Annotated in this window: 49 protein-coding genes, 1 pseudogene and 1 riboswitch; of the genes and pseudogenes, 29 read left to right on the forward strand and 21 right to left on the reverse strand. The window is 59.3% G+C overall.

Going from position 1 to position 57,391, the window contains the following annotated elements:
- Positions 1-246 precede the first annotated feature (246 nt).
- A complete protein-coding gene (locus HMPREF1024_RS17450; protein WP_002895283.1) occupies positions 247-753 on the forward strand; it encodes a hypothetical protein in 507 nt (168 codons plus the stop codon).
- 16 nt (positions 754-769) lie between these two features.
- Here HMPREF1024_RS17450 and HMPREF1024_RS17445 read toward each other — a convergent pair whose 3' ends face one another.
- The 3 genes and pseudogenes from HMPREF1024_RS17445 to HMPREF1024_RS17440 form a co-directional block, all read right to left on the reverse strand.
- Complete coding sequence (locus HMPREF1024_RS17445) at positions 770-1,693, reverse strand: acyltransferase (protein ID WP_002895284.1); 924 nt, start codon at positions 1,691-1,693, stop codon at positions 770-772.
- A 38-nt stretch (positions 1,694-1,731) separates the two neighbouring features.
- A pseudogene (locus HMPREF1024_RS0126130) lies at positions 1,732-4,797 on the reverse strand (efflux RND transporter permease subunit).
- Positions 4,798-5,883, reverse strand: coding sequence for an efflux RND transporter periplasmic adaptor subunit (locus HMPREF1024_RS17440; RefSeq protein ID WP_009308203.1), 1,086 nt, complete (start codon positions 5,881-5,883; stop codon positions 4,798-4,800).
- Between the two features lie 533 nt (positions 5,884-6,416).
- Between HMPREF1024_RS17440 and HMPREF1024_RS17435 the strand changes: the two genes are divergently transcribed.
- Both HMPREF1024_RS17435 and HMPREF1024_RS17430 read left to right on the forward strand, forming a co-directional pair.
- Positions 6,417-6,848, forward strand: coding sequence for a universal stress protein (locus HMPREF1024_RS17435; protein ID WP_004183465.1), 432 nt, complete (start codon positions 6,417-6,419; stop codon positions 6,846-6,848).
- A 51-nt stretch (positions 6,849-6,899) separates the two neighbouring features.
- Positions 6,900-9,587 (forward strand): cation-transporting P-type ATPase, encoded by a 2,688-nt coding sequence (locus tag HMPREF1024_RS17430; protein WP_004179084.1) that lies wholly within the window; start codon positions 6,900-6,902, stop codon positions 9,585-9,587.
- 273 nt (positions 9,588-9,860) lie between these two features.
- Here HMPREF1024_RS17430 and HMPREF1024_RS17425 read toward each other — a convergent pair whose 3' ends face one another.
- The gene (locus tag HMPREF1024_RS17425) at positions 9,861-11,144 is read right to left on the reverse strand and encodes a putative acyl-CoA thioester hydrolase (RefSeq protein ID WP_004142122.1); all 1,284 of its coding nucleotides are present in this window, start codon (positions 11,142-11,144) and stop codon (positions 9,861-9,863) included.
- Between the two features lie 154 nt (positions 11,145-11,298).
- On the opposite strand from HMPREF1024_RS17425, the gene hutI reads away from it, so the two are divergent.
- From hutI to HMPREF1024_RS17395, 6 genes are all read left to right on the forward strand, one after another.
- Positions 11,299-12,618, forward strand: coding sequence for an imidazolonepropionase (gene hutI, locus HMPREF1024_RS17420; RefSeq protein WP_004182478.1), 1,320 nt, complete (start codon positions 11,299-11,301; stop codon positions 12,616-12,618).
- On the forward strand, positions 12,615-13,571 hold the full coding sequence (gene hutG / locus HMPREF1024_RS17415; RefSeq protein WP_009308204.1) for a formimidoylglutamase: 957 nt from the start codon (positions 12,615-12,617) through the stop codon (positions 13,569-13,571). Before hutI ends, hutG begins: the two co-directional genes overlap by 4 nt.
- Before the next feature lie 61 nt (positions 13,572-13,632).
- Positions 13,633-14,358 carry a histidine utilization repressor gene (locus HMPREF1024_RS17410; protein ID WP_002895358.1) on the forward strand — a complete coding sequence of 242 codons (726 nt, stop codon included), beginning with the start codon at positions 13,633-13,635 and terminating at the stop codon, positions 14,356-14,358.
- A gap of 142 nt (positions 14,359-14,500) precedes the next feature.
- Positions 14,501-16,189 (forward strand): urocanate hydratase, encoded by a 1,689-nt coding sequence (gene hutU, locus HMPREF1024_RS31745; RefSeq protein WP_004151699.1) that lies wholly within the window; start codon positions 14,501-14,503, stop codon positions 16,187-16,189.
- The gene (hutH, locus tag HMPREF1024_RS17400; RefSeq protein ID WP_009308205.1) at positions 16,186-17,712 is read left to right on the forward strand and encodes a histidine ammonia-lyase; all 1,527 of its coding nucleotides are present in this window, start codon (positions 16,186-16,188) and stop codon (positions 17,710-17,712) included. Before hutU ends, hutH begins: the two co-directional genes overlap by 4 nt.
- A 98-nt stretch (positions 17,713-17,810) precedes the next feature.
- Positions 17,811-19,193, forward strand: coding sequence for an amino acid permease (locus tag HMPREF1024_RS17395; protein WP_004142109.1), 1,383 nt, complete (start codon positions 17,811-17,813; stop codon positions 19,191-19,193).
- A gap of 724 nt (positions 19,194-19,917) precedes the next feature.
- Here the strand turns inward: HMPREF1024_RS17395 and HMPREF1024_RS17390 are convergent.
- Together HMPREF1024_RS17390 and bioA are read right to left on the reverse strand one after the other, a co-directional pair.
- On the reverse strand, positions 19,918-20,394 hold the full coding sequence (locus HMPREF1024_RS17390; RefSeq protein WP_002895575.1) for a kinase inhibitor: 477 nt from the start codon (positions 20,392-20,394) through the stop codon (positions 19,918-19,920).
- A gap of 70 nt (positions 20,395-20,464) precedes the next feature.
- The gene (gene bioA, locus HMPREF1024_RS17385) at positions 20,465-21,754 is read right to left on the reverse strand and encodes an adenosylmethionine--8-amino-7-oxononanoate transaminase (RefSeq protein ID WP_032451362.1); all 1,290 of its coding nucleotides are present in this window, start codon (positions 21,752-21,754) and stop codon (positions 20,465-20,467) included.
- A gap of 213 nt (positions 21,755-21,967) precedes the next feature.
- On the opposite strand from bioA, the gene bioB reads away from it, so the two are divergent.
- From bioB to bioD, 4 genes are read left to right on the forward strand one after another with little or no spacing between them, the layout of a single operon-like run.
- The gene (gene bioB / locus HMPREF1024_RS17380) at positions 21,968-23,008 is read left to right on the forward strand and encodes a biotin synthase BioB (protein WP_002895580.1); all 1,041 of its coding nucleotides are present in this window, start codon (positions 21,968-21,970) and stop codon (positions 23,006-23,008) included.
- Positions 23,005-24,162 carry an 8-amino-7-oxononanoate synthase gene (bioF, locus tag HMPREF1024_RS17375; protein ID WP_004183475.1) on the forward strand — a complete coding sequence of 386 codons (1,158 nt, stop codon included), beginning with the start codon at positions 23,005-23,007 and terminating at the stop codon, positions 24,160-24,162. The genes bioB and bioF overlap by 4 nt, the downstream gene beginning before the upstream one ends.
- Positions 24,146-24,901 carry a malonyl-ACP O-methyltransferase BioC gene (gene bioC, locus HMPREF1024_RS17370; RefSeq protein ID WP_009308207.1) on the forward strand — a complete coding sequence of 252 codons (756 nt, stop codon included), beginning with the start codon at positions 24,146-24,148 and terminating at the stop codon, positions 24,899-24,901. The genes bioF and bioC overlap by 17 nt, the downstream gene beginning before the upstream one ends.
- On the forward strand, positions 24,894-25,616 hold the full coding sequence (gene bioD, locus HMPREF1024_RS17365; protein ID WP_002895648.1) for a dethiobiotin synthase: 723 nt from the start codon (positions 24,894-24,896) through the stop codon (positions 25,614-25,616). The genes bioC and bioD overlap by 8 nt, the downstream gene beginning before the upstream one ends.
- Here bioD and HMPREF1024_RS17360 read toward each other — a convergent pair.
- Together HMPREF1024_RS17360 and HMPREF1024_RS0126135 are read right to left on the reverse strand one after the other, a co-directional pair.
- The gene (locus HMPREF1024_RS17360) at positions 25,558-26,280 is read right to left on the reverse strand and encodes an ABC transporter ATP-binding protein (protein WP_004152853.1); all 723 of its coding nucleotides are present in this window, start codon (positions 26,278-26,280) and stop codon (positions 25,558-25,560) included. The genes bioD and HMPREF1024_RS17360 overlap by 59 nt on opposite strands.
- An 86-nt stretch (positions 26,281-26,366) precedes the next feature.
- The gene (locus HMPREF1024_RS0126135) at positions 26,367-26,579 is read right to left on the reverse strand and encodes a hypothetical protein (protein ID WP_002895652.1); all 213 of its coding nucleotides are present in this window, start codon (positions 26,577-26,579) and stop codon (positions 26,367-26,369) included.
- A gap of 410 nt (positions 26,580-26,989) precedes the next feature.
- On the opposite strand from HMPREF1024_RS0126135, the gene uvrB reads away from it, so the two are divergent.
- Complete coding sequence (uvrB, locus tag HMPREF1024_RS17355) at positions 26,990-29,011, forward strand: excinuclease ABC subunit UvrB (protein WP_002895655.1); 2,022 nt, start codon at positions 26,990-26,992, stop codon at positions 29,009-29,011.
- Between the two features lie 248 nt (positions 29,012-29,259).
- Here the strand turns inward: uvrB and pmrB are convergent, their stop codons facing one another.
- From pmrB to yvcK, 4 genes are all read right to left on the reverse strand, one after another.
- Entirely contained in the window at positions 29,260-30,357 is a 1,098-nt protein-coding gene (gene pmrB / locus HMPREF1024_RS17350; RefSeq protein WP_004147680.1) for a two-component system sensor histidine kinase PmrB, read from the reverse strand.
- A gap of 3 nt (positions 30,358-30,360) precedes the next feature.
- Positions 30,361-31,032 carry a two-component system response regulator PmrA gene (pmrA, locus tag HMPREF1024_RS17345; RefSeq protein ID WP_002895659.1) on the reverse strand — a complete coding sequence of 224 codons (672 nt, stop codon included), beginning with the start codon at positions 31,030-31,032 and terminating at the stop codon, positions 30,361-30,363.
- Positions 31,032-32,672 carry a phosphoethanolamine transferase EptA gene (gene eptA / locus HMPREF1024_RS17340; RefSeq protein ID WP_004176801.1) on the reverse strand — a complete coding sequence of 547 codons (1,641 nt, stop codon included), beginning with the start codon at positions 32,670-32,672 and terminating at the stop codon, positions 31,032-31,034. The genes pmrA and eptA overlap by 1 nt, the downstream gene beginning before the upstream one ends.
- A 104-nt stretch (positions 32,673-32,776) precedes the next feature.
- Complete coding sequence (gene yvcK / locus HMPREF1024_RS17335; protein WP_004142092.1) at positions 32,777-33,682, reverse strand: uridine diphosphate-N-acetylglucosamine-binding protein YvcK; 906 nt, start codon at positions 33,680-33,682, stop codon at positions 32,777-32,779.
- Positions 33,683-33,890: 208 nt separating this feature from the next.
- A riboswitch (molybdenum cofactor riboswitch) is annotated at positions 33,891-34,029 on the forward strand.
- Here yvcK and moaA point away from each other — a divergent pair.
- The 6 genes from moaA to HMPREF1024_RS17305 all read left to right on the forward strand — a co-directional run bounded on the left by moaA (position 34,017) and on the right by HMPREF1024_RS17305 (position 37,479).
- Positions 34,017-35,006, forward strand: coding sequence for a GTP 3',8-cyclase MoaA (moaA, locus tag HMPREF1024_RS17330; protein ID WP_002895665.1), 990 nt, complete (start codon positions 34,017-34,019; stop codon positions 35,004-35,006). Its footprint overlaps the riboswitch before it by 13 nt.
- A gap of 23 nt (positions 35,007-35,029) precedes the next feature.
- Positions 35,030-35,542, forward strand: coding sequence for a molybdenum cofactor biosynthesis protein B (gene moaB / locus HMPREF1024_RS17325; protein ID WP_002895668.1), 513 nt, complete (start codon positions 35,030-35,032; stop codon positions 35,540-35,542).
- A 3-nt stretch (positions 35,543-35,545) separates the two neighbouring features.
- Positions 35,546-36,034 carry a cyclic pyranopterin monophosphate synthase MoaC gene (gene moaC / locus HMPREF1024_RS17320; RefSeq protein ID WP_002895670.1) on the forward strand — a complete coding sequence of 163 codons (489 nt, stop codon included), beginning with the start codon at positions 35,546-35,548 and terminating at the stop codon, positions 36,032-36,034.
- On the forward strand, positions 36,027-36,275 hold the full coding sequence (moaD, locus tag HMPREF1024_RS17315; protein WP_002895672.1) for a molybdopterin synthase sulfur carrier subunit: 249 nt from the start codon (positions 36,027-36,029) through the stop codon (positions 36,273-36,275). The genes moaC and moaD overlap by 8 nt, the downstream gene beginning before the upstream one ends.
- Before the next feature lies 1 nt (position 36,276).
- Positions 36,277-36,729 carry a molybdopterin synthase catalytic subunit MoaE gene (gene moaE / locus HMPREF1024_RS17310; RefSeq protein WP_002895674.1) on the forward strand — a complete coding sequence of 151 codons (453 nt, stop codon included), beginning with the start codon at positions 36,277-36,279 and terminating at the stop codon, positions 36,727-36,729.
- 45 nt (positions 36,730-36,774) lie between these two features.
- Positions 36,775-37,479, forward strand: a complete 705-nt coding sequence (locus tag HMPREF1024_RS17305; protein WP_004142079.1) for a Bax inhibitor-1/YccA family protein — start codon at positions 36,775-36,777, stop codon at positions 37,477-37,479.
- A 179-nt stretch (positions 37,480-37,658) separates the two neighbouring features.
- On the opposite strand, the gene HMPREF1024_RS17300 is transcribed toward HMPREF1024_RS17305, so the two are convergent.
- Genes HMPREF1024_RS17300 through HMPREF1024_RS17290 form a run of 3 tightly spaced genes read right to left on the reverse strand, consistent with a single transcriptional unit; the run spans position 37,659 to position 40,623 of the window.
- Positions 37,659-38,624, reverse strand: coding sequence for a lysylphosphatidylglycerol synthase domain-containing protein (locus tag HMPREF1024_RS17300; protein ID WP_009308208.1), 966 nt, complete (start codon positions 38,622-38,624; stop codon positions 37,659-37,661).
- Positions 38,621-39,865: a cardiolipin synthase ClsB gene (gene clsB, locus HMPREF1024_RS17295; protein ID WP_002895730.1), complete on the reverse strand. Its 1,245-nt coding sequence runs from the start codon at positions 39,863-39,865 to the stop codon at positions 38,621-38,623. The genes HMPREF1024_RS17300 and clsB overlap by 4 nt, the downstream gene beginning before the upstream one ends.
- Entirely contained in the window at positions 39,862-40,623 is a 762-nt protein-coding gene (locus tag HMPREF1024_RS17290; RefSeq protein WP_004223776.1) for an endonuclease/exonuclease/phosphatase family protein, read from the reverse strand. The genes clsB and HMPREF1024_RS17290 overlap by 4 nt, the downstream gene beginning before the upstream one ends.
- A gap of 131 nt (positions 40,624-40,754) precedes the next feature.
- On the opposite strand from HMPREF1024_RS17290, the gene HMPREF1024_RS17285 reads away from it, so the two are divergent.
- Complete coding sequence (locus tag HMPREF1024_RS17285) at positions 40,755-41,192, forward strand: YbhQ family protein (RefSeq protein ID WP_004176793.1); 438 nt, start codon at positions 40,755-40,757, stop codon at positions 41,190-41,192.
- 60 nt (positions 41,193-41,252) lie between these two features.
- Here the strand turns inward: HMPREF1024_RS17285 and HMPREF1024_RS17280 are convergent, their stop codons facing one another.
- From HMPREF1024_RS17280 to HMPREF1024_RS17255, 6 genes are all read right to left on the reverse strand, one after another.
- Positions 41,253-42,359: an ABC transporter permease gene (locus HMPREF1024_RS17280; protein WP_004142068.1), complete on the reverse strand. Its 1,107-nt coding sequence runs from the start codon at positions 42,357-42,359 to the stop codon at positions 41,253-41,255.
- Between the two features lie 129 nt (positions 42,360-42,488).
- Positions 42,489-43,622 carry an ABC transporter permease gene (locus HMPREF1024_RS17275; protein ID WP_009308209.1) on the reverse strand — a complete coding sequence of 378 codons (1,134 nt, stop codon included), beginning with the start codon at positions 43,620-43,622 and terminating at the stop codon, positions 42,489-42,491.
- A complete protein-coding gene (locus HMPREF1024_RS17270) occupies positions 43,612-45,351 on the reverse strand; it encodes an ATP-binding cassette domain-containing protein (protein ID WP_004179101.1) in 1,740 nt (579 codons plus the stop codon). Before HMPREF1024_RS17270 ends, HMPREF1024_RS17275 begins: the two co-directional genes overlap by 11 nt.
- Complete coding sequence (hlyD, locus tag HMPREF1024_RS17265; protein ID WP_009308210.1) at positions 45,344-46,339, reverse strand: secretion protein HlyD; 996 nt, start codon at positions 46,337-46,339, stop codon at positions 45,344-45,346. The genes HMPREF1024_RS17270 and hlyD overlap by 8 nt, the downstream gene beginning before the upstream one ends.
- A complete protein-coding gene (gene cecR, locus HMPREF1024_RS17260) occupies positions 46,339-46,998 on the reverse strand; it encodes a transcriptional regulator CecR (protein WP_009308211.1) in 660 nt (219 codons plus the stop codon). Before cecR ends, hlyD begins: the two co-directional genes overlap by 1 nt.
- Before the next feature lie 73 nt (positions 46,999-47,071).
- Positions 47,072-47,995 (reverse strand): LysR substrate-binding domain-containing protein, encoded by a 924-nt coding sequence (locus HMPREF1024_RS17255; protein ID WP_004179102.1) that lies wholly within the window; start codon positions 47,993-47,995, stop codon positions 47,072-47,074.
- Between HMPREF1024_RS17255 and HMPREF1024_RS31230 the strand changes: the two genes are divergently transcribed.
- From HMPREF1024_RS31230 to ybiB, 8 genes are all read left to right on the forward strand, one after another.
- Positions 47,987-48,124: a hypothetical protein gene (locus tag HMPREF1024_RS31230; RefSeq protein WP_004142057.1), complete on the forward strand. Its 138-nt coding sequence runs from the start codon at positions 47,987-47,989 to the stop codon at positions 48,122-48,124. The genes HMPREF1024_RS17255 and HMPREF1024_RS31230 overlap by 9 nt on opposite strands.
- A 287-nt stretch (positions 48,125-48,411) precedes the next feature.
- Complete coding sequence (locus HMPREF1024_RS17250; protein WP_002895749.1) at positions 48,412-49,743, forward strand: MFS transporter; 1,332 nt, start codon at positions 48,412-48,414, stop codon at positions 49,741-49,743.
- Between the two features lie 50 nt (positions 49,744-49,793).
- Complete coding sequence (locus tag HMPREF1024_RS17245; protein WP_002895750.1) at positions 49,794-50,543, forward strand: SDR family NAD(P)-dependent oxidoreductase; 750 nt, start codon at positions 49,794-49,796, stop codon at positions 50,541-50,543.
- A 13-nt stretch (positions 50,544-50,556) separates the two neighbouring features.
- Positions 50,557-51,402: a transketolase gene (locus HMPREF1024_RS17240; RefSeq protein WP_002895753.1), complete on the forward strand. Its 846-nt coding sequence runs from the start codon at positions 50,557-50,559 to the stop codon at positions 51,400-51,402.
- Positions 51,402-52,394, forward strand: a complete 993-nt coding sequence (locus tag HMPREF1024_RS17235; RefSeq protein WP_009308212.1) for a transketolase family protein — start codon at positions 51,402-51,404, stop codon at positions 52,392-52,394. The genes HMPREF1024_RS17240 and HMPREF1024_RS17235 overlap by 1 nt, the downstream gene beginning before the upstream one ends.
- 214 nt (positions 52,395-52,608) lie before the next feature.
- Positions 52,609-53,964 carry an ATP-dependent RNA helicase RhlE gene (rhlE, locus tag HMPREF1024_RS17230; RefSeq protein ID WP_004151702.1) on the forward strand — a complete coding sequence of 452 codons (1,356 nt, stop codon included), beginning with the start codon at positions 52,609-52,611 and terminating at the stop codon, positions 53,962-53,964.
- A gap of 187 nt (positions 53,965-54,151) precedes the next feature.
- Positions 54,152-56,308 (forward strand): ATP-dependent DNA helicase DinG, encoded by a 2,157-nt coding sequence (dinG, locus tag HMPREF1024_RS17225; protein WP_004147693.1) that lies wholly within the window; start codon positions 54,152-54,154, stop codon positions 56,306-56,308.
- A 29-nt stretch (positions 56,309-56,337) separates the two neighbouring features.
- A complete protein-coding gene (gene ybiB / locus HMPREF1024_RS17220) occupies positions 56,338-57,306 on the forward strand; it encodes a DNA-binding protein YbiB (RefSeq protein WP_004179105.1) in 969 nt (322 codons plus the stop codon).
- Positions 57,307-57,391 lie beyond the last annotated feature (85 nt).

A 57,391-nucleotide genomic window follows, 5' to 3' on the forward strand; every position in this document is an offset into this window, starting at 1 on the left:
AAATATGATGAGGCTTTGTCTGCTTTTTGCACAGTAAGGTAAAGGGGTAACGTCTGCCATGTCGTAAACGGCCCATTCGATTTGTTGGCGAATAAGGGCTGTGCTACGCTTTTTGGTAACGACGCGGCGGTTTGGCATCGTTATTTTTCCCCCATTTCCCTGTCGAGTCTTATACCCCTGTCACGACCGGTAAATACGGCAAAAGCTTTCTGTCCCTGGACAGGCCTTGAGGACTGAGGAGGGAAAATGCGCGGCAAAAGCGTGATGCTCCTGGCCGGGTTAGCCTCTCTCGCGCAGGCGAACGAACTTAACCTCTATTCTGTGAATACCGGTTCCTATGTTTACCATCTGACCAATAATCACGGACAATATACAGAGAATTTCGAAAATCATTTTTTCTCAGTGGAGCGGAAATTCTCTGCAGACTCCAAATACAGCCTTCTGCTTGGCACTATGAATAACAGCTTCAACGATCGCTGCCTGGCGCTGGGGGTGAGAAGAGACTGGTACCACAGCGGCAGCGGGTGGACCTTCAAAGGCGTTTACGGCTATACCGGCGAATTCTTCTTCGACGCCTTCGAGCATTGCGGCGATCATGGCTCCTATAAAGACTTTAAGGACGCCACGGGGATCGGCTTTTCACCCTATATCTACCACGCTATCCAGTATAACTTCACCGATTATTTCGCCGTTGAAAGCGGCATTATTATTCCCAGCGTGTTTGTGATCAGTATCCAGTGGAGCTTCCGCTAAATCGTCCCGTTGTCGGTTACAAGGTAATCACCTTCCTGAGCAGCGTACTGGAGAGCGCGGCAAGGGAAATGAGCACCGACAGGACAAAGGTCAGCGCTATTACCCCCAACTTGGTGGCTAGCGAATGCACAGGGATGAGCATCACCAGCAGGTGAAACACGGAATAGTGGAGGATATAAACTCCGGTCATCGCTTTACTGACCGTCGCCAGCACGGCCTCTTTCCACTCGCGGTTCTTTTTAAACTGCACGGCGTTAGCGGCGATCACCAGCAGGACGATCAGGATATAAATTTGCGATCCCGTGAGAATGAACGCATTACGATCTGCTTTAAACAGGGCGAAGAAGAAATGGCGTTCATAAAACCAGGTAAATAAATAGACAAAGGGCAGGGCGATAATCGACCCTTTAATCACCTGTGGGTTGCGTATCCACTCCGCGACCTTTGGATCGTTAAACAACTGCCCGGTTAAATAAAACAGTAGCCATGTCCACAGGCGATACTGCGGCGGCAAACTGAAAAGATGTCTGTCCGGGTAGATCACCGAGAGCAGGTCGTAACCGTAGGAGCAGCACAGCAGCGTCAGGAGCACGGCGAAAAAGAGCCCGCGCCGCTGGCTGAGCCAGGCGATCAAAGGATGAAAGGTATAGATGACAATCAGGGCGAAAATAAACCAGGGCTGGATCAGGTAGCCGCGCTGGTAAGGCTCCCAGACATAATAGACCGTCACCCAAAACAGAAAGACGATGACCACGCTTTTAATTTTACCAATTTGCCAGTTGGCATCGTGGCGCGTCTGCGCATCAAGATAACCGGCCACGACAAAAAACAGCGGCGTCGCGATGGTCGAGATAAAGGTCAGCAGCCCGAGGATCCAGTGATAGTCATAATCAAAGCGATCCCAGGTGTTATAGATGGTGAAAAAGGTCACCGCTGTCATACAGCCTAATGTCTTGATAATGCTCAGACCGGTACTGTTCATCGTTGAGGCGTCATATCCTTATGGTGAAAGCAGGCGTAAATAACCGGCAGAACCAGCAGCGTCAGCACGGTGGCAAAGGCGAGGCCGAACATGATCACCACCGCCATACTCTGGAAAAAGACATCGCGCAGCAGCGGGGCCAGGCCAAGTACGGTGGTGAAGGCGGTCAGCAGGATCGGCCGCAGACGAGAGGTTGCCGCATCAATAATAGCTTGTCGTTGATCTTTCTCCTGTTTTTGTTTGCTCTATCTCTTCTACCAGCACAATGCCGTTACGGATCAGCATACCGCTCAGGCTGAGCAAGCCGATTAAGGCCATAAAGCCGAAGGGGATGCCGGTAAGCAGAAAGCCGGGAGTGACCCCGATCAGCGCCAGCGGAACGGTCAGCCAGATGGCGACGGCGTTTTTCAGCGAACTGAACATCAGCACCGTTATGATAAACATCACCAGATAGCCAAGCGGCAGGGTTGTAAACAGCCCCTGCTGCGCCTCACTGGAGTTCTCGGCATCGCCGCCCCATTCGATACGGTAGCCGTGGGGCAGCGGCAGTGCGTCAATGCGCGGTTTCACCCGCGCGAGAATATCACCCGAGGTTTGGCCGCTTAGCGGGCTGGGGTCGGTCTGGACCGTCAGCACCCGGGTACGATCCCGGCGGAGGATCAACGGATCTTCCCACTCCAGGGCGAAACCATTGATGACGTTACTCAGCGGGATATATTGCTGGCGACTCTGGCTCCAGACCAGCACATTATTCAGATGGTTGGCATCCTGACGTTCTGCTTCCGGCGGCCGGACGATCACTGGCAGCAGATCGGCCCCTTCACGATATAACCCGGCGCGACTCCCGGAGAAATTCATCTCCAGCGCGTTATCAATATCCTGTTTATCCACCCCCAGCTCGCGTCCCAGCGCCGGGGAATACTGCGGGCGGATCACTTTGCTGCGGTTCTGCCAGTCATTACGCACGCTGTCGGTCGCCGGGTCCGCGGCGAGGATATCGCCTATCTGACTCGCCAGCGCGCGCAGCGTATCCGGGTCTGGGCCCTTAATGCGCACCTCAATCGCGCTATCTCCGGAGGGGCCGAACATAATGCGTTTGGTGCTGGCGTTAACCTGCGGGTAGTTTCTGGCAATCCAGTCCTCCACGTGGCGGGTGACAGGGGCGATGCCGCGTTGATCATCCATCCGCACCATAATCTGCGCGTAGTTGCTGTACTGGCGCTGCCCGCTGTAGGTGAGAATGAAACGCATACTGCCCTGGCCGATGGTGGAGACGGTGGTGACCACCCCCGGCTGACCGGCTATCGACCGCTCGATATCCCGGGTCATCTTCTCCGTGGCGTTTATATCGGTACCGTAGGGTAGCCACAGGTCGACAAAGAATATAGGCGTATTCGATGACGGAAAAAAATTCTGCCGAACAAAGGTAAAGCCCCAGATCGCTCCGGCTAACAGCGCACCCATCAGCACCAGGGTCAGGGTCTTTTGCTGCAGCAGTATTCGCAGCGCCTGCTGATAGCCACGGTAAAAGCTGCCGCGGTAAGGATCGGCCTTTTCCTCCGCGGCGGCGGCCGACGGGGCGTTTTTAAACAGCCACCACTTAATAAGCACCGGGGTGATGGTCAGAGCGGAAAACCAGCTCAGCATCAGGGAGATCAGCAGCACCTGGAACAGCGATTTGCAATACTCCCCGGTAGAGTCCTGGGAGAGGCCAATCGGCGCGAAGGCGAGGATGGCGATGATCGTCGCGCCAAGCAGCGGCAGGGCAGAGCGACGGATTACATAGTTAATCGCGCCCAGCAGCGGAGAGCCTTGCTGACGGGCGATAAGCACCCCTTCGACAATCACAATGGCATTGTCCACCAACATACTCAGGGCGATGATAAGCGCTCCGAGGGAGATCCGTTGTAGTTCGATCCCCCAGATATACATGATAAGCAGGGTGCCGAGAACGTTGAGCGCCAGCGACAGAGCAATAATAATCCCGCTGCGCACCCCCATAAATACCAGCAGCACGCCGACGACAATCGCCAGGGCCATCAGAAAACTGGTAATAAAGCCATTGACCGAGTGGGCGACCTCAGCTGCCTGATCGTAAAAAATAGCGATGTTGATGCCCGCCGGTTTGTCGGCGGCCATCTGCTGGAGGCGGGCCTCGAGAGCGTGGCCGACGTCAATAACGTTGACGCCAGGGATAAAAGAAACTCCCATGGTCACCGCCTGGCGCCCGTTGGCATGATAGATACTGGCCGGCGAGTCGGTTAGCCCGCGCGACAGCGTAGCAATATCCCGCAGTCGGGTGGTGGCGCTGGCGCCGTGAGGGCTGACCAGCAGATCTCCCAGCTCATCGATGCTCTGAAACTCACCGGTGGGGTGGAGGCGGATCGATTCGCTGCCAACGCGGATCTCCCCGGCGCTGGACACCACGTTGAGTCGGGCCAGGATTGCGGCGAGCTGGTTGAGGGTGATCCCGCGCGCCGCCATCTTCGCCAGCGAGATATCCACATTGATCTGCTGCGGAATGACGCCGCCGATAGCGACTTTACCGACCCCCGGCACCAGCACCAGCTCCCGGCGCAACTGTTCGGCATAGCGCACCAGCTCCGGGTTGGTAAAACTGTCGCCCGAGATAGCGAAGAAAAAGCCAAACACATCGCCAAAGTCATCGTTGACGAAAGGGGGACTACGCCAGGGGGGAAAAGGCGGCTGGCGTCACCGACCCGGCGACGTAGCTCATCCCAGATTTGCGGCAGCTCGCTGGAATGGTACTGCGAAGCAATATTCACCGTAATTTGCGATAAGCCATTCGAGGAGATGGAGCTGACGTTATCCAGCGAGGGAAGCTGCTGAATCGCGTTTTCCAGCGGCAGGGTAACCTCCTCTTCCACCTGCTGAGCGGACGCGCCAGGGTAGTGGGTGACGATCACTGCCGTTTTGATGGTGAAGGCGGGATCTTCCAGGCGGCCGATATTGAGCAGGGCGAACAGGCCACCCACCCCTAACAGCAAAATGGCTAACCAGACGCGGGTCGGGTTGTTAATAAACTGACGGGAAATATCCATTTATAATCCTCGTTCACGCGTCCAGACCCGCACCGGCTGCCCGGCATGCAGCTCGCTCACGCCCGCCGCAACCACCTGTTCACCCGCGCGGAGACCGTCGGTGATCGCCACTCCCTGCGAAGTCACCTCGCCGACGGCGACCTTACGCTCCTCAAGATATCGATGCGCGTTATCGCCTTTCACCACCCAGACTACCGGCTCGTTCTTTGGCCGGTTATCGGGGTTAAACACCGCCTCCGCTGGCACAATGAGGGTTTCCCGTCCGGCGCTGGCCGGTAAATTGCCGAGATTGACCGTCACGGTGCCGCTGACCCCGCCGACGGCGGGAAAATCATCTGGCCGCGGCATGGTTAACACGATCTGCCAGGTGAGGGTGCTATTGTCGCTGCTGCCGGTATGCTCTTTGTATTCCGCGGTAAACTCGCGGCCCGGCAGGGTATTGATCCTGACGACGGGACGGTAGGCGGTATTGCGGATATCCAGGGAGGTGAACAGATTTTCGGGAATGCTGAAGACCACATCCAGCAGGTCGGTCCGCGTCAGGGTGATCATCGGTTGGCCGGCGGCGACCACCTGATGGTTGCGGATATGCACGCCGGCGGCAATCCCGCTAAAGGGCGCGATGAGGCTCATTTGCGCCAGCTCTTCGCGAGCGATTTTTAAGGCCGCATTGGCGGCATCGCGATTGGCGCGCTGCACGTCCATCTCCGCCTGGGAAATCGCCTGGCGCCCGGCCAGAGTCTGGAAGCGGTCGAACTGACGCTGGGCGAGAGTGGCCGCCGTTTGCCGCTCATTGACCCGTTGCTGGGCCTCGCGGGCATTCAGGCGCGCCAGCGTTTGCCCCTGGGCGACGCTTGCCCCCTGACGAATATCTAGCGACTCCACCTGGCCACCCCGCTTAAACGACAGTTCGGTGGAATCGCCAGACTCAATGCGTGCCGGAAACGTTCGCTGCTGGGTATTGCCCACGGCGGTCACCTGCGCCACTTTAACCATGCGCGGGGCGGACTCGACGGTGGGTGCTTTCTGATCGCAAGCGGTTGTAAATATAATAACAACCGGGATGAGAGAAAAATAACGGTTCACAATATTCCCCTCAGATTCAGGATTTATTTTACATTTTTATTACATGGCGCCTGCTTATTCTGCGAGAGCGGCGACGACCAGATAAGTGAAGAGCCCCACCGCTGTGCAGGCGACAATGGCCAGCGCGACAAACAAACCCAGGCGTAACAGGCTATAACCCAACATAATTTCCTCCCTTTACTCCCACCCGAACCGTGAATGTCATTTAATTCGGCCCCCACTGTGACCACCGGACATTCGGAGCGGCATGCCTGCTTGTAATCAGCATAGTCGGAGAAAATATGAAGTGTTAAAAAAGAGAATGCCGCGAGCGTTGGCGGCATTGAGGGGAAAGCGCAGGAGATCCGCAGGGTATATGCGGTTTTTATAATATTTTTCAGTCTATTAATCCGCCATTTTCTAATGTTAATTTTCCTGTGCTACGTTTAATAACATCTATTCCGCTCGCCGCTTCTGTTGTTGAGATTTCGTTCCTCCCCAAGTAAGGGGCTATTCATCACTACGCATTGTATTGGTAATAAAAGGATTATCTCATGTATAAAAATATCGTTGTTCCCGTTGACGTGTTTGATGCGGGCCTGGCCGACAAAGCGCTCTCTCATGCGAAATTCCTCGCCCAACATTCTGCCGGGCAAATTCATCTTATCCATGTTATTCCGGCCTTTTCTCCTGTATTAACCCGCGGATTTATCTCTGATGCCCGAAAGATGGAAGACCATTTGCTTAATACCGCTAAGGAAAAGCTGAGCGAGCTGGTGAAGAAAAATGGGCTTGCGGAAGACGCCAGCCATCTTTATGTGCGCAGTGGCAATGTTCGCGATCAAGTGATTGCCCTGGCCGATGAGCTGAAAGCGGATGTGGTGATTGTCGGTTCGCGCAATCCGGGTATCCAGACTCATCTGCTGGGCTCTGAAGCGGCCAATATCGTGCGCTATGCCCATGTACCAGTGTTCGTTGTGCGCTGATGATGGCGGGATGTCGCCCTGACTTCCGCTTCAGAAATCGAGGGAAAGAGTATGAATACAGATAAACCGGGGGCGCCCTATTATCAGCGCTCCGTCGAGGAGACTCTCGCCAGCGTGCAGAGTTCGCCGGAAGGGATTAGCGGAACAGAGGCGGCTACGCGCCTGCAGCAGTATGGCGAAAACGCCCTGCCGCAGAAGCCGGGTAAACCCGCCTGGCTGCGTTTTATTGCGCATTTTAACGATGTGCTGATCTATGTCCTGCTGGCGGCAGCGTTGCTCAAGGCGGTGATGGGCCATTGGATCGACATGGCGGTGATCCTCGCCGTGGCGGTGGTCAATGCGCTGATCGGCTTCATTCAAGAGAGTAATGCGGAAAAATCGCTGCAGAGTATCCGCAATATGCTGTCCAGCGAGGCGGTGGCGATCCGTCAGGGCAACCATGAAACCATCCCCACCACCTCGCTGGTACCTGGCGATATCGTGGTGATCCGCGCCGGCGACCGTATCCCCGCCGATCTACGGGTGATTGAGGCGCACAACCTGCGGGTGGAAGAGGCGATCCTCACCGGCGAGTCGACGGTGGTGGAAAAAACCACCGAGCCGCTAAGCGGCGATTTACCGCTCGGCGATCGCAGCAACCTGTTGTTTTCCGGGACCACCGTTAGCTCAGGGGCGGGAAAAGGGATCGTGGTGGCCACCGGCGGCGATACCGAGCTGGGCCATATCAACCAAATGATGGCGGGCATTGAGAAACACCGCACGCCGCTGCTGGTGCAAATGGACAAGCTGGGCAAAGCCATCTTTATCCTTATTCTGGTGATGATGGCGGCGCTGTTCGTCTTTAGCCTGCTGTTCCGCGATATGCCGGTCTCCGAACTGATGCTGTCGTTGATTAGCCTCGCGGTGGCATCGGTCCCGGAAGGGTTGCCGGCGATTATCTCGATTATTCTGTCGCTCGGCGTACAGGCGATGGCCCGTCAGAAAGCGATTATCCGCAAGCTGCCGACGGTGGAAACCCTCGGCGCGATGACGGTTATCTGCTCGGATAAAACCGGGACCCTGACCATGAACGAAATGACGGTGAAGGCGGTGATCACTGCCGACAGCGTCTATCGGGTGGAAGGGGATAGCTATGAGCCGGTCGGTAAGATCCACGCCATTGACGATCCGACGCCGGTCACGATCGCGCCCGGCTCGCTGTTCGAGCGCTATCTGCGCACCATCGATCTGTGTAACGACAGCCAGCTTATCAAAGAGGAGAGCGGGCTGTGGAAAATCACCGGCGGCCCGACCGAGGGGGCGCTGAAGGTGCTGGCGGCGAAGGTCACTCTGCCGCCGCTGACCAGCGAACTGCGCAGTAAAATTCCTTTTGATTCGCAATATAAATACATGTCGACCCTCTACCGGCTGGGTGAAGAGGAGGTAGTGCTGGTCACTGGCGCGCCGGATGTCCTGTTCCGCCTGTGCCAGTATCAGCAGAGCGACAGCGGATTGCAGCCGCTGGATCTCCCGTACTGGGAAGGCAAAATTGAAGAGTACGCCCGGGAAGGGCTACGGATGGTGGCCGCAGCCTGGAAGCCGGCTGCCGCAGGCCAGACCGAACTGACCCATCAGGATCTGCAGCAAGGGGTGATTTTGCTAGGGGTCGCCGGGATGATGGATCCGCCGCGTCCGGAGGCCATCACGGCGATTGCCGACTGCCTGCAGGCCGGGATCCGCGTGAAGATGATCACCGGCGACCACCCGCAAACGGCGATGAGCATCGGCAAGATGCTGGGGATTGGCAATGCGGGAAATGCCATTACCGGACGCGAGCTGGAGGTGATGGACGACGCGCAGCTGAGCGTAGCCGCGCAGCAGTTTGATATCTTCGCCCGCACCAGCCCGGAAGATAAGTTCCGCCTGGTGCAGGCTCTGCAGAGTAAGAAAGAAATTGTCGGAATGACCGGCGATGGGGTGAACGATGCCCCGGCGTTGAAGCAGGCTGACGTCGGCGTGGCGATGGGGATCAAGGGGACCGAGGTGACCAAGGAGGCCGCCGATATGGTGCTGACCGATGATAACTTCGCCACCATCGCCAGCGCAGTCCGCGAGGGGCGCCGGGTGTATGACAACCTGAAGAAAACCATTCTCTTCGTCATGCCGACCAACCTTGCCCAGGGGTTACTGATCGTGATCGCGCTGCTGGCGGGCAACGTACTGCCGCTCACGCCGGTGTTGATCCTGTGGATGAACATGGCCACCTCCGCCACGCTGTCGTTTGGCCTGGCGTTTGAAGCCGGTGAGAAAAATATTATGCGGCGGCCGCCGCGCGATCCGAAAATTCACGTGATGGACGGCTTTGCCATCTGGCGCGTAGCGTTTGTGGGGTCAATGATTGCGGTCAGCGCCTTTATTCTCGAAGCCTGGCTGCAGCCGCGCGGCTATTCGCCGGAGTTTATTCGTACCGTGCTGTTGCAGACTCTGGTCACCGCCCAGTGGTTCTATATGCTGAACTGCCGCGTATCGGATGGATTCTCGTTAACCAAAGGTCTGCTGGCCAACAAAGGGATCTGGATCGTCAGCGGCGTACTGCTGCTGCTGCAGCTGCTGATTATCTACGCGCCTTTTATGCAGATGCTGTTCGGCACCACCGGGCTGCCGTTCCGCTACTGGGTGATCACCTTTATCATCGGCTTCGCCATGTTCCTGATCGTGGAACTGGAAAAACCGCTGACCCGCAAATGGCGTTCCGCCTGACGGCGTGAAGCGCTGAACGAAAAAGAAAAGAGGGGGCATCGCCCCCTCTCTGGCTGACGACAAACCTGTTTCGTCATTATGCTCGCATTTCTGCCGGGTGGCGGCATTCGCCTTACCCGGCCTACGAAAGACTTCAATATCAAACCGTTATGCAGTTATCTGTAGGCCCACGCAAGCGCAGCGCCGCCGGGCAATTCCTGAAGATTGCACGTTGTCAGCAGTTTGAGAGAGGGCATCGCCCTCTCTTTTATTATGGTTCACGCTTGTTGCGCTTTACTGTTTCGGCTCGGCGACCACGGTGCTTCCCACGCCGCGGTTATTGTACTCCCACATGCGGTTGAAGCCGTTGTCGTTGAGGTTGCGCTGCAGATTGCCTTTGTCATCGGCGCTGCCGGTGTTGCCGCTGAACGGGCGGCCGGAGCCTACCGCCGCCGCCCACGGCTGGGCAATATTAAAGCCTTCATTGATAGCGCTGTCGCGGATCACCACCTGGCCGTTGCTGTTGCCATCGACGTCCAGCGCGCGGCCGAGCTGCGCGACGTTATCCCCGGAGGCGGTGAAGCGGCTGTTGGTCGCCAGGAAGCCGTAGGTCACGCTCTTCAGAGTAGCCGGCGCGAAGACGTAGGCCTCTTTCTGGGTACGGGAATTCACCACGCGGAAATCGGTGTTATCAAACACCACCGCGCCGCGGCCGGAAACGATATCCACATCGCCTTCAATGTAGCTGTTGGTCACCAGGGTGCGGGTCTGACGGTTGTCCTGCAGACGGTTTTGCACGCCGCTGTTGGTCACGAAGAAGGTGTTTTGACGGCCAAGAATATTGACCTTATTGATCTGCACCTGGTCGCCATCGCTGCGCAATGCCACCGCCTGGTGGGTACCGGCGTCAACGCTGTCGCCGAGGTTGTTGGCGATGGTCAGGTTCTGCAGCTGCAGACCATTATTCTGTGACCAGAAGACTGCGGAACACATTACGCCGACGGTCGCCGCGGATTTGCTTTGGCAACTGTCGAACATATACCACGCCGGTTTACCCGGCATATATTTACCGCCTGGATTGACCAGACGACGCCAGGTGTTGCGATCCATCTCGGAATCAATGGCTTCGCTGATTTTCACGTCGATTGGCTTATCGCCAGTACCATACAGGGTCAGGGCGCCCGGCGCCGCCGGAACGTAGACGGTTCCCGGGTACTCGCCCGGCATAATCGCGATATACAGACGACGGTTAGAGTGACGGGCAATTGCGGCATCCACCGCCGCCTGAATGGTGGTATGGGTTACGCCCTGGGTTCCCGCAGGGCCGACGATAAAGTCAGGCTGCGCCGGCAGGCTGATAGCAGACGGCGTCCAGGCGGCGGCGTTGGGAGCCAGCGACTGGAAATAGGCCGCCGGCGTGAAGTTTTTCGCTTCTTCGGCGTTGAGTATGGGACGCGCGGTAGTGCCCGGTGCAGTCTGCGTTGAGGGCTGTTGATCGGCAGGCGTCGAGCTACAGGCGGACAGCGTCACGCCGAAGGCCAGCGCCAGCGCCAGACGGGAAACGGAATATGTGTTCATGTTGCTCCGGGCAAAATTAAGCGTAGTGAAATACCCCGGCTGAGACGCCAGGGTATAAGTCCTTTAAAACCTGCTGTTTTATACTAACTTGAACGAAACGGGAAGACGTGGACGGAAAAACTTACCGTCTTTACGCAACGCGCAGCCCTGCCGGATGGTCTTTAGTCACAAAAAAATAACATTTCCCTGCGCTATTGTTGACTTTACCGGCGTTATGAAAATAAATGTCTATACAACCCATGACAAGTTAAGCGCTATGACTGAAGCCACTTCCGAACTCGTTATCTGGCGAAACGGGCGTCTCGCCACCCTGAACCCCGATCACGCTCAACCTTACGGCCTGCTGGAGCGCCATGCGCTGCTGGTGCGCGACGGCCGCATCGCGGCGATTGTCGCCGAAGATGACGTCCCCAGCGGGCGCAGTATCGATCTTGAAGGCCGGTTGGTAACGCCGGGATTAATCGACTGCCACACCCATCTCGTCTTCGGCGGCAGCCGGGCCCAGGAGTGGGAGCAGCGGCTGAACGGCGTGTCGTATCAAACCATCAGCGCCAGCGGCGGCGGCATTAACTCCACCGTGCGCGCCACGCGCGACAGCAGCGAAGCTGAACTACTGGCGCTGGCCCAGCCGCGTCTGGAACGCCTGCTGCGTGAAGGGGTGACCACCCTGGAGATCAAATCCGGCTACGGCCTCGACCTGCCAAACGAACGCAAAATGCTGCGGGTCGCCCGACAACTGGCCGATCATAATGGCGTGGAACTGTCGGCGACGCTGCTCTCCGCCCACGCCACGCCGCCGGAATATCAAGGCGATGCTAACGGCTATATTACGCTGGTCTGCGAGACCATTTTGCCGACGCTGTGGCAGGAGGGACTGTTTGAAAGCGTTGACGTCTTCTGCGAAAACGTCGGCTTCAGCCCGCAGCAAACTGAGCGCGTCTTTCAGGCGGCGCAGGCGCTGGGCATTCCGGTAAAAGGCCACGTTGAGCAGCTCTCGTCGCTGGGCGGCGCGCAGCTGGTGAGCCGCTATCATGGGCTTTCCGCCGACCATATCGAGTATCTGACGGAAGAGGGCGTGGCGGCGATGCGCGAAAGCGGCACCGTGGCAGCCCTGCTCCCCGGCGCGTTCTACTTCCTTAATGAAACCCGTAAACCGCCGGTCGAGCTGCTGCGCAAGTACCAGGTGCCGATGGCGGTGGCGACCGATTTCAACCCCGGCACCAGCCCCTTCGCCAGCCTGCATCTGGCGATGAACATGGCCTGCGTCAAGTTTGGCCTGACGCCGGAGGAGGCATGGGCCGGGGTGACGCGCCATGCCGCGCGGGCCCTGGGGCGCCAGGCCAGCCACGGCCAGCTGGCGCCGGGCTTTGTCGCTAACTTCGCCATCTGGGATGCTGAGCATCCCGTCGAGATGGTGTATGAGCCGGGGCGCAGTCCGCTCTGGCATCGCGTTGTTCAAGGAGAGTTGCAATGACGCTGTGGCAAGCTACGCCAGCCAGTCTCTGGCAGGGACGCGACGACAGCGCGGAAGCGCCCAATGCGCTGCGCCTGTTCCAGACCATCGCCCGCGCGGAACGCTTCGCGCCGCAGGAGATGCCCGGCGATATCGCGCTGCTCGGCTTCGCCTGTGACGAAGGGGTCCGGCGTAACAAGGGGCGTACCGGGGCAGCGGACGGCCCGGCGACCCTGCGCCGGGCGTTGGCCAATATGGCCAGCCATCAGGGTCATGACCGCTGCGTGGATATGGGCACCATCAGCGTCGACGGCGAGCAGTTAGAAGCCGCGCATCAGGCGCTGCGCGAGGCGGTGGCCGACTGTCAGCGGGCGGGTAAACGCACGCTGGTCCTGGGCGGCGGCCACGAGACGGCCTTCGGCCACGGCGCTGGGGTACTGGACGCCTTCCCGGGCGAAAAAGTGGGCATTATTAATCTCGATGCGCATCTGGATCTGCGCTTTGCCGAATGCGCCAGCTCCGGGACGCCGTTCCGCCAGTTGGCGCTGGAGTGTGACGCGCAGCAGCGCGGTTTTCACTATACCTGCATCGGGGTTAGCCGGGCGGCGAACACCCAGGCGCTATGGGATGAAGCGGCGCGCCGCCAGGTGGCTATCATTGAAGATCTGGAGGTGCTGACAGCCTTCGAAACTCGCGTGTTGCCGGAGCTTGAGCGCAATATCGCGCAATTCGACCGTCTGTATCTGACTATCGATCTCGACGTGCTGCCGGCGCGAGAAATGCCGGCGGTGTCGGCCCCGGCGGCGCTGGGCGTGCCGCTGGCCACGCTGCTGCGCATCGTTGAACCGCTGTGCCGCAGCGGTAAGCTGCAGGCGGTGGATCTGGTGGAGTTTAACCCGCTGTTTGACATTGACGGTCAGGGCGCTCGCGCGGCGGCCCGTGTGGCATGGCAAATCGCCCATTGGTGGCGCTAGCGATCCGCGCTATTATTTTCGTTTCGCCGCTCCGCTTATTACGCATAAGGAAAGCCAGGCCATGTTTGCACAACAACCTCGTTCCGCGCCCGCGCCTTTCTATGAAAAGGTGAAGCAGGCGATCAGCGAAAAGATCCACAGCGGCGTCTGGCGACCGCATGACCGTATCCCGTCGGAAGCTGAGCTGGTGGCCCAGTTCGGCTTCAGCCGAATGACCATCAATCGCGCGCTGCGCGAGCTGACGGACGAAGGCCTGCTGGTCAGGTTGCAAGGGGTGGGAACCTTTGTCGCCGAGCCGAAAGGGCAGTCGGCGCTGTTCGAGGTGCGCAGTATTGCCGCAGAAATTGTCGCCCGTCACCATCAGCACCGCTGTGAGGTACTCCTGCTGGAGGAGACCCGGGCGGATCATATTCAGGCGACGGCGCTCAGCGTCCCGGAAGGCACCCGCATCTTTCACTCGCTGATGGTGCATTACGAAAACGAGGTGCCGGTGCAAATCGAAGATCGCTGCGTCAATGCCGCAGTGGTACCGGACTATCTGCATCAGGACTACACCGCCACCACGCCCCATGATTACCTGTCGCTGATCGCGCCGTTAACCGAAGGTGAACATATTGTTGAAGCGGTGCAGGCCACGGCGGAAGAGTGCGCGCTGCTGCATATTCACGCCCACGATCCGTGCCTGCTGATCCGTCGTCGCACCTGGTCGACAACCCACATCGTCTCCCACGCGCGCCTGCTGTTCCCCGGTAGCCGATATCGTCTGCAGGGGCGCTTTGGCTCCTGATCCACGCTGGCGTCAGCAAAACGTGATTGCTGACGCAATATAACAAAATTGTATCATTTCTGTTAAATCCTGGCTTGCGCATGCTTGTATAGACAAGTATATGTATCTACGTAAACAACGTTCATTGTCAGGAGAAACCCCGATGTCGCAAAGCAAATATCGCCAGCTGGACGTCCGTGCGCCAAGAGGCACGACGCTGACCGCGAAGAGCTGGCTGACCGAAGCCCCGCTGCGTATGTTAATGAATAATCTTGATCCCGATGTCGCCGAAAACCCGCACGAGCTGGTGGTCTATGGCGGTATTGGTCGCGCAGCGCGCAACTGGGAATGCTATGACGCTATCGTGAAGGCGCTGAAGAACCTGGAGAGCGATGAAACCCTGCTGGTGCAGTCCGGGAAGCCGGTGGGCGTATTCAAAACCCATGAAAACTCACCGCGCGTGCTGATCGCCAACTCCAACCTGGTCCCGCACTGGGCCACCTGGGAACACTTTAACGAGCTGGATGCCAAAGGGCTGGCGATGTACGGCCAGATGACCGCCGGCAGCTGGATCTACATCGGCAGCCAGGGCATCGTGCAGGGTACCTACGAAACCTTCGTCGAAGCCGGTCGCCAGCACTACCAGGGCAGCCTGAAAGGCCGCTGGGTATTAACCGCCGGTCTGGGCGGCATGGGCGGCGCGCAGCCGCTGGCCGCGACGCTGGCCGGCGCCTGCTCGCTGAACATCGAATGTCAGCAGAGCCGCATCGATTTCCGTCTGCGTACCCGCTACGTGGATGAGCAAGCGACCTCGCTGGATGACGCCCTGGCGCGCATCAAAAAATACACCGCCGAAGGGCGGGCCATCTCTATCGCGCTGTGCGGCAACGCCGCGGAGATCGTACCGGAGCTGGTGAAGCGCGGCGTGCGCCCGGATATGGTCACCGACCAGACCAGCGCCCACGACCCGCTGCATGGCTATCTGCCGAAAGGCTGGAGCTGGGAAGAGTATCAGCAGAAAGCCGAATCCGACCCGCAGGGCACTATTCTGGCGGCGAAACGCTCGATGGCCGATCACGTGCAGGCGATGCTGGCCTTCCATGAGATGGGGGTCCCAACCTTCGACTACGGCAACAACATCCGCCAGATGGCGCAGGAAGTGGGCGTCAGCAACGCCTTCGATTTCCCGGGCTTCGTGCCGGCCTATATCCGCCCGCTGTTCTGCCGCGGTATCGGCCCGTTCCGCTGGGTAGCGCTGTCCGGCGATCCGCAGGATATCTACAAAACCGACGCGAAAGTGAAAGAGATCATCAAAGATGATCAGCATCTGCACCACTGGCTGGATATGGCGCGCGAGCGCATCAGCTTCCAGGGACTGCCGGCGCGTATCTGCTGGGTCGGTCTGGAGTGGCGGCAAAAGCTCGGTCTGGCGTTTAACGAAATGGTGCGCAGCGGCGAAGTCTCCGCGCCGATCGTCATTGGCCGGGATCACCTTGACTCCGGCTCCGTCGCCAGCCCGAACCGCGAAACCGAAGCGATGCGCGATGGTTCTGATGCGGTCTCCGACTGGCCGCTGCTCAACGCCCTGCTCAATACCGCCAGCGGCGCGACCTGGGTGTCGCTGCACCACGGCGGCGGGGTAGGCATGGGCTTCTCGCAACACTCCGGGATGGTTATCGTCTGCGATGGTACCGATGAAGCGGCGGCGCGTATCGCCCGCGTCCTGCACAACGACCCGGCCACCGGCGTGATGCGTCATGCCGACGCGGGGTATGAGATTGCCATTGAATGCGCGGCGGAACAGGGTCTGAATCTTCCGATGGTGGCGGCAACGCAGGGGAACGCTAAATGAAATCTTTAACTTTGATCCCGGGTCAACTCAGCCTGTCGCAGCTCCGCGACGTTTACAGCAACCCGGTAAATATTACCCTCGACAGCGGCGCGTTTGCCGCCATTGACGAGAGCGTGGCCTGCGTCAACGCCATCCTTGCCGAAGGGCGTACCGCCTACGGCATCAACACCGGTTTTGGCCTGCTGGCGCAAACCCGTATCTCGACGGAAGATCTGGAGAACCTGCAGCGTTCGCTGGTGCTATCCCACGCGGCGGGCGTTGGCGAGCCGCTGGACGATGATCTGGCGCGGCTGATTATGGTGCTGAAGATTAACAGCCTGTCCCGCGGTTTCTCCGGGATCCGCCTGAGCGTGATCCAGGCGCTGATTGGCCTGGTGAATGCCGGCGTGACGCCGTGGATCCCGGCCAAAGGCTCCGTCGGCGCTTCCGGCGACCTAGCGCCACTGGCGCATATGTCGCTGACCCTGCTCGGAGAAGGTAAAGCGCGGGTACGCGGCGGCGAATGGCTGCCGGCCACCGAAGCGCTGCGTCAGGTGGGGCTGGAGCCGATTACCCTGGCGGCGAAAGAGGGGCTGGCGCTACTCAACGGCACCCAGGCCTCGACCGCTTTTGCCCTGCGCGGTCTGTTCGAAGCCGAGGATCTGTTCGCCTCCGCGGTCGTCTGCGGGGCGTTAACCACCGAAGCGGCGCTGGGCTCACGTCGTCCGTTTGATGCGCGCATCCATGAAGTGCGCGGCCAGCGCGGGCAGATTGATGCGGCGGCGCTGTATCGCCACCTGCTGACCGACGATAGCGCGATCTCGCAGTCGCACCATAACTGCAGCAAGGTGCAGGACCCGTACTCCCTGCGCTGCCAGCCGCAGGTGATGGGCGCCTGCCTGACGCAGATCCGCCATGCGGCTGAGGTGCTGCTGGCTGAAGCCAACGCGGTCTCCGATAACCCGCTGGTCTTTGCCGCCGAAAATGACGTCATCTCCGGCGGTAACTTCCATGCCGAACCGGTGGCGATGGCCGCGGATAATATCGCGCTGGCGATCGCCGAAATCGGCTCGCTCTCCGAGCGCCGCATCGCGCTGATGATGGACAGCCATATGTCGCAGCTGCCGCCGTTCCTCGTCAAAAATGGCGGCGTCAACTCCGGGTTTATGATTGCCCAGGTCACGGCGGCGGCCTTAGCCAGTGAAAACAAAGCGCTGTCGCACCCGCATAGCGTTGACAGCCTGCCCACCTCTGCCAACCAGGAAGACCACGTCTCGATGGCGCCGGCGGCCGGTCGCCGCCTGTGGGCGATGGCCGAGAACACCCGCGGGGTGCTGGCCGTTGAGTGGCTGGCGGCGGCGCAGGGGCTGGATATGCGCGAAGGACTGACCACCAGTCCGCTGCTGGAAGAGGCGCGTCACTTGCTGCGCGAACGCGTGCCGCACTATACGCAGGATCGCTACTTCGCCCCGGATATCGATAACGCCATTGCGCTTCTGGCGGCCCGTCACCTGACGCGTCTGCTGCCTGCCGTACTGCATTAATCACCGTTGTTCTCTGTACCCGCGTCGGGGGAAGTCATTCCCCCGACCGCCCTACACCGCATATTTGTCGTCATATAAAAAAATCAGGACACCTGTATATGCAACAACAACACAAGCCACATCTGCTCCGCGGGCTCAATGCCCGACACATTCGGTTTATTGCGCTCGGCTCCGCTATCGGCACCGGGCTGTTCTATGGCTCGGCCTCAGCCATCAAAGCGGCGGGCCCGGCGGTGCTGCTGGCCTATCTGATTGGCGGCGCGGCGGTGTTTATCGTCATGCGCGCGCTGGGCGAGATGGCGGTGCGCAACCCGGTTTCCGGCTCCTTCGGCAGCTATGCCCGCCAGTATCTCGGGCCGCTGGCCGGGTTTATTACCGGCTGGACCTACACCTTTGAAATGGTGATCGTCGCCCTGGCCGACGTCACCGCCTTCGGCATCTATATGGGATTGTGGTACCCCGATGTGCCGCGCTGGATCTGGATCCTCAGCATCATCTTCTTTATCGGCGCGATGAACCTGTGCAACGTGCGGGTATTTGGCGAGATGGAGTTCTGGCTGTCTCTGGTGAAGGTGGTGGCGATTATCGCCATGATGCTGGCGGGGGCGGGGATCATCTTCTTTGGCTTTGGCCACAGCTTCCCGGCCACCGGGCTGGAAAACCTCTGGAGCCACGGCGGCTTTGCCCCTAACGGCTGGCAGGGCGTTATCGCCTCGCTTGGCATCGTGATGTTCGCCTTCGGCGGGGTGGAGATTATCGGCGTCACCGCCGCGGAAGCGAAGGATCCTAAGAAGGTGATCCCGCAGGCCATCAATACCATTCCGCTGCGCATTATTCTGTTCTACGTCTGCACCCTGGCGGTACTGATGGCGATCTTCCCGTGGAACAGCTTTGGCGAACAGGGGAGTCCGTTTGTGCTTATTTTCGACGGTCTGGGGATCCCGGCGGCGGCGACCATCCTTAACATCATCGTGATCAGCGCCAGCATCTCGGCGATTAACAGCGATATTTTTGGCGCCGGACGCATGATGTACGGCATGTCGAAAGAGGGGCTGGCGCCGAAAAGCTTCCAGCGCATCGCCAGCAACGGTGTGCCCTGGATGACGGTGGTGGTCATGGGCGGCGCGCTGCTGGCGGCGGTGGTATTGAACTATCTGATCCCCGAGCAGGTATTTGTGCTAATTGCTTCGCTGGCGGCATTCGCCACGGTATGGGTGTGGCTGATGATTCTGCTATCCCATTTTGCCATGCGCCGCGGTTTGTCTGCCGAAGAGCGCAGCCAGATCGCCTTTCCCATTCCGTTCTGGCCGGTTGCGCCGCTGTTGACGCTGCTGTTTATGGGGCTGGTCATCGCCGTATTAGGGATGTTTGCCGAAACGCGGATGGCGCTGATCGCCGGCCTGGTCTGGCTCGGGCTGCTGACGGTGGTGTGGTATGCGCGGGTGCGTAAAACGGCGCTGCAGGTAGTCACTGAACAGTAAGGCCAATTTCCCCGGTGGCGCTGCGCTTACCGGGGCTACAAATGGCACGGACCGTAGGCCGGGCAAGGCGTCAGCCGCCGCCCGGCATAAAAGCGGCTCCGTGCCCGCAGCAATCGTCCGGCGGCGCTGCGCTTGCGTAGGTCTACGTGTATTGTAGATTCTGTTATCGGATTGCCACTTTCTCAGTCCGGCAAAAGCGTGTATCACGTGTGACTTCAGCGTTCTTTGCGCTCCCGGTTATTTTTTCTGCACTCTGTTTTTCATGGCGCAGGGAGCGCACAGGGGGCGGCCAGTCGCCGCCGCCCCCTGTACCCCCGGGCTTCGGCCAGCAACATCGCCACTGCGTGGTGCCTTCGACTTATCCCTGCAGGCTTCGGGTCGGGCCGAGGCAGCGTCCTTGCAAAACACGGCCCTCAGCCCGCATCCATGCGGGCTGCCCCGGCCTTCCGGGAACGTCTCAGCGATGTTGAGGCCGCCAGCCCCGGCAGTTTCAGTGGCCCCATGTTTGGCGGCGATTCACATACTGGGTCTGGACCCCGTAGGCCGGGCAAGGCGTCAGCCGCCGCCCGGCATAAAAGCGGCTCCGTGCCCGCGGCAATCGCCCGGCGGCGCTGCGCTTGCGTGGGCCTGGGGGTAGTGTAGGTCGGGTAAGCGCAGCGCCACCCGAAAAACAAATGGCGCCGCGGGTACCCCGGATAAGGCGCAAGCCGCTATCCGGGGAAGATTAACTGAACAGGGCGGTGATGGAGGCGCTGGCGAGGGAATGGAAATGGACGTTAAAGCCGACCATCGCGCCGCTGGCCTCAGCATCCACCTCAATTTTCTCGACGTCCAGGGCGTGGACGGTGAAGATATAGCGGTGGGTTTCGCCCTTCGGCGGCGCCGCGCCGCCGTAGCCTGCCTTACCAAAATCGGTGCGGGTCTGAACGGCCTCTTCCGGCAGCTCCGCCTGACCGGAACCGGCCCCTTGCGGCAGGACGCGGGTATCGGCCGGCAGGTTAGCGACCACCCAGTGCCACCAGCCGGAGCCGGTCGGCGCATCCGGATCGTAGCAGGTCACCACAAAGCTTTTGGTTCCCGCGGGCACATCATCCCACATCAGATGCGGCGAAATATTGTCGCCATCGTAGCCCATGCCGTTGAAGACGTGACGATTAGGCAGCTTACCGCCGTCCTGGAGATCGTGACTGATCAGTTTCATGCTTCATCCTCATTGATAATGCGCTGATTAACAAAGAAGTGTAGCCTTCCCGACGACGCAATTCCGCTATTTATTCGCTAAAAAATGTTTCGTCCTGCACTGCCTGGTTGACCGCACGGGTCAGGCGGGTCAGCTGCTCGGGCGTGATGATGTACGGCGGCATCAGATAAATCAGCCGGCCAAACGGACGGATCCAGACTCCCTGCTCGACGAAAAAGCGCTGCAGGGTGGCCATGTTGACCGGGCGACGGGTTTCAACCACGCCAATAGCACCCAGCACGCGGACGTCCGCGACCAGCGCAGATCCCCGCGCCGGGGCCAGCTCGGCCTGCAGCTGGGCTTCAATCGCCGCAACCTGCGGCTGCCATTCGCCGCTCTCCAGCAGGCGCAGGCTTTCGCTGGCCACCGTGCAGGCCAGCGGATTGCCCATAAAGGTGGGGCCGTGCATAAAGCAACCGGCTTCGCCATTGCTAATGGTTTCAGCAACCGTTCGGGTGGTGATGGCGGCGGAAAGGGTCATGGTGCCGCCGGTCAGCGCTTTGCCCAGACACAGAATGTCGGCGGTAATCCCGGCGTGTTCACAAGCGAACAGCTTGCCGGTGCGGCCAAAGCCGGTGGCAATCTCATCGGCGATCAGCAGTATCCCTTCCCGGTCGCACATTTTACGCACCCGCTTCAGCCACTCCGGATGGTACATCCGCATGCCGCCCGCCCCCTGGACGATAGGTTCGAGGATCACCGCGGCGATTTCGTGACGATGCGCGGCCATCAGGCGGGCAAACGGTACCATATCCATCTCGTCCCACTCGCCGTCAAAGCGGCTTTGCGGCGCGGGGGCGAACAGGTTATCCGGCAGGTAGCCCTGCCACAGGCTGTGCATCGAGTTCTGCGGATCGCAGACCGACATCGCTCCGAAGGTATCCCCGTGATAGCCGTTGCGGAAGGTCAGAAAACGACGACGTGGTTCGCCTTTAGCCTGCCAGTACTGCAGCGCCATTTTCATCGCCACCTCTACCGCCACCGAACCGGAGTCGGCGAGGAAAACGCACTCCAGCGAGGCCGGGGTCATCGCCACCAGCTGACGGCATAGCGCAACTGCCGGCGGATGGGTGATCCCGCCGAACATCACGTGCGACATTTGGTCAATTTGCCCCTTCAGCGCCGCATTGAGGCGTGGGTGATTGTAGCCGTGGATCGCCGCCCACCAGGAAGACATACCGTCAACCAACTGTTCGCCGCCGGCGAGGGACAGCTCGCAACCGTGGGCGGACACCACCGGGTAGACCGGCAGGGGGAAAGTCATAGAGGTGTAGGGGTGCCAGATGTGGCGCCGATCGAAAGCGAGATCGTCCAGTGTCATAAGCGACTTGTAAACCATTTTGAAAACATTTAGGTTTACAAGTCTACACTGAACTTACTTACAATGAAACGTACACAAAATATTTCGCGCAGCATCGAGGCGGCAAGCGAGAACATCCCCAGGAGCATAGTTCACTATGTGACTGGGAGGCGCGAGTGCAGCCAACAAAGAGGCTGTGTGAAATAGGAAGTGTACGACCTTTTGGAGAGGAAAATGGCTCACCAACCTCGCTGGACAATGTCGCAAGTAACGGAATTATTTAATAAACCGCTGATCGATCTGCTATTCGAAGCACAGCAAATCCATCGTCAACACTTTGATCCGCGCCAGGTGCAGGTCAGCACCCTGCTGTCGATCAAAACCGGCGCCTGCCCGGAAGATTGTAAATATTGCCCGCAGAGCGCACGCTACAAAACCGGCCTCGAAGCCGAGCGCCTGATGGAGGTTGAGCAGGTGCTGGAATCAGCGCGCCAGGCGAAAAACGCCGGCTCCACCCGCTTCTGCATGGGCGCGGCGTGGAAAAACCCCAATGACCGCGATATGCCTTACCTGGAGCAGATGGTGAAAGGGGTGAAGGCGCTGGGGCTGGAGTCCTGTATGACGCTTGGCACCCTGACCGACAGTCAAGCGCAGCGCCTGGCCGAAGCGGGCCTCGATTACTACAACCACAACCTTGATACCTCGCCGGAATTTTACGGCAACATCATCACCACCCGCACCTACCAGGAGCGCCTGGATACGCTGGATAAAGTGCGTGATGCTGGGATCAAAGTCTGCTCCGGCGGCATCGTCGGGCTGGGAGAGAGCGTAAAAGATCGCGCCGGACTGCTGCTGCAACTGGCTAATCTGCCGACGCCGCCGGAGAGCGTACCGATCAACATGTTGGTGAAGGTCAAGGGCACGCCGCTGGCGGATAACGACGACGTCGACGCTTTCGATTTCATCCGCACTATCGCCATCGCGCGCATCATGATGCCCACCTCCTACGTGCGTCTCTCCGCCGGCCGCGAGCAGATGAACGAGCAGACCCAGGCGATGTGCTTTATGGCCGGGGCGAACTCGATTTTCTATGGCTGCAAGCTGCTGACCACGCCGAACCCGGAAGAGGACAAAGACCTGCAGCTGTTCCGCAAGCTGGGGATCAACCCGCAGCAGACGGCGGTGCTGGAAGGCGACAATGAGCAGCAGCAGCGTCTGGAGCAGGCCTTACTCACCCCGGACACTGAGGAATATTACAACGCGGCGGCGCTATGAGCTGGCAGCAGCGAATCGATCGGGCGCTGGACGAGCGGCGGGCGGCGGAAGCTTTTCGCCGCCGCCTGCCGGTGACGCACGGCGCCGGGCGCTGGCTGGAGCGGGAAGGGGAGCGCTGGCTTAACTTCTCCAGCAATGACTATCTGGGCCTGAGTCAGCATCCGGCGATTATCGCCGCCTGGCAACAGGGGGCCACGCGCTATGGCGTCGGTGCCGGCGGCTCGGGCCACGTGAGCGGCTATAGCGAAGCCCACCGCGCGCTGGAAGAGGCGCTCGCCGACTGGCTGGGCTATCCGCGCGCATTGCTGTTTATCTCCGGCTTTGCCGCGAATCAGGCGCTGATCGCCGCCCTGGTGGAGAAAGACGATCGGATTGTCGCCGACCGTCTGAGCCACGCCTCTCTGCTGGAGGCGGCGAGCCTCAGCCCGGCGCAGCTGCGGCGCTTTACCCACAACGATCCGCAGCAGCTCGCGCAACTGCTGGCTAAGCCGCTGGCGGGCGAACAGTTGGCGGTCACTGAAGGCATTTTCAGCATGGACGGCGACAGCGCGCCGCTGGCGGCCATTCACGCCGCGACGCAGGCCGCAGGGGCAGTGTTGCTGGTGGATGACGCCCACGGTGTTGGCGTGGTCGGCGACGAAGGACGCGGGAGCTGCGCCGCGCAGGCGGTGCGCCCTGAGCTGCTGGTGGTTACCTTCGGCAAGGCCTTCGGCGTCAGCGGCGCGGCGGTGCTGTGCGACGAAGCAATGGCCGATTATCTGCTGCAGTTTGCCCGTCATCTGATCTACAGCACCGCGATGCCGCCCGCCCAGGCGGTGGCGTTGAGCGCTGCCCTGGGAATCATTCGCAGCGATGAAGGGCAGCAGCGTCGCGACATCCTGGCCGCCCGCATCCGTCAGTTCCGTGAGGGGATGGGCGAGGTGTCGCTGGGGTTGACCGACTCCGTCAGCGCGATCCAGCCGCTGATCGTCGGCGACAACGCCCGGGCGCTGAACCTGGCCTGCCGTCTACGCGACGCGGGCTGCTGGGCAACGGCGATCCGTCCACCGACGGTGCCGGTCGGCAGCGCGCGTTTGCGCCTGACCCTGACAGCCGCCCATCATACTGAAGACATTAACCGTTTACTGGAGGTGCTGCATGGCCACAGTGAATAAGCAGGCGGTGGCCGCGGCGTTTGGCCGGGCGGCCAGCGGCTATACGCAACATGATGAACTGCAGCGGCGCTGCGCCGATCTACTGCTGCGCCAGCTGGCGCGCCGCGATTTTGCGCAGGTGCTGGATGCCGGCTGCGGCCCCGGCAGTATGAGTCGCTATTGGCGTGAGGCGGGCAGCGTGGTGACCGCGCTGGATCTCTCCGCCGGGATGCTCGCCCAGGCGCAGCGTAACGACGCCGCGCAGCATTATCTGCTGGGGGATATTGAGGCGCTGCCGCTGCCGGACGCCTGCGTCGATCTGGCGTGGAGCAATCTGGCGGTGCAGTGGTGCGACGATCTACGGGCGGCAATTGGCGAGCTGTACCGGGTGGCGCGTCCCGGCGGCAGAGTGGCGTTTAGCACGCTGCTCGCCGACTCGCTGCCGGAGCTCAATCAGGCGTGGCAGGCCATCGACGACCGGCCGCATGCCAACCGTTTCCTAAGCGAAGCGGCGGTGCGCACGGCGCTTAGCGGCCTGCGCGCGACCGGCGAGGTTCATCAGATTAGCCTGCCGTTCGCCGATGCGCTGAGCGCTATGCGCTCGCTGAAGGGCATCGGCGCCACCCATTTGCACCAGGGGCGGACCGCCGCCCCGCTTGGCCGCGGCAAACTGCGCGAGCTGCAGCTGGCCTGGCCGCAGCGGCAGGGCATCTGCCCGCTGACGTATTCTCTTTTTACAGGAGTCATTGAGCGTGACTAAACGTTTTTTTGTCACCGGGACCGATACTGAAGTCGGTAAAACCATCGCCAGCAGCGCCCTGCTGCAGGCGGCTAATCTGCTGGGTTTTCACACTGCCGGCTATAAGCCGGTGGCCTCCGGTAGCGAGCTTACCGGCGATGGGCTGCGTAATGAAGATGCGCTGGCGCTGCAGCGTCATAGTCGGGTCGCGTTGCGTTACGACCAGGTGAACCCCTATACCTTCGCCGAGCCGACCTCTCCGCACATCATCAGCGCCGACGAAGGGCGGCCGATCGCCGCGGCCAGGCTCTCCAGCGGGCTGCGTGAGCTGGAAGGTCTCGCCGACTGGGTGTTGGTGGAAGGCGCCGGCGGCTGGTTTACGCCGCTCTCGGATTCCCTGACCTTCGCCGACTGGGCGCAGGCGGAACAGCTGCCGGTCATTCTGGTGGTGGGCGTTAAGCTCGGCTGTATCAACCACGCAATGCTTACCGCTCAGGCGGTACGCCAGGCGGGACTACCGCTGGCGGGGTGGATCGCCAATGACGTACAGCCGCCGGGCAAGCGCCACGCCGAATATCTGGCGACGCTGAAAAACCGACTGGCCGCGCCGTTCCTCGGCGAAATACCGTGGCTTGCCGACATCGCGCAGCGCGACGATCTCGGCCAGTATCTGGACCTCAGGGCGCTGGATCCGGCGTTATCCACTGCGCCAGCAGCGGCTCATCCAGCGCCATAATATCGCCTTCGGCGACGTTACGGCCCCGGTGCAAGACACAGAAGCGATCCGCCACCCGGCGGATAAAGGGCAGGTGCTGCTCGGCGAGCAGCACCGTCAGGCCGATATCGCGATTTAACCGCAACAGCAGATCCGCCAGCTTTTGCAGGCAGCGCGGCCCTCTGCCGCGCGAGGGTTCATCAAGGATCAGCAGCCGCGGCTGGACGATCAGCGCCCTGGCCAGCGCCAGCTGGTACTGATCGTCGTCGCTCAGCGAGGCGCCTTTGCGCTGCCGTAGGGCATAGAGCTCGGGAAAATGCTCATAAATCTCGCCGCCGCTGGCGTTAGCCCCGGGTTTCCCGGCCGCCAGGGCGATGTGCAGGTTCTCTTCCACGCTGAGTTGGGAAAAAATGCGTTTATCTTGTGGCACGTAGCCGATACCAATGGCGCTGCGCGATTGAGCGGACAGGGGGGTGAGATCCTGCGGCGGGGCGCCAATGTCATGCCAGGTCATCCGGCCGCTGGCCACCGGCAGGTGGCCAGCAATGCAGTTAACCAGGGTGGTTTTTCCCATGCCCTCGCGTCCCAGTACGCCAATGCACTCCCCCGGGCGTAGTACAAGATCGACATTCCACAGCGAATGCTGGTTGCCGTAAAAGTGATTTACTGCCTGTAAATTCAACATGGACGTTTTCTCCTTATCCTGGCGTCAGGGCGACAGAAAGATGCTGCAAAACTCTTGCCAGGAAAAAGAACGCTCGGAAAAAAGCGCTAAACGCCGATACCATCGGGCCTCGTCAGCGCCGGGGCTGCACTTTTCCGGTGCCCGACGCTAAAGGGTGGTGCAAAAAGCAGCAAAAATCGAGCGGCTTTAAGCGGATAGTTATCAAAAATAGTTCGATAAAAATTTTTCGCCACGCGGTTGACCGCAAAAGGCGACAGGCGCCGGGCGGCGGTGGTCTTGGGCTGCGGACAGTTATCCACTATTCCTGTGGATAACCTTGTGTATTAGAGTTAGAAAACCTGCGGTAAGCTAGAGCGTACGCGGCTTGCGGCTGAATTGGCGCGAAAGGCGTCTTTTCTTTAAAGATCTTAAATATCAGCTTGTTAGATAAAATCAATGGGTGTAAGAAAAGCGTCATCTGCTGCCATAAAAGTTTCACCCGTCCGCTTGACAAATGTTAAAAGGTAAAATTTTCTGGGGATAACCCTGGCGGCCGGAGGATTATTCCGTCTGACGCGCGTTTTGCACCCAGCTTGCCGGCCAATAAGACCCTTTTGTGGCGTTATCATAAGTACGTACTGTTTAAATATCCAGTATAATTTATTGGCAAAAAACGGTCCGGGGGTAGAATTAAACACCGGCCGCTAATTCTTTTTTCAGGTTCTGATTGATGAGTAAATCGTTTGTACTGCATTCCGCCTTTCGCCCCTCCGGAGACCAACCGGAAGCCATCCGCCGCCTGGAAGAGGGGCTGGAGGATGGGCTTGCGCATCAGACGCTACTGGGGGTTACCGGCTCCGGTAAAACCTTTACCATCGCCAACGTGATTGCCGACCTGCAGCGGCCGACGATGGTGCTGGCGCCAAACAAAACCCTGGCGGCTCAGCTCTACGGCGAGATGAAAGAGTTTTTCCCGGAGAATGCCGTCGAGTATTTCGTCTCCTACTACGATTACTATCAGCCGGAAGCCTACGTTCCCAGCTCAGATACCTTCATTGAGAAGGACGCCTCGGTAAACGAACATATTGAGCAGATGCGTCTGTCGGCCACCAAAGCGCTGCTCGAGCGGCGCGACGTAGTGGTGGTGGCGTCAGTCTCGGCGATCTACGGCCTCGGCGACCCGGACCTGTATCTGAAAATGATGTTGCATCTGACGGTCGGTATGCTGATTGACCAGCGAGCGATCCTGCGTCGTCTGGCCGAACTGCAGTATACCCGCAACGATCAGGCCTTCCAGCGCGGCACTTTTCGCGTGCGCGGCGAGGTGATCGACGTCTTCCCAGCGGAATCCGACGATATCGCCCTGCGCATTGAGCTGTTTGACGAAGAGGTCGAGCGTCTGTCGCTGTTCGACCCGCTCACCGGCCACGTCGAAGGGACGGTGCCGCGCTATACCATTTATCCCAAGACCCACTACGTAACGCCGCGGGAGCGCATCGTCCAGGCGATGGAAGAGATCAAGCTGGAGCTGGCGGAGCGGCGCAAGGTGCTGCTGGCCAACAACAAGCTGCTGGAAGAGCAGCGCTTAACCCAGCGTACCCAGTTTGACCTCGAAATGATGAACGAGCTGGGTTACTGCTCGGGCATTGAAAACTACTCGCGCTTTCTCTCCGGGCGCGGGCCCGGCGAGCCGCCGCCGACCCTGTTCGACTATCTGCCGGCGGATGGCCTGTTGGTGATTGACGAATCCCACGTCACGGTGCCGCAGATCGGCGGTATGTACCGGGGCGACCGGGCGCGCAAAGAGACGCTGGTGGAATATGGTTTCCGCCTGCCGTCGGCGCTGGATAACCGGCCGATGAAGTTTGAAGAATTCGAAGCGCTGGCGCCGCAAACCATCTATGTGTCGGCGACCCCGGGCGCCTATGAGCTGGATAAATCCGGCGGCGAGGTTGTGGATCAGGTGGTGCGGCCGACCGGTCTGCTTGACCCAATCATCGAAGTGCGCCCGGTGGCGACTCAGGTCGACGATCTGCTGTCAGAGATCCGCCTGCGAACGGCCATCAACGAGCGCGTGCTGGTCACCACTCTCACCAAGCGGATGGCGGAGGACTTAACCGAGTACCTTGAGGAGCACGGCGAGCGCGTGCGCTATCTGCACTCGGATATCGACACCGTCGAGCGCATGGAGATCATCCGCGACCTGCGTCTTGGCGAGTTTGACGTGCTGGTGGGGATCAACCTGCTGCGTGAGGGGCTGGATATGCCTGAGGTGTCGTTGGTGGCGATCCTGGATGCGGATAAAGAGGGCTTCCTGCGTTCTGAACGCTCGCTGATCCAGACCATCGGCCGCGCGGCGCGCAACGTCAACGGCAAGGCCATCCTCTACGGCGATAAGATCACCCCCTCCATGGCCAAAGCCATTGGCGAGACCGAGCGTCGACGGGAGAAACAGCAGCGCTACAACGAAGAGCACGGCATCGTGCCGCAGGGGCTCAATAAGAAAGTGGTGGATATCCTGCAACTGGGCCAGGGCCTGGCGAAAACCAAAGCCAAAGGGCGCGGTAAAGCGAAGGCCGTTGAGCCTGCCGGGCTTAGCGCTGTGGATATGACGCCAAAAGCGCTGCAGCAGAAAATCCACGAGCTGGAAGGGCAGATGATGCAGCACGCGCAGAACCTCGAGTTTGAGGAGGCGGCGCAAATACGCGACCAGCTGCATCAGCTGCGCGAGCTGTTTATCGCCGCCTCCTGATTCTGGGCGCAGACCGGCGGAGTGGACGTGCGGGGTATAGTGAAGGCGCGCTTCTCTTATCGTCCTGCTTGCCAGATAACAAACATTTGAGAAGAAAAAAGGCCGCGTTGCGGCCTTCTTAATGTTTGCTTAATCTCGCCAGGCGACACTATCTTCAACCTGATGAGGATAGCGCCCATGCAAAAAATTAACTTCCGTGAATATCTGGCGGTCGCCACCGCCCTGGTCATTATTGTTGCCTTCTTCCATCAATGGGTGCTGACGTTCTGACCCCCGCGCTGCGGGAATAGCACCCACGCGCGGACCCCTGGCCCTGGCTGTCGGTTATGCAAAAAAAACTGGGCGTCATGCAGCTGAGCGATGCGCGTGACGATGCTCAGTCCGAGGCCAATGCCGCCGTAGCGACTGTCCATGCGCACGAAGGCTTTACTGAGTTCGCCGCTTTTCGCCTCATCGATCCCCGGCCCTTCATCTTCCACCGCCATCACCGGCATCAGGCCTGCTTTCACCGACACGCGGATCGTCGACCCTTCAGGGCTGTAGCGGTGAGCATTCTCCACCAGATTGCGCAGGATCACGCGGATTAACGTCGCATCGCCAGAGACGACGGCCTCGTTTTCGATATCCGTCAGCAGCAGCCGCTGCTGACGCTGCGCCAGCATAGCCTCCAGTTCGTCCTGCAGGGGTTTTACCACGTCATCCAGCAACAGCACCTGCTGGTAGCTGCCGGCGGAGAAGGACTGGCCGACGCGCGCCAGCTGCAGCAGCTGGGAAATGCTGGTGGTCATCTGATCGAGACGCTGGATCAGCGGGTCGACGCCCATGCCATGCACTTTCGCCAGCAGCTCAAGGTGCAGCCGCAGCCCGGCCAGCGGGGTGCGTAGCTCATGCGCCACGTCGGCGGTAAACAGCCGCTCGCGGTCGAGGGTCAGATTGAGGCGGGAAACTAACTGATTCAGGGCGGTGGTCACCGCCGTGACTTCGGGCACCGATTCGCTGAGTACGATAGGAGTGAGGTTGTCCGGCGTGCGGTTCTCCAGTTCGCTTTGCAGTCGTGAAAGCGGGCGGGTGATCTTGCGCACCGCCAGCATGCTGATATACAGCGCCAGGCCAACGATCAGCAGGCTCGGCACCAGCAGGCTGGCAACCGCTTCCCGTACCTCATGCTCCACATGTTTCTGGTTGTTGTGCCCTTCGATGGCGCTGGCCACCAGCAGCTGGATCTGCTCTTTGCTCTCATGCCATAGCCAGAAGACGCTTATCAGCTGGCAGACCACCAGGATGGCGCCGATGGTCAGCAGCAGCCGGTGGCGCATGGTCCAGGTTTCAGTTGCAAACAGAGCCATGGTCTATTCCGTGTCGATGTTGTTAGCCAGCATATAGCCAAAGCCCCGGACGGTGCGGATTCGCGATTTGCCAATCTTTTCGCGTAGGTTGTGAATATGCACTTCCAGGGTATTGGTCGCCGGCTCGTTGTCCCAGCTGTAAATGTCGTTGTAGAGGATCTCGCGATGCACCGGGCTACCGGCTTTCATCATCAGCCGCGACAGCAGGGCATACTCTTTCGGCGTAAGATCCAGCGCCGTTTCACCCAGCCACACCAGGCGGCGAGTGACGTTAAGGCGCAGATTTCCGACGCTGATTTCATTATCGCCCTGGTTGTTATGCCGGCGGAGCAGGGCGCGAATGCGCGCATTGAGTTCCTCCAGGGCAAAGGGTTTTACCAGGTAGTCATCCGCCCCGGTATCGAGACCGCTAATGCGATCCTCAAGCGTATCGCGGGCGGTGAGGATCAGCACCGGCTGGGTCATTTTCTCCCGCCGCATGCGGGAGAGAAAATGCAGCCCGTCTTCATCCGGCAGGCCGAGATCCAGCACGATCAGGCTGTAATGATTGCTGGCCAGCGATAGCGCGGCTTCGTGCGCGGTGGAGACGCCGTCGCACACGTATCCTTCACTTTGCATCGCCAGAATTAACCCCTGCAACAGCAGCGCATCGTCTTCAATGACTAAGATTTTCATCAACCAGCCTCTCTACATGGCGTTAAGATATCATCTGCCGCCTGGTACTCGCGGGTGCTGACGCCGAGCAGGCCGAGCAGGGTGGAGAACAGATTATCCTGCGAGTAATTCTCTTTTTGCGCCCGCTGCTGCAGACAGTGCGCGGAAATGCCGTAGCGCTGCTGGTAGTCGGCGGAGAGCCACAGCGCCATCGGCACATGTTTCTGCGTATCCGGCGCGATGGAATACGGCAGACCATGCAAATAGACGCCATCTTCTCCCAGCGATTCGCCGTGGTCGGACAAATAAACCAGACTAGTGGTAAATTTATCCTGTTTAGATTGCAGTAGTTTTATCGCTTTATCAACGACATAGTCGACATAAAGGATGGTGTTGTCATAGGTATTGGTCAACTGCTCCCGGGTACAGCCCTGGATCTCATTGGTGTCGCAGGTCGGCGTGAATTTGCGAAACGCCGCTGGATAGCGATTGTAGTACGTCGGACCGTGGCTGCCGATGGTATGCAGCACAATAATGCCATCCTGTTGCAGGTTATCGATATAGCTGTCGAGATTATGGAACAGGACGTCATCGTAGCACTCGCCATCGATGCACTGCCCGGTGAGCTTCAGGTCGGTGACGTTCTGGTGTGGTACCCGGTCGCAGGCGCCTTTGCAGCCGCCGTCATTATCGTTCCACAGCACCTGGATCCCTGCGCGCTGTAGAATATCCAGGACGCCTTCCTGATGGTGCGCCAGCTCTTCGTCATAATGCGCGCGCGGCATATTGGAGAACATGCACGGCACGGAAACTGCGGTTGCCGTGCCGCAGGAAGTGGTATGCGGAAAATAGATCACGCCGTCCTGCCGCATCAGCGGGTTGGTGTCGCGCGAATAGCCGCCCAGTGAGAAGTTATCCGCTCGCGAAGTCTCGCCGAGCACGACGATCGTCAGGTTCTTACGGGGAGCGTTATGCATCACCGCTTTCTGCGTGGCATCTTCGCCAATCTTCACCAGCGGCAGGTTGTCCATCCGATGATGAGCATACCAGGAGTTCACGGCCACAATGCTGTTGGAAGGGCTCAGGGATTTCACCAGCTCTTTGTTGTTACGGAACACCGAGGCGTAATCTTTGTAGAACAGCGCGGCCACCAGAATAATCAGCAGCGCCGAAACGGCGATATTGAGCAGGCGCATCGCCGCGCCGCGCCACCGCGTGGCGGGCTTACGGATTTTCACCCACCAGGCGACGAATACCGCCAAAACCCCGGAAAGGCCGAGGACGGCAATCATTTCGCCGGAGAGTAGAGCAAAGCTTTCCGCCGGAGTGGTGTCGAGGATATTGGTGATCATGCTGCGGTCGATCACCACGCCAAAGTTCCAGATGAAGTATTGCGCCGAGGCGCTGAGCAGAATGAACAGGCTAATCACCAGCCGGTCCAGCTTCAGGAACGAGGCGAGAGTGGTGAGGATATTCATCACGCTAATGGCCACGATCGGCATACTGAGGAATACCAGCCAGTTATGCAGGCTATTTACCGGCAGTAACGGGAAAACCTGGCGATAAAAAGCCAGGTTGAGACAGATACCGATATAGCAAGCAAAGAGAATCAGATAAGTCGTGCGGCTGACCACCGGCCGACGCAGAGGCAATAACGACATAATGCACACCCACAGAAAAAGATGAGGGTATAGTGCCAGCCCTATTTTAAGACAACCTTAAGATTTTAAGGTGCGCCGAAGAGGGCGGCCTCCGGCGCGCAGGATCAGCCCGGCAGCTGGATCGCTTTCTCCAGCGCCCCGCGAAGCAGCGCCCGGTCATGACGATAGGGAACGTCGCTGGCCTCCAGCGGCGTCTGGATCACCAACCGGTCGTCGATGCCGCTGATATCGGCTTTTGGACCGGCGATCACCGCATCCACCACCCGTTTGCCTACATAGCGCTCCATAATCGCGATGCGCTCCGCCAGCGACAGCCTCGCGGCCGGGCTATGCTCTTTGCCGAGGTTATCGATAAAAACCATCGGCGCCGGGGTGCGGCGCAACGCCTGGGCCATCTCGTCGAGCAACAGGATCGGCAGCAGGCTGGTGTAAAAACTGCCCGGCCCAATGAGGATCAAATCGGCTTCGGCAATAGCCTCCACCGCCTCGCGGGTGGCCGGTACCGGCGGGGTGAGCATCAGCTCCTGCGGCACATTATCAAGCTGATCAATATTCACTTCGCCATAAACTTCATGGCCTTCATGATCGAGCGCCATCAAATCCACCGGTTGTTCTGACATCGGGATCAGGAAAGCGTCCACTTTCAGCAGGTTTCTGATCAAATTGATCGCCTCTAACGGCCGCACGCTCAGGTGATCCAGCGCCTTTAACATCAAATTTCCGAGGTTATGCCCGGAAAGCTCGCCGTTACCGCCAAAACGATACTCAAACATCGCCGACGCTACGCTCGGCTCGGCAATTAACTGATTGATGCAATTGCGCATATCGCCCCAGGCAATGCCACCTTCCGAACGACGGATCCGCCCGGTGGAACCCCCGTTATCGGTGGTGGTGACAATGCCGGTCAGCCGTGAGCCGAGCGAGGAGAGGGAGGACATCACCCGGCCCAAACCATGCCCGCCGCCGAGCGCTACCACCCGATCGAGGTCAGCGAATGTACGATTGCGCATAGAAATTCCTTATTTCACATAAACGGCCACACACTACCCGATCTACCCCTAAAAGACGATGGGAGGAGCCCGACAAACTGACCGACATCAAGGCAAAAAAATGATTTATGGCTATTCTGTAGCGAAAATGCACGAAGATAGCGATATGTATAAGATTATATAGCGAAATCGCCAATGGCGAAACTGCCTGTAACGCGCTACTATCGACATAACCTGTTAACACTCTAGCCTCTTCGCCTGTGTCAAAAGATATGGCGATTTGGCCGCGACGCCGCCGGTTGTCGCCAGGGCGTGGAAAGAAATGACCGCGTCTCCCGTATTTGGAAAGGTGTATATGGCCTCACAGCTTACCGATGCATTCGCGCGTAAGTTTTATTACCTGCGTCTGTCGATTACCGATGTGTGTAACTTCCGTTGCACCTACTGCCTGCCGAACGGTTACAAACCCGGCGCCGTCAATAACAATGGCTTTCTCAGCGTAGACGAAGTACGCCGGGTTACGCGCGCTTTCTCCGCGCTGGGCACCGAAAAAGTTCGCCTCACCGGTGGGGAACCCTCCCTGCGCCGCGACTTCACCGAGATTATTGCCGCCGTGCGTGAAAACCCGGCGATCCGTCAGATTGCGGTCACTACCAACGGTTACCGCCTGGCGCGCGATGTCGAACGCTGGCGCGATGCCGGCCTGACGGCGATTAACGTCAGCGTTGATAGCCTCGACGCCCGCCAGTTCCATGCCATCACCGGCCAGGACAAGTTCCACCAGGTGATGGACGGCATTGACGCCGCCTTCGCCGCCGGCTTTGACAAGGTGAAGGTGAATACCGTGCTGATGCGTGATGTTAACCATCACCAGCTCGATACCTTCCTCGCGTGGATCCAACCCCGTCGTATCCAGCTGCGCTTTATTGAGCTGATGGAAACCGGTGAAGGCAGCGACCTGTTCCGCCGTCACCATCTCTCCGGCATGGTGCTGCGCGATGAACTGCTGCGCCGCGGCTGGATCCATCAGATCCGCCAGCGCAGCGATGGCCCGGCGCAGGTCTTTTGTCACCCGGACTACGCCGGCGAGATCGGCCTCATCATGCCGTATGAAAAAGACTTCTGCGCCACCTGCAATCGGCTGCGCGTCTCGTCCGTTGGCAAACTGCACCTGTGCCTGTTTGGCGAAGGCGGCGTCGACCTGCGCGACCTGATGGCCGAAGACCAGCAGCAGGCCGCGCTGGAGGCGCGGATCGCCGAAGCCTTAACTCATAAAAAGCAGACCCATTTCCTGCATCAGGGCAACACCGGTATTACGCAGAACCTGTCCTATATTGGCGGTTAATCGTTTTCGAAAGGAGCATTCAGATGAGCCAGGCTAGCGCTGAGTTTATCCCGACCCGTATTGCTATTCTTACCGTTTCCAGCCGTCGCGGCGAAGAGGACGACACTTCCGGTCACTGGCTGCGCGAGGCGGCGCAGGAGGCGGGGCACCAAGTCGTCGAGAAGGCGATCGTCAAAGAGAATCGCTACGCCATCCGCGCTCAGGTATCGGCGTGGATAGCCAGCGATAACGTGCAGGTGGTGCTGATCACCGGCGGCACCGGTTTTACCGACGGCGATCAGGCGCCGGAAGCGCTGCTGCCGCTGTTTGATCGTGAGGTCGAAGGCTTTGGCGAAGTGTTCCGCATGCTGTCGTTCGAAGAGATCGGCACCTCGACGCTGCAGTCCCGGGCCGTGGCCGGCGTCGCCAACCGCACGCTGATTTTCGCCATGCCGGGCTCAACCAAAGCCTGCCGCACGGCGTGGGACAACATCATCGCCCCGCAGCTTGATGCCCGCACCCGTCCCTGTAACTTCATTCCTCACCTGAAGAAATAATCTATGTCACAACTGACCCATATTAACGCCGCGGGCGAAGCCCATATGGTGGATGTCTCCGGCAAAGCGGAAACGGTGCGCGAAGCGCGCGCCGAGGCTTATGTCGAAATGCAGGCGACGACCCTGGCGATGATTATCGACGGCAGCCACCATAAAGGCGACGTGTTTGCCACCGCGCGTATCGCCGGGATCCAGGCGGCCAAACGCACCTGGGAGCTGATCCCGCTGTGTCATCCGCTGATGCTCAGCAAAGTGGAAGTCAATCTGCAGGCGCAGCCGGAACATAACCGGGTGCGCATTGAATCGCTCTGCCGACTCACCGGGAAAACCGGCGTCGAGATGGAAGCATTGACCGCCGCCTCGGTTGCCGCGCTGACCATTTACGATATGTGCAAAGCGGTGCAGAAGGATATGGTGATTGGCCCGGTGCGCCTGCTGGCGAAAAGCGGCGGCAAGTCCGGCGATTTTAAGGTGGGTGAATGCCATGATTAAGGTTCTGTTTTTTGCCCAGGTGCGCGAGCTGGTCGGTACCGATTCGCTGACCCTTGATGCCAGCGAACTGGCGACTGTCGAAGCGGTTCGTCAGCAGCTTGCCGCCCGCGGCGATCGCTGGGCGCTGGCCCTGGAGGAGGGCAAGCTGCTGGCGGCGGTTAACCAGACGCTAACCTCTTTCGAACATCCAGTGGCCAGCGGCGACGAAGTGGCGTTCTTCCCACCGGTAACGGGGGGCTGACATGACGCAAACCCGTATCGTGGTCAGTCCGGCGCGCTTTAGCGTCAGTGAGGAATATCCCTGGCTGGCGGAACGCGATGAAGACGGCGCGGTGGTCACCTTCACCGGTAAAGTGCGTAACCACAACCTCGGCGACAGCGTGAAGGCGCTGACCCTCGAGCACTATCCGGGGATGACTGAAAAATCGCTGGCGGAAATTGTCGAGCTGGCGCGCGAGCGCTGGCCGCTGGGCCGGGTGACGGTTATCCATCGCATCGGCGAAATGTGGCCGGGGGAAGAGATTGTGTTTGTCGGCGTCACCAGCGCTCACCGCGGCAGCGCCTTCGCCGCCGGCGAGTTTATTATGGATTACCTGAAAACCCGCGCGCCGTTCTGGAAGCGTGAAGCGACGCCGGATGGCGAACGCTGGGTCGACGCCCGCGACAGCGATCGCCAGGCGGCAGAGCGCTGGTAGTGTGATACGCTTACAGGGTGAAACTTTGTTAATCAGGAGAGAGTCATGGACAGATATCCGCGTTCCGATTCAATAGTGCAGGGCCGTACCGGCCTGCAGACTTACATGGCACAGGTGTACGGCTGGATGACGGTCGGCCTGCTGCTGACGGCGTTTATCGCGTGGTTTGCAGCGAATACTCCGGCGGTGATGATGTTCGTCTTTTCGAGCAAAATCACTTTCTTCGGGCTGATTATTGCCCAGCTGGCGCTGGTGTTTGTGCTGTCGGGAATGGTGCAGCGGCTGAGCGCCGGGATGGCCACCACGCTGTTTATGCTCTATTCGGCGCTGACCGGACTGACGCTATCGAGCATTTTTATCGCCTATACCTATTCATCGATCGCCAGCACCTTTGTGGTCACCGGCGGGATGTTTGGGGCGATGAGCCTGTATGGTTACACCACGAAGCGCGATCTGAGCGGCTTCGGCAGCATGCTGTTTATGGGGCTGATTGGCATCGTGCTGGCGTCGCTGGTCAACCTGTGGCTGAAGAGCGAGGCGCTGATGTGGGCCGTGACCTACATTGGGGTGGTGCTGTTTGTCGGCCTGACGGCGTATGACACCCAGAAGCTGAAAAACATCGGCGAGCAGATTGATACCCGCGACAGCGCCACGCTGCGTAAATACTCGATCCTCGGCGCCTTAACGCTGTATCTGGACTTCATCAACCTGTTCCTGATGCTGCTGCGTATTATGGGCAACCGCCGCTAACCTCTTTATATCACGGGGTTGCATCTCCGAACGCCCGGCAAGCGCAGCGCCGCCGGGCGAGATATCAGACACGGTACCCTTGATTTTGCCGGGTGGCGGCTGCGCCTTACCCGGCCTACAGGCTCCTCTCACAGGCTCACACCCCGCAAGCCCGGCAAGCGCAGCGCGGCCTGGCCGTTTCATTCGCGGGCCAGCTTGCGCTGGTTCTTTTGCCGTAGCTTTTTCGCCCGGCTCTCCAGCAGCAGATAGGCCACCGTCGCCAGCAGCAATGGCAGGAAATAATAGAGCGCGCGCCAGGCGAGCAGGGCGGCAATGATCGCGCCCTTCGAAATATCTTCCCCGGAGAGCATGGCGATAAACACCGCCTCCAGCACGCCGATCCCAGCCGGAATATGGATAATCACCCCGGCGATACTGCTCACCAGCAGCACCCCTAATACCAGAAAATAGTTAATCTCGCTGCCCAACAGCAGCCAGATTATCGCCCCCATCGCCATCCAGTTCGCCGCCGAGAGCCCCATCTGCAGCAGCGCGAAGCGCCAGGAGGGCAGCACCAGCCGCTGGCCTTTAATCGTCAGGTGACGGCGTTTAGCGAACGCGCAGCCGAACAGATAGCAAAGCGTAAGGATCAGCATCACCCCGCCGATAATGCGCAGAGTGGTCTGGCTGATGTACCAGTGCGGCGGCAGCGTCACCAGATCTGCCGTGAATATCACCCCGCCCAGCAGAATATAGCCCAACCAGTTGGTGGTAATGCTTAAGGAAAAAATACGGGTGATGGTGCTGCCGTTCAGCCCCAGCCGCGAGTACAGCCGGTAGCGCATACCGATCCCGCCGACCCAGGTGCTGAGTGTCAGGTTGAAGGCGTAGCAGATAAACGACACCAGCATGACCTGGCGTTTCGCCAGCTTGTGCCCGCAATAGGCCCGACCGAGCAGATCGTAGCAGCCGTAAATGAGGTAGCTGACGATAACCAGCGCAATGGCGCTAAACAAGGCCAGCCGATCGTAGCCGCGGATCACCTTCCACACGTCCTGCCAGTCGACTTTTTGCGCGTAGATCACCAACAGGACGATGACGGCGATAAAAAAGAGCACGGTCAGCACTCTTTTCGCCATCCGCCAGCGGGGATGTGATTTGCTCATAGTGGATTATCCCTGGCTGGAGACTCGACGCGGTCCTGAGTTTCAATTTCCGGCTGGACCGGCGGGCTGACTCTGGCCAGCCGCGGGGTATGAGCCGGTAACCAGCCGACCCATGCCGGGAAGTGGCGTAGAAAGTGGAAAGCCATCACGCTGACGCCCAGCCGCCACCAGTTGCGTTTCGGCAGCATCGTTTTATCGATCCGCTGGCAATCCCGGGCGATAAGCCCGTTGAGATTATCGCGCAGCGTCTGGTTAAACACCCGATCGTGGATGATCAGATTGGCTTCCAGATTCAGCGACAGGCTGAGCGGATCCAGGTTGCTTGACCCAACGGTGGCCCAGTGGTCGTCTGCCAGAGCGACCTTGCCATGCAGCGGGCGACGGCGATATTCGTAAATCTGCACCCCGCCCTTAACGAGATAGTGATAGAGCAGGTGGGCGCCAAACTTCACAATGGGAATATCCGGTTCGCCCTGCACGATCAGCTTAACCCGTACTCCGCGCCGCGCGGCATTGCGCATCGCATGCAGCAGGCGGTAGCCGGGGAAAAAATAGGCGTTAGCGATAATCACTTCCCGGCGGGCGCTGGTCAGCATCTTCAGGTAGTGGCGTTCAATATCGTCGCGGTGATCCTGGTTGTCGCGCCAGACGAACAGCGCCTGCGCCTCGCCGGGGGTCTGGTTAATCTCCGGCTGGTGGCGACGACGTCGCCACCAGCGGCGGGCGGTTTCGCTGTTAGGCAGGTTTTCCAGCTCGAACTGCAGGATGTCGAGCACCACCGGCCCTTCGACCTGCACCGCATAATCCTGCTTCGCCTCCGGACCGTAGTCGCTCATATGTTCGGCGGAGTAGTTAATACCGCCGACAAAGGCGGTGGTGTCGTCGATTACCACGATTTTACGGTGCATGCGACGGAACAGATTGGTGCGCATCCCCATCAGCTTAGGACGCGGATCGTAGTAGCGGAAAATCACGCCAGCGGCGGTGAGCTCGCCGACAAATTCATCGCTGAGATCCGGGGAACCATAGCCGTCGAGGAGCACCTCCACCTGGATGCCACGGCGGGCAGCCTCGAGCAGGACCGCGTGCAGCCGCCGGCCAACCTCATCTTCAAACCAGATAAAGGATTCGAGGATCACCCGCCGGCTGGCGCGACCGATGGCCGCAAACAGCGCCGGATAGTACTGGTCGCCATTCTCCAGTAGCGTAATGCGGTTGCCTTCCTGCCAACGACATTTCACAAATGTATCTCCACGCTAAGGGGTGCATGATCGGACAGATGCCGCCATTGTTTAAGGGCCAGCGCCTTCGGGCGACTGGCGTGGGCGTTCTTGACGTAAATGCGGTCGAGGCGCAGCAGCGGAAAACTGACCGGAAAGGTGCGCGCCGGCCGTCCGCGGGCGCGGGTAAAGATCTCTTCCAGCCCGGCCTGGGCTTTTAACGGCTGGTTAGCCTGCTGACGCCAGTCGTTAAAATCGCCAGCCACCACCACCGGCTCGCCCGCGGGCAGGGTATTGACCCACTCCGCTAGCATGGTCAACTGCGCCTGCCGTTGGTCGGCGCGTAGACCGAGATGGACGCAAATCACGTGAATAGTTATCCCGCTCCGCGGCGGCACGATGCGGCAGTACAGCAGGCCGCGCTTCTCCCCGTTGCCGACCGAGATATCGCGATTTTCGTAGTATTCAATGGGAAAGCGCGACAGCACGGCGTTGCCGTGGTGGCCTTCCGGATAAACCGCATTGCGCCCGTAGGCGTAGTCGCTCCACATGGTGTCGGCGAGAAATTCATAATGGGTCGTATCCGGCCAGTTTTCGATGTGTAGCGGATGTACCTCATGAGCGCCCATCACCTCCTGCAGGCAAACAATATCCGCGCTAACGCTGCGCACGGCGTCGCGCAGTTCGGGCAAAATAAAACGCCGATTAAACGCCGTAAAGCCTTTATGGGTGTTAATTGTCAGCACGTTCAACGAAAATCCCACCGTTGGCTCAGCCATAATTCTCCAGTAAATGTCACTTTCCTGAATAAAATAGTGTAGTAGACGTCACAAAAAGATGCGGTGTTACGGAATTTTCCGTAAAGTGCGGTACTCTGAGTAGCAGAGAAAAATCCTTCAGGAGAGAAGCCATGAAGTGGCAACAACGTGTACGCGTCGCAACGGGTCTTAGTTGCTGGCAGATTATGTTGCATCTACTGGTCGTGGCAGTACTGGTGATGGGGTGGATGAGCGGCGCGCTGGTGCGTGTCGGATTGGGACTGTGCGTCCTCTACAGCGTCACGCTGCTGGCGATGCTGTTTTTACAGCGTCACCATGAGGCGCGCTGGCGCGATGTGGGAGACTTCCTTGAGGAGCTCACCACGACCTGGTACTTCGGCGCGGCCATGATAGCGCTGTGGCTGCTGTCGCGCGTGCTGCACAACAACCTGCTGCTGGCCCTCGCCGGGCTGGTGATACTGGCAGGCCCGGCGGTGGTCTCGCTGCTGGCGAAAGATAAGAGCCGTTACCCTAAAGCGTTCGGGCTACAACAAGGCGGCAACGCAGCGAATCCCCAGAAGCATAGATAACTATGTGACTGGGGTGAGTAAGGAAAGCCAACGCCGTTGTAGTTTGAACGATGACGGGTATTACGCAATCTTCCTTCGGAACATCGCATACGCCGCTGAGCCGGTGGTGGCCGCTATGACCAGTAGCGGCCACAAACTTCCCCACACAATCTCCAGACTCGCATCCTTCAGATAAATTTGCTTGGTGATATCGGTAAAGTGGCGGATGGGATTTATCCAGGTCAGATCCTGCAGCCACTGCGGCATGTTTTCCACTGGTGAGACGTACCCCGACAGGAGAATAGCCGGCATCATAAAGACGAACACGCCGATAAACGCCTGCTGCTGGGTGGCGCACAGCGACGAAATCAATAAGCCAAAGCCCACCAGCGATAGACCGTAAATCACCATGGTGAAATAGAACAGCAGCAGCGAGCCGGCAAACGGGATCTGATAGGCCCAGATACCAATCGCCAGCACGATAGTTGCCTGCAGGGTGGCGACGATCAGCGCCGGCACCGCCTTGCCGACGAAAATTTGCCAGGTGGCGAGGGGGGAGACCAGCAGCTGGTCAAGGGTGCCCTGCTCGCGCTCGCGAGCCACCGACAGCGAGGTGACGATCATCACCCCGATGGTAGTGATCATGGCGATAAGCGACGGCACCACGAACCATTTATAGTCGAGATTCGGGTTGTACCAGTTGCGCACCACCAGCTCGCTGTTGTTCGGCTTCGCTTTACCCTCCAGCAGCTCCTGCTGATAGTTTTTCACAATCTGTTGCAGATAGTTGGCGGCGATTTGCGCGCTGTTGGAGTTGCGTCCGTCGAGCAGAAGCTGCAGCGGGGCGGTTTGATAGTTATCCAGATTGCGCGAGAAATCGGCCGGGAAGCGCACCACCAGCAGAGCTTTTTGTTCATCGATGGTCGGCTGGATCGCCTGCGGGCTTTGCAGCAGCAGGACGTGGGTAAAGGCTTTGGCGCGGGCAAAGCGCTGAGTGAGTTCCACCGCGTGGCGACCGCTGTCCTCGTTGTAGATAGCGATGGTGGCGTTGGTCACCTCCAGCGTCGCGGCAAAGGGAAAAAGCAGCACCTGAATCAGCACCGGCATGATTAAAATCGCCCGCGTCTGCGGCTCGCGCAGCAGCGACTGCAGCTCTTTGCGGATTAATGTCCATAAACGGTGAAACATAATAGCTCCTTTGGCCCATTCAACCACGCCGGGCGGCACTGCGTTTGCCCGGCCTACGGGATCGGCGAACCGTATAATCGATGTTGGTTAAACCGTAGGCCCGGTCGGCGCAGCGCCACCGGACAAAACCTAATCCAGACGCCGTTTGGTTTTCAGCCACGTCAGACCGATAAACATCACCGCCGACGCAATCAAAAACAGCACGTTGACCAGCAGCACCACCGGAATATTGCCCGCCAGAAACAGGCTTTGCAGAGTACTAACGAAATAGCGCGCCGGGATCACATAGGTCACCGCGCGGATCACCGCCGGCATACTGTCTATCTGGAAAATAAACCCGGACAGCATAATCGACGGTAAAAAGGCGGCGTTCAGCGCCACCTGCGCGGCGTTAAACTGGTTGCGGGTAATGGTTGAGATCAGCAGCCCCATCCCCAGGGTGCTGAGCAAAAACAGACTGGTAATGACAAACAGGATCGGCAGCGAGCCGCGATAGGGCACGCTGAGAATAAATACCGACACCAGCATACACAACAGCATCGCCAGCATGCCGAGGAAATAGTAGGGAATGAGCTTGCACAGCAGCAGTTCGGCGCGGGTGATCTCCGTCGACAGCAGCGCCTCCATGGTGCCGCGCTCCCATTCGCGGGCCACCACCAGCGAGGTCAGTATGGCGCCGACCACGGTCATGATGATGGTGATCGCCCCGGGGATAATAAAGTGCTGGCTAATAGCCGCCGGGTTAAACCAGTAGCGCATCTGCACGTCGATCAGCGGTTCAAAGGTTTCGCCGCGGTCTTCCGCCCGCTGCTGCTGCCAGATTTGCCAAATACCTTCCACATAGCCCTGAGCGAAGTTGGCGGTATTGGGCTCGCTGCCGTCGGTGATGAGCTGCAGCGGTGCGTCGGCGCCGGGGCGGGCCATCTGGCGGTCGAAATCCACCGGAATGACCACCATGGCGCGGATGCGCCCGGCCTGCATCATCTCAATCAGCTGCCTGCGGCTGTCGCTGACGGTGGCGTCGATATAGGGCGAGCCGGTCATGGTATGGACGAAATCCAGCGCCTCTTCGCTCTGCTGCTCAAGCAATACGCCGACCCGCAGCCTGCTGGAGTCGAGGTTAATGCCGTAGCCGAAGATAAACAGCAGCAGCAGAGGGATCACCACCGCGATCAGCCAACTGCTGGGATCGCGCACAATCTGCCGGGTCTCTTTGACGCACAGGGCGCGGACCCGCCGCCAGGAGAGAATGCTATTGCCCATGGCTATTCTCCTTGTCCCAGCGGTTAATCAGGGTAATAAACGCCTGCTCCATGGTCGGGTCCGTCTGGCTGTCGTCCGCCGCCTGGGCCTTCAGCGCGTCCGGGGTCCCGCTGGCGATAAGCTTGCCGTGATAGACCAGCCCGATGCGGTCGCAGTATTCCGCCTCATCCATAAAGTGGGTGGTGACCATTACCGTCACGCCTTTATCAACCATGCTATTAATATGTAGCCAGAACTCGCGGCGGGTGAGGGGGTCGACGCCGGAGGTGGGTTCATCGAGAAACAGAATATCGGGTTCATGCATCAGGGAGCAGGCCAGCGCCAGCCGCTGCTTGTAGCCGAGCGGCAGCTCGTCGGCGGCGTGGCGGGCGATACTTTCCAGGCCAAAGGCATCGCTCATCCGGGCGATTTTTTCATTTTGCGCCCGGCCGCGCAGGCCATAGACGCCGGAGAAAAAGCGCAGGTTTTGCTCGACGCTGAGGTTGCCGTACAGCGAAAATTTTTGCGCCATATAGCCCAGATGCTGGCGCGCCTTGCCAGAGCTGACCTTGAGATCCATTCCCAGCACCAGCGCTTTGCCGGAGGTGGGCACCAGCAGGCCGCACATCATTTTGAAGGTGGTGGATTTCCCGGCGCCGTTGGGGCCGAGCAGGCCGAAAATTTCACCGCGCTTAACCTGGAAATCGACATGGTCGGTAGCGGCGAAATCACCAAACTTTTTCGTTAACGACTGGGCTTCAATGACCGTTTCCTCTTTGCTGCCGTCAACGCGATGGATAATCGCCCCCAACGGCGATTCAGCGGTCCCGGCGCCGCCGAGCAGGTCGATAAACGCATCTTCAAAGCGCGGGGCGGTGTCGGCCACCTGCAGGGGCGGCATGTCGCCATGCTGCTGGACTTCCTCAATGCGCGCGTCCTTTTTCAGGATCAGACGCACCGATTTGCCCTGGATCACCCCGTCGCTAACCTGCGGCAGCTTCAGCGCCCGCTGCAGCAGGCGGCGGTTGTTCTCCTGCGGGCTGGAAACCAGAAAGCTGCGCCCGGCCATGGTTTGCGTCAGCGCCGTCGGCTCACCCTGGTAGAGCAGTTTGCCTTCGTTCATCAGCAGCACGTCGCGGCATTGTTCCGCTTCATCGAGATAGGAGGTGCTCCACAGGATCAGCATGCCGTCGCCGGCCAGCTCGTGCACCATCTGCCATAGCTCGCGGCGCGAGATAGGGTCGACGCCGACGCCGGGCTCATCGAGCAGCAGTACTTTCGGATCGCCCACCAGGGTACAGGCGAGGCCCAGCTTTTGCTTCATCCCGCCGGAAAGCTTGCCTGCCAGCCGTTCGGTGAATGGACCAAGAGAGGTGAACTCCAGCAGGCGGTCGAAAATTTTCTTCCGCGCCTCGCCGGTGACGCTGCGCAGGTCGGCGTACAGGGTCAGGTTTTCCATCACCGTCAGATCTTCATACAGGCCGAACTTCTGCGGCATATAGCCGAGCACCGCGTGCAGGGCGCTGTCGTCTTTTAGCGGGTCGAAGCCTATCACGCTGGCGCGGCCCTCATCAGGTTTGAGCAATCCGGCGAGCATTCGCATCAGGGTGGTTTTCCCCGCGCCGTCGGGCCCCACCAGCCCGGTGACGTAGCCGGCGCGGATCGTGCAGGTGAGCGGCGCTACCGCTGGCCTGTCCATACCGGGAAAACGGCGGCTCAGGCCGTTTAAGGCGATGACGGTCTCACTCATGTCCGTTCCCGTGGCTAAAGGAGATGGTCACCGGCATTCCCTGGCGCAGCGCGCCGTCGGCATCAGTCACCACAATGCGCAGACGGTAGACCAGATCGGTGCGCAGATCCGGGGTCTCGACGGTCTTCGGCGTGAATTCAGCGCTCGGCGAGACAAAACCGATTTTGCCGTGATAGGGCTTATCCGGCCGGCTGTCGGTATAGAGCAGCACTTCTTGTCCCGGCTGCGCCTGGCCGAGGTTTATCTCGTCAACATAGGCGCGGACCCACACCGGATGCGTTAACGACAGGGTCAGTACGGTACCGCCGGCGTTGAGCATAGTGCCGGGCTCGACGGCGCGGGTCATCAGCGTACCGTCAGAAGGGGCGGTGAGCACGGTATCGTGCAGGTCCAGTTTGGCCTGGGCCAGCGCCGCCTGCGCCTGTTCCAGACTGGCTTTGGCCTGGGCAATCTCCTGCGGGCGGTTACCGGCGCGATACTGACGCAGCTTATCCTGCGCCGATTTGAGCGTTGCCTGCGCCTGATCGCGCGAGGAGCGGGCATTCTCCAGATCGTTTGCGGAAATGGCGCTGCTGGCGCGCAGCCCGAGCTGGCGCTGATAAAAGTTTTGCGCATAGTCGTAAGCGGCCTGCGCCTGTTTCACCGCCGCCGCGGCCTGGGCAATCTCTTCCGCGCGGTAGCCGGCCATCATCAGGTCATACTGCGCCTGGGCGGTGGAGACATTGGCCTGGGCCTGCAGCAGGGCATTTTCATACGGCGCGCGGTCAAGCTCGCCGAGAGTTTGCCCGGCGCGGATGCTGTCGCCTTCGTCGACGGTCAGCGAGGCCAACCTACCGCCAACGCGGAAGCTCATGTTGACGGTGCGGATATCGACATTGCCATACAGGGTCAGCGGCTGCTGCCGGCTGCTCTGGTACCACCACCAGCCGCCGCCCAGCGCGGCGAGAAGAATCACGATCAGCAGAATGACGACGACGGGTTTTTTCATCAGCCCAAACTCCTTTGCGATAACCCATGCAGGATGAAATCGATATGACAGGTAATGACTTCGAAAATCTGTTCCGTTTTTTGCGCGTCAAACTGCGTCCAGCCGGTGCGCAGCAGGATAGTTTCACGCCCGAGACGGAAAGCGAGCACCTCGCCCAGCAGGGCGTGGGTATGGAGGATCATTTGCGTATCACTGGCTTCGCAGCCGGTCCAGGCGGCAATCAGCCGGGTGAGATAATGGTGCAGGGGGGCAATCACCTGCTGGTGGATCAGATGGTAGGCGGCGGTCGGCGCCAGCTGCTCACGGGAAATGAATTTGCTTAAGTTAACCGTATCGTCCTGGGTGAGCAGCAGGATCATGTTGTGGCAGGCGCTAAGGATGAGGTCGCGGATCGCCTGGCGAGCCGGCGCTTCCCCGGCAAGCAGGTGCTCCGCCGCTTCGGCCTGCGGGCGAAAATTGTCGCCGATAAAATCGGCGATCCACTGGGCGCAGGCAAGATACAGATCGTCTTTCGAGCCAAAATAATAGGTGATAGCGGCGATATTCTGCCCGGCCTGGGCGGCGATATCGCGGGTGGTGGCGTGCTGGCCGTACTCGCCAAACTGGGCGATAGCGGCCGCGATAAGCTGATTTTTTGCCTGTTCGCCTTTACTGGTCATCGCGCTCGGTAAAAATTAATCAATCGATTGATTAACTTTAGGCGCCGACTGGCGGTTTGTCCACCAGCCGGGATCAAATATGGAACCCTTCCTCTTTCAGCTCTCCGGCGACCCAGGCGAAGAAGCGCTGGACCTTCTCCTTCTGTTCATTAGCGTGGGGGAGGACGAAGTGGTGCGCGCCGACCGGCATGCTCCGCTCGTCGGCAAATACCGGCGTCAGCTGCCCCTGGCGCACGTGTCCGCCGGCCAGCAGATTGCTCTCGAGGATCACGCCCATTCCCATTCTGGCCGCCTCGATGCTCATATATGACCGGTCGAAATTAAAAATGAAGTTTTTATGCCAGCCGCGGACCTTGTGCCACGACAGCCAGTTGCTCCAGTTAATCAAGGTGCTGTCGGAGTGGATCAGATCGCAGGCCAGCAGATCTTCCACAGCCTGCACAGGATGGCTGGCTAAATAAGACGCTGCGCTGTAGGGCAGGACGCGCTCATTTTTAATGGTTCTGACCAGCAGCGTCGGCCACTGTGACAGCCCGTGACGAATATCGATATCAATATTATCCCGGGAGAACTGGATGCTTTCGTATGAACAGGTCAGGCTGATTTTTAACGCCGGCCACGCCTGGCGGAATTTATCCAGACGGGGCATCAGCCATAGCAGGCCGAAGCTCGGCGCCGAATGAATGCGTAAATAATCCTGATGGATATCGTTGATCACCTGGCTGGTGGCCTGGCCAATCATATTCAGCGCCCCGGAGACCTCTTTGAGATATTTTTCTCCCACCGCCGTTAACGTGACGCCTTTGCTGCTGCGGGAGAACAGTTTTTTCCCCAGAAAGTGCTCCAGGCTGGCTATCTGATGGCTGACCGCCGAGGCGGTGATATTGAGATTCTCTGCGGCCAGATTAAGGCTGCCGGTAGCGGCGACTTCAATAAAAGCCTGGATATTGCGTAAAGAGGGCATCGGCAGATTTTTATTGGGTAGCGGTTGGCTCATGGCGGCATCCTGCGCGGGGCGCGAATAAAAGAAAATAGCGAACAGCGTGGCGCAGCCGGGATGTACAGCATAGGGAAAAGCGAAAAAACAACGTTAATTTGTGATGGGCTTAACAATTTATCTTGTTAAAAGCGCGCAGGTCAGTAAACGCTAAAAATTTGCGGGAAGTCACTAACTCAATTTTTCTCAATCATAATTGAGGTTTTTTGAATACCGTTTCATTTTGGGGTTGTTATATTCCTCTCACAGGCCTGATAACAAACTGCGATGTGCTTGCATCGCAATTATAAAACACCTAACCACCTGTTTCGCTGGCGAAAAGCATTTATCTCTTGCTCCTGTATGGATAGTAAAACGCGGTGATCCGAAGCGGCAGCTTACAGCGAAGTGGATGAGGTATAAAACGAGGAAACCCTATGTCACGTATAGATACGCTGGTCTGTACTGACGCCAGGAAAACGAAATATCGTTTCGTGGTTTTGACGATGATTTTTCTGGTGTATGCCATCAATTACGCCGACCGAACGAATATTGGGGCGGTACTGCCTTTCATCATTGATGAGTTTCATATCAATAATTTTGAAGCCGGGGCCATCGCCAGTATGTTTTTCCTTGGCTATGCGGTAAGCCAGATCCCGGCCGGCTTTTTCATCGCCAAACGCGGTACCCGGGGGCTGGTATCGCTCTCCATTTTCGGCTTCTCCGCCTTTACCTGGCTGATGGGCACGGTGAGCTCCGTGTTTGGCCTGAAGCTGGTGCGGCTGGGACTGGGGCTGAGCGAAGGGCCTTGCCCGGTGGGGCTGGCTTCCACCATAAATAACTGGTTTCCACCAAAGGAGAAAGCCACGGCAACCGGCGTTTACATCGCGGCGACCATGTTTGCGCCGATTATTGTGCCGCCGCTGGCGGTGTGGATTGCGGTGACCTGGGGCTGGCGGTGGGTCTTTTTTTCCTTCGCGATACCCGGAATTGTGGCGGCCATCGCGTGGTATCTGCTGGTCAAATCCAAGCCTGCTGAGAGCGGATTTGTTTCCCAAAGCGAACTGGCAGAGATTAATGCCGGGCGTGAAAGTCATAATAATAGCGTACGCGAAAATATCTTAATTGCCGAAAGATTCACCTGGCTGGATAAAATCATTCGGGTAAAGAAAATGGCGCCAATTGATACGGCGAAAGGCTTATTCACCTCAAAAAATATTCTCGGTGACTGCCTGGCGTATTTTATGATGGTTAGCGTGCTGTACGGATTATTAACCTGGATCCCCCTGTATTTAGTCAAAGAGCGCGGTTTCGATGTAATGAGTATGGGCTTCGTGGCCAGTATGCCGTGCATCGGCGGCTTTATTGGCGCTATCGGCGGCGGATGGGTTTCGGATAAGCTATTAGGCCGCCGGCGTAAACCCACCATGATGTTCACTGCGGTGTCAACGGTGGTCATGATGCTAATTATGCTGAATATCCCGGCCAGCACCCTGGCAGTTTGTATTGGATTATTCTTTGTCGGCTTTTGTTTAAATATCGGCTGGCCAGCCTTTACCGCGTACGGTATGGCCGTTTCGGATAGCAAAACCTATCCAATCGCCTCTTCCATAATTAATAGCGGCGGCAACCTCGGTGGATTTGTCGCGCCGATGGCGGCTGGTTTCTTGCTTGATAAAACCGGGAGTTTTAATTCTGTATTTACCTATTTTGGTATCTGCGCCGCCATTGGTTTGGTGGTGATTCTTTTCCTCGATGAACCACAATAACGGAAATATATCCTGTTAATTAATATGACGTAATGTCATGGAGTGAAACTATGTTATTAAAAGATAAAGTCGCCATTATTACTGGCGCGGCCTCCGCACGCGGTTTGGGCTTCGCGACTGCGAAATTATTCGCCGAAAACGGCGCGAAAGTGGTCATTATCGACCTCAATGGCGAAGCCAGTAAAACCGCCGCGGCGGCATTAGGCGAAGGCCATCTCGGCCTGGCGGCCAACGTCGCTGATGAAGTGCAGGTGCAGGCGGCCATCGAACAGATCCTGGCGAAATACGGTCGGGTTGATGTACTGGTCAATAACGCCGGGATTACCCAGCCGCTGAAGCTGATGGATATCAAGCGCGCCAACTATGACGCGGTGCTTGATGTTAGCCTGCGCGGTACGCTGCTGATGTCGCAGGCGGTTATCCCCACCATGCGGGCGCAAAAATCCGGCAGCATCGTCTGCATCTCGTCCGTCTCCGCCCAGCGCGGCGGCGGTATCTTTGGCGGACCGCACTACAGCGCGGCAAAAGCCGGGGTGCTGGGTCTGGCGCGGGCGATGGCGCGCGAGCTTGGCCCGGATAACGTCCGCGTTAACTGCATCACCCCGGGGCTGATTCAGACCGACATTACCGCCGGCAAGCTGACTGATGACATGACGGCCAACATTCTTGCCGGCATTCCGATGAACCGCCTTGGCGACGCGATAGACATCGCGCGCGCCGCGCTGTTCCTCGGCAGCGATCTTTCCTCCTACTCCACCGGCATCACCCTGGACGTTAACGGCGGCATGTTAATTCACTAAGCGAGGCAAACAGATGAAGATGACCGAATCACAAAAAGTCGCCGCGGCGGCGTGGCGTATTCGCCGTTACGCCCTGCAAATGGGGGAAGTGCAGGGGCAGGGCTATATCGGCCAGGCGCTGGGCTATGCCGATGTGCTCGCCACCGCCTTCAGCCATGCCATGACCTATCGCCCGGAAGATCCCGAGTGGGAGGGGCGCGATCGCTTCCTGCTCTCTCATGGCCATTACGCTATCGCTTATTATGCCGCGCTGCTGGAGGCGGGCATTATCCCGGAAGCCGAACTGGAAACCTACGGCTCCGACGACAGCCGCCTGCCGATGTCCGGCATGGCGACCTACACCCCGGGGATGGAGATGTCCGGCGGCTCGCTGGGGCAGGGGCTGTCCATTGCCGTCGGCATGGCGCTTGGGCTGCGGCAGAAACAGAGCAAGGCCTGGGTCTACAACTCCATGTCCGATGGGGAGCTGGACGAAGGGTCGACCTGGGAGGCAGCGATGTCGGCGGCTCACTATGGCCTGAGCAACCTGATTAACCTTGTCGATGTCAACAAACAGCAGGCTGACGGCGATTCACGCAAAATCCTCGGCTTTGAGCCGCTGCAGGATAAATGGGCCGCCTTCGGCTGGTACGTACAGCGCGTGGACGGTAACGATCTGCCGGCGGTGATGGCCGCCTTTGACAACGCGAAAAGTTATTCCGGCAATCAGCCGCGGGTCATTTTATGCGACACGCTGATGGGCAAAGGGGTGCCATTCCTCGAAACCCGCGATAAAAACCATTTTATTCGCGTCGATGCCGACGAATGGCAAAAAGCGATCGCGGTGCTGGACGCTAACAAACCGGAAGGAGTGCTGTAATGAGCCAGAGTCAACCCCGTTTAAAAACGTCGGCGATGATCGCCTCGATTGCCGATGAAGGCCAGGCGACCGTCCCTGCGCCCTTCGGCGTCGCGCTGTCAAAACTGGCGGCGCAGCGCCCGGACATCGTCGGCATGACCGCGGACCTGTCAAAATATACCGACCTGCATATTTTCGCCCAGGCCTTCCCGGATCGCTTTTTCCAGATGGGCATGGCCGAACAGCTGCTGATGGCGGCGGCAGGGGGGATGGCGAAGGAGGGATTTATTCCTTTCGCCACCACCTATGCCGCCTTTGCAACCCGTCGCGCCTATGATTTTATTCACCAGGTCATCGCCGAAGAGCATCTGAACGTGAAGATCTGCGCGGCGCTGCCGGGCCTGACGACCGGCTATGGCCCCAGCCATCAGGCCACCGAAGATCTGGCGATCATGCGCGGTATCCCCGGGATGGTTATCGTCGATCCTTGCGATGCGCTGGAGATAGAGCAGGCGGTACCGGCCATTGCCGATCACCAGGGGCCGGTGTATATGCGTCTGCTGCGCGGTAAGGTGCCGCTGGTGCTGGATAAATATGACTATCAGTTCGAACTGGGTAAGGCGAAGCTGCTGGAGGACGGCAACGATGTGCTGATTATCTCCTCCGGGCTGATGACCATGCGCGCGCTGGAGGCGGCTGAAAAGCTGCGGGCCGATAATATCGGCGTGACGGTTCTGCACGTGCCGACCATCAAACCGCTGGATGAGAAAGCGATTATTGAACAGGCGTCGAAGCCGGGCCGCCTGGTGGTAACTGCGGAGAACCACACCGCGGTCGGCGGCCTGGGGGAAGCGGTGGCCGCGCTGCTGATGCGTAAGGGCGTACGCTGTGAGCTGGATAGCGTGGGGCTGCCCGACGCGTTCCTGTTAGCCGGCGCCCTGCCGACCCTCCACGATCGCTACGGCATCTCCACCGCGAAGATTGTCGAAAAAATTAAGTATCGTCTGCGTTAACCGCGCTGCTATGACCCACTGGCCGCTGAGCGCGCTCAGCGGCCTTCTCATGCCCGCCAGCCAGGCGCGGCATTCTTTTGCAGATTTTATGCGGCCTGTCACAAAATCTGCTAGACTGCGCCCCTTCATGGCATTGTGGTTTTTGCCATCTCTTATCGCAATAATCTCCCTGAAAACTACGCCCTTCACCGGGCCGGGGCGGTTCGGAGTTGTTATGTCTTTTGATTCCCTAGGCCTGAATCCCGATATCCTGCGCGCTGTCGCTGAGCAGGGCTACGTTGAGCCGACCCCTATCCAGCAGCAGGCGATCCCGGCGGTACTGCAGGGCCGTGACCTGATGGCCAGCGCCCAGACCGGCACCGGTAAAACGGCGGGCTTTACCCTGCCGCTGCTGCAGCGCCTGATCCAGAATGAGCCGCACGCAAAGGGCCGTCGTCCGGTGCGCGCGCTGATCCTGACCCCGACCCGTGAGCTGGCGGCGCAGGTGGGCGAGAACGTCCGCGATTACAGTAAATACCTGAATATTCGCTCGCTGGTGGTCTTTGGCGGCGTGAGCATCAACCCGCAGATGATGAAGCTGCGCGGCGGCGTCGACATCCTCGTCGCCACCCCGGGCCGTCTGCTGGATCTTGAACATCAGAACGCCGTCAGTCTTGATAAAGTAGAAATCCTCGTGCTGGACGAAGCGGACCGCATGCTGGATATGGGCTTTATCCATGACATCCGTCGCGTACTGGCCAAACTGCCGGCGCGTCGACAGAATCTGCTGTTCTCGGCGACCTTCTCCGACGAGATCAAGGGCCTGGCCGAGAAACTGCTGCACAACCCGCTGGAAGTGGAAGTGGCGCGTCGCAACACCGCGTCCGAGCAGATCACCCAGCACGTCCATTTCGTTGACAAGAACCGCAAGCGTGAACTGCTGTCGCAGCTTATCGGCGAAGGCAACTGGCAGCAGGTGCTGGTGTTTACCCGTACCAAGCATGGCGCCAACCACCTCGCGGAACAGCTCAACAAAGACGGCATCCGCAGCGCGGCGATCCATGGCAACAAGAGCCAGGGAGCGCGTACCCGCGCGCTGGCCGACTTTAAATCCGGCGGCATTCGCGTGCTGGTGGCGACTGATATCGCCGCCCGCGGTCTGGATATCGAAGAGCTGCCGCACGTGGTGAACTACGAGCTGCCGAACGTACCGGAAGATTACGTCCACCGTATCGGCCGTACCGGCCGCGCGGCGGCCACCGGCGAAGCCTTATCGCTGGTGTGCGTGGATGAGCATAAGCTGCTGCGCGATATCGAGCGCCTGCTGAAAAAAGAGATCCCGCGCATCGCGATTGCCGGCTATGAGCCGGATCCGTCCATTAAAGCCGAACCTATCCAGAACGGTCGCCAGCAGCGCGGCGGCGGTCGTGGGCAAGGTCAGGGACGCGGCGGCCAGGGTCAGGGACGCAGCGGACAGCCGCGCAGCCAGAATAATGCCCCGCGCCGTCAGGACGGCGAGGCGCCGAAAGCGCGCACTCAGGACGGCAAACCGCCGCGCCGCCGTCGCCCGCGTAAACCGGCTGGCGAATAACACGCTGATGTCCGGGCCGCGATAACGCGCCCCGGCTCAGGCCCGTCTGTCCGCTACGCGGCGGCGGGCCTTTTTCTTTCCATTACACTATTTGTCGAGCAGGCTTCCACACTCCGCAGAAAGCAATACCTCCGGGCGGGCAAAAATGGCACAATAGTGGCTGTTTATACAGTATTCAGGTTTTCTCATGGCTTTGACCGCTGCGCTGAAAGCGCAAATCGCCGCCTGGTATAAGGCGCTTCAGGAACAGATCCCGGACTTTATTCCGCGTCCCCCGCAGCGGCAGATGATCGCCGATGTGGCGAAAACCCTTGCCGGGGAAGAGGGCAGGCATCTGGCTATCGAAGCGCCGACCGGTGTCGGCAAAACGCTGTCATATCTGATCCCGGGCATCGCCATCGCCCGCGAGGAACAAAAAACGCTGGTGGTCAGCACCGCCAACGTCGCCCTGCAGGATCAAATCTACAGTAAGGACCTGCCGCTGCTGCGTAAAATCATTCCCGACCTGCGCTTTACCGCCGCCTTTGGCCGCGGACGCTACGTCTGTCCGCGCAACCTGACGGCGCTGGCCAGCACCGAGCCGTCGCAGCAGGATCTGCTGGCCTTTCTCGATGACGATCTCACCCCGAATAATCAGGCGGAGCAGAAGCTGTGCGCGACCCTGAAGCAGGATCTCGACAGCTACCGCTGGGACGGCCTGCGCGACCATACCGACAAAGCCATCGACGATGGGCTATGGAGCCGGCTGAGCACCGATAAGGCCAGCTGCCTGAACCGCAACTGCCACTACTATCGTGAGTGCCCGTTCTTTGTGGCGCGGCGGGAAATTCAGGAGGCGGAAGTGGTGGTGGCCAACCATGCGCTGGTGATGGCGGCGATGGAGAGCGAAGCGGTGCTGCCGGAACCGAAAAACCTGCTGCTGGTCCTCGATGAAGGCCATCATCTGCCGGACGTCGCCCGCGACGCGCTGGAGATGAGCGCCGAGATCACCGCCCCCTGGTTTCGCCTGCAGCTGGATCTATTCTGCAAGCTGGTGGCTACCTGCATGGAGCAGTTTCGTCCGAAAACCACGCCGCCGCTGGCCAATCCGGAGCGGCTCACCGCTCATTGCGAAGAGCTTTTCGAGCTGATTGCTTCGTTGAATAATATTCTCAATCTCTATATGCCCGCCGGTCAGGAAGCGGAGCATCGCTTCCCGATGGGCGAACTGCCGCAGGAGGTGATGGAGATCTGCCAGCGGCTGGCGAAGCTCACCGAGTTGCTGCGCGGCCTGGCGGAGCTGTTCCTGAACGATCTCAGCGAAAAGACCGGCAGCCATGACGTGGTGCGCCTGCATCGGGTGCTGCTGCAGATGAACCGCGCCCTTGGCATGTTTGAAAGCCAAAGCAAGCTGTGGCGCCTGGCGTCGCTGGCGCAGTCCTCAGGCGCGCCGGTAACCAAATGGGCGACGCGGGTGGTGCGCGATGGCCAGATCCACGTCTGGTTCCACTGCGTCGGGATCCGCGTCAGCGATCAGCTTGAACGGCTGCTGTGGCGCAGCGTGCCGCATATCGTGGTGACGTCAGCGACGCTGCGCTCGCTAAACAGCTTCTCGCGCCTGCAGGAGATGAGCGGTCTGAAGGAGAAAGCGGGGGACCGCTTCGTGGCGCTGGATTCGCCGTTCAACCACGTGGAGCAGGGGAAAATTATTATTCCTCAAATGCGTTATGAACCGCTGATGGATAACGAAGAGCAGCACATTGCCGAGATGGCGGCCTATTTTCGCCAGCAGGTGGAGAGCAAAAAACATCTCGGGATGCTGGTGCTGTTTGCCAGCGGGCGGGCGATGAACCGCTTCCTCGAGCATGTGACCGATCTGCGCCTGATGCTGTTGGTGCAGGGCGACCAGCCGCGCTACCGGCTGGTGGAGCTGCATCGCAAACGGGTGGAAAGCGGCGAGCGCAGCGTGCTGGTGGGTCTGCAGTCCTTTGCCGAAGGTCTCGATTTAAAAGGCGATCTGCTAAGCCAGGTGCATATCCATAAAATCGCTTTTCCGCCCATCGACAGCCCGGTAGTGATCACCGAAGGCGAATGGCTGAAAAGCCTCAATCGTTATCCCTTCGAGGTACAGAGTTTACCCAGCGCCTCCTTTAATCTTATTCAGCAGGTGGGGCGTTTGATCCGTAGCCATAACTGCTGGGGAGAGGTGGTGATTTACGATAAGCGTCTGTTGACCAAAAACTACGGCGCGCGTCTACTGAACGCGTTACCTGTTTTTCCCATAGAGCAGCCGGGCGTTCCGGAGGTTATAGTAAAACGGAAAGCAAAACAGACAGCAAAACAGACGGGCCGCAAACGTCGCTGACGCCGGCGCGTGATGCACCAGGGGGAGCCATGGAGTACAGCAAAATTATAAAAGAGGTGGGTCGCGGTAAGAATCATGCCCGCGATCTCGATGAAGAGACCGCCCGTGCGCTCTACGCGCGGATGCTGAACGGCGAGGTGCCGGAGCTGGAGCTGGGGGGAATATTAATCGCCCTGCGCATTAAAGGCGAAGGCGAAGCGGAGATGAAAGGTTTTTACGCCGCGATGCAGCAGCATACGCTGCGCCTGACCCCGCCGGCCGGCAAGCCGATGCCGATCGTTATCCCCAGCTACAACGGCGCGCGCAAGCAGGCGAACCTCACGCCGCTGCTGGCGATGCTCCTGCACAAGCTGGGATTTCCGGTGGTGGTTCACGGCGTCAGTCACGATCCCACCCGGGTGCTGACCGAAACCATTTTTACCCTGCTGGACATTCCGGCCACCCTGCACGCCGGACAGGCTCAGGCGCAGCTGGAGGGCCATGAACCGGTGTATATCCCGGTGGGGGCCTTCTGTCCGCCGCTGGAGAAACAGCTGGCGATGCGCTGGCGGATGGGCGTACGCAACAGCGCCCATACCCTGGCCAAGCTGGCCACGCCGTTTGGCGAAGGGGAGGCATTGCGTCTCTCCAGCGTGTCGCATCCGGAATATGTTCCCCGGGTGGCGAACTTCTTTCGCGAGACCGGTGGCCGCGCGCTGCTGATGCATGGTACCGAGGGCGAAGTGTACGCCAACCCGCAGCGCTGTCCGCAGATAAGCCTGATTGATGAGCAGGGCGTGCGGGTGCTGTACGAACGCCAGACTGAGATGGCAGCGGAGGCGGTGGTCCTGCCGACCTCGAAAGACCCTGAGGTCACCGCGCGCTGGATTGAACGCTGTGTCGCTGGCGTCGAACCGGTGCCCAACTCGTTGAAGATCCAGCTTGCCTGCTGTCTGCTGGCCTGCGGGGAAGTGACCTCGCTGGAGCAGGGCCTCAGCCGCGTCAACGACTGTTGGTGATCGGATCTGCAGGATAAAAAAAGCCCGTCCGGTGGCTCGGACGGGCAAGGCAAGGGTATTAAAGGTCTTTTCAGGGTTAATTCAG

Source organism: Klebsiella sp. 4_1_44FAA, assembly GCF_000238715.1.
GTDB classification, from domain to species: Bacteria; Pseudomonadota; Gammaproteobacteria; order Enterobacterales; family Enterobacteriaceae; genus Klebsiella; species Klebsiella pneumoniae.

Bases quoted from the DNA above. Each gene is read 5' to 3' on its own strand.
- pmrB (WP_004147680.1), bottom strand. From the start codon at position 30,357: ATGGCTCTGTTTGCAACTGAAACCTGGACCATGCGCCACCGGCTGCTG.
- HMPREF1024_RS17390 (WP_002895575.1), bottom strand. From the start codon at position 20,394: ATGAAACTGATCAGTCACGATCTCCAGGACGGCGGTAAGCTGCCTAAT.
- moaB (WP_002895668.1), top strand. From the start codon at position 35,030: ATGAGCCAGGCTAGCGCTGAGTTTATCCCGACCCGTATTGCTATTCTT.
- HMPREF1024_RS17290 (WP_004223776.1), bottom strand. From the start codon at position 40,623: ATGGCTGAGCCAACGGTGGGATTTTCGTTGAACGTGCTGACAATTAAC.
- hutI (WP_004182478.1), top strand. From the start codon at position 11,299: ATGGTCTTTAGTCACAAAAAAATAACATTTCCCTGCGCTATTGTTGAC.
- bioF (WP_004183475.1), top strand. From the start codon at position 23,005: ATGAGCTGGCAGCAGCGAATCGATCGGGCGCTGGACGAGCGGCGGGCG.
- hutG (WP_009308204.1), top strand. From the start codon at position 12,615: ATGACGCTGTGGCAAGCTACGCCAGCCAGTCTCTGGCAGGGACGCGAC.
- moaD (WP_002895672.1), top strand. From the start codon at position 36,027: ATGATTAAGGTTCTGTTTTTTGCCCAGGTGCGCGAGCTGGTCGGTACC.
- HMPREF1024_RS17450 (WP_002895283.1), top strand. From the start codon at position 247: ATGCGCGGCAAAAGCGTGATGCTCCTGGCCGGGTTAGCCTCTCTCGCG.
- HMPREF1024_RS17280 (WP_004142068.1), bottom strand. From the start codon at position 42,359: ATGTTTCACCGTTTATGGACATTAATCCGCAAAGAGCTGCAGTCGCTG.
- moaC (WP_002895670.1), top strand. From the start codon at position 35,546: ATGTCACAACTGACCCATATTAACGCCGCGGGCGAAGCCCATATGGTG.
- HMPREF1024_RS17245 (WP_002895750.1), top strand. From the start codon at position 49,794: ATGTTATTAAAAGATAAAGTCGCCATTATTACTGGCGCGGCCTCCGCA.
- HMPREF1024_RS17270 (WP_004179101.1), bottom strand. From the start codon at position 45,351: ATGAGTGAGACCGTCATCGCCTTAAACGGCCTGAGCCGCCGTTTTCCC.
- rhlE (WP_004151702.1), top strand. From the start codon at position 52,609: ATGTCTTTTGATTCCCTAGGCCTGAATCCCGATATCCTGCGCGCTGTC.
- HMPREF1024_RS17285 (WP_004176793.1), top strand. From the start codon at position 40,755: ATGAAGTGGCAACAACGTGTACGCGTCGCAACGGGTCTTAGTTGCTGG.
- uvrB (WP_002895655.1), top strand. From the start codon at position 26,990: ATGAGTAAATCGTTTGTACTGCATTCCGCCTTTCGCCCCTCCGGAGAC.
- moaA (WP_002895665.1), top strand. From the start codon at position 34,017: ATGGCCTCACAGCTTACCGATGCATTCGCGCGTAAGTTTTATTACCTG.
- HMPREF1024_RS17425 (WP_004142122.1), bottom strand. From the start codon at position 11,144: ATGAACACATATTCCGTTTCCCGTCTGGCGCTGGCGCTGGCCTTCGGC.
- HMPREF1024_RS17445 (WP_002895284.1), bottom strand. From the start codon at position 1,693: ATGACAGCGGTGACCTTTTTCACCATCTATAACACCTGGGATCGCTTT.
- HMPREF1024_RS17360 (WP_004152853.1), bottom strand. From the start codon at position 26,280: ATGTTGAATTTACAGGCAGTAAATCACTTTTACGGCAACCAGCATTCG.
- yvcK (WP_004142092.1), bottom strand. From the start codon at position 33,682: ATGCGCAATCGTACATTCGCTGACCTCGATCGGGTGGTAGCGCTCGGC.
- hutU (WP_004151699.1), top strand. From the start codon at position 14,501: ATGTCGCAAAGCAAATATCGCCAGCTGGACGTCCGTGCGCCAAGAGGC.
- bioA (WP_032451362.1), bottom strand. From the start codon at position 21,754: ATGACACTGGACGATCTCGCTTTCGATCGGCGCCACATCTGGCACCCC.
- HMPREF1024_RS17395 (WP_004142109.1), top strand. From the start codon at position 17,811: ATGCAACAACAACACAAGCCACATCTGCTCCGCGGGCTCAATGCCCGA.
- eptA (WP_004176801.1), bottom strand. From the start codon at position 32,672: ATGTCGTTATTGCCTCTGCGTCGGCCGGTGGTCAGCCGCACGACTTAT.
- hutH (WP_009308205.1), top strand. From the start codon at position 16,186: ATGAAATCTTTAACTTTGATCCCGGGTCAACTCAGCCTGTCGCAGCTC.
- cecR (WP_009308211.1), bottom strand. From the start codon at position 46,998: ATGACCAGTAAAGGCGAACAGGCAAAAAATCAGCTTATCGCGGCCGCT.
- bioC (WP_009308207.1), top strand. From the start codon at position 24,146: ATGGCCACAGTGAATAAGCAGGCGGTGGCCGCGGCGTTTGGCCGGGCG.
- ybiB (WP_004179105.1), top strand. From the start codon at position 56,338: ATGGAGTACAGCAAAATTATAAAAGAGGTGGGTCGCGGTAAGAATCAT.
- HMPREF1024_RS17435 (WP_004183465.1), top strand. From the start codon at position 6,417: ATGTATAAAAATATCGTTGTTCCCGTTGACGTGTTTGATGCGGGCCTG.
- HMPREF1024_RS17255 (WP_004179102.1), bottom strand. From the start codon at position 47,995: ATGAGCCAACCGCTACCCAATAAAAATCTGCCGATGCCCTCTTTACGC.
- HMPREF1024_RS17410 (WP_002895358.1), top strand. From the start codon at position 13,633: ATGTTTGCACAACAACCTCGTTCCGCGCCCGCGCCTTTCTATGAAAAG.
- HMPREF1024_RS17250 (WP_002895749.1), top strand. From the start codon at position 48,412: ATGTCACGTATAGATACGCTGGTCTGTACTGACGCCAGGAAAACGAAA.
- moaE (WP_002895674.1), top strand. From the start codon at position 36,277: ATGACGCAAACCCGTATCGTGGTCAGTCCGGCGCGCTTTAGCGTCAGT.
- hlyD (WP_009308210.1), bottom strand. From the start codon at position 46,339: ATGAAAAAACCCGTCGTCGTCATTCTGCTGATCGTGATTCTTCTCGCC.
- HMPREF1024_RS17430 (WP_004179084.1), top strand. From the start codon at position 6,900: ATGAATACAGATAAACCGGGGGCGCCCTATTATCAGCGCTCCGTCGAG.
- HMPREF1024_RS17300 (WP_009308208.1), bottom strand. From the start codon at position 38,624: ATGAGCAAATCACATCCCCGCTGGCGGATGGCGAAAAGAGTGCTGACC.
- HMPREF1024_RS17240 (WP_002895753.1), top strand. From the start codon at position 50,557: ATGAAGATGACCGAATCACAAAAAGTCGCCGCGGCGGCGTGGCGTATT.
- HMPREF1024_RS17235 (WP_009308212.1), top strand. From the start codon at position 51,402: ATGAGCCAGAGTCAACCCCGTTTAAAAACGTCGGCGATGATCGCCTCG.
- pmrA (WP_002895659.1), bottom strand. From the start codon at position 31,032: ATGAAAATCTTAGTCATTGAAGACGATGCGCTGCTGTTGCAGGGGTTA.
- HMPREF1024_RS17305 (WP_004142079.1), top strand. From the start codon at position 36,775: ATGGACAGATATCCGCGTTCCGATTCAATAGTGCAGGGCCGTACCGGC.
- HMPREF1024_RS17275 (WP_009308209.1), bottom strand. From the start codon at position 43,622: ATGGGCAATAGCATTCTCTCCTGGCGGCGGGTCCGCGCCCTGTGCGTC.
- dinG (WP_004147693.1), top strand. From the start codon at position 54,152: ATGGCTTTGACCGCTGCGCTGAAAGCGCAAATCGCCGCCTGGTATAAG.
- bioB (WP_002895580.1), top strand. From the start codon at position 21,968: ATGGCTCACCAACCTCGCTGGACAATGTCGCAAGTAACGGAATTATTT.